This is a genomic window from Chlorobiota bacterium, from assembly GCA_016710285.1.
In the GTDB taxonomy this organism is placed as follows: domain Bacteria; phylum Bacteroidota; class Ignavibacteria; order OLB7; family OLB7; genus OLB7.
In genome coordinates this window covers 1,038,087-1,095,757 of the sequence record JADJXR010000001.1, presented here as the reverse complement: position 1 = coordinate 1,095,757, position 57,671 = coordinate 1,038,087, and the positions used below count along the sequence as shown (strand labels likewise).

Here is a 57,671-nt window from a genome sequence, read left to right as displayed (position 1 = left end):
GCCGAGGTCAGCGGCGAACTTCGGCTTGGGATCATCCCAACGCTGGCTCCCTATCTGCTCCCCCTGTTCCTGACGAAGTTCATTGAGGAGTACCCGAAGGTTCACATCCGTATCCGCGAGCACACCACCGATGAGTTGGTGGAACGCCTGCGCACCAACCAGTTGGATGCCGGAATCCTTGCCACACCGCTGAACGATTCGGCAATCCTTGAACAACCGTTGTTTTACGAAGAGTTCATCGCCTACGTGGCCAACGGCCAGGCCGGCGCGGGGAAAAAGAAGTACATCCTGACCGAGGAGATTGACCCGGAACGGCTGTGGTTGCTGGAGGAAGGGCATTGCATGAGGTCCCAGATTATCAACCTTTGCGAGCTGCGCCGCAAGGGGGATGCCGGGCGCGTGGAGTATGCCGCCGGAAGCATTGAAACGCTGAAGAAAATTGTGGAGATGAGCGCAGGGATCACCATGCTGCCGGAGCTTGCCACCATTGGGATGCAGCCAGCCGAAGGAGCCGCGCTCCGCAGGTTCCACCCCCCGGCACCGGCCCGCGAGATCAGCCTTATCACCCACCGCGCCTACGTGAAGCAGCAGCTTCTGGACGCGCTTCGCCAGGCGATCCTGTCGGTGATCCCAGCGCGGATGAAATCCCCCGAAAAAAAATCAGTGGTGGAGGTTCGATGATTTGATGAAGGTAGCCGCCCGCCCCTACTCAACCTCACCCCCCAACCCCCTCTCCGTGGCTTCCTCCTTTGGCATCGCGCTGGCAGCTATCGGAGAGGGGTAGCCGAAGGTCTTTAGCCTTCGGCGTCATCTATCTTCAGCACTGGGCAGGCTAAAGACCTGCCCCTACCCGATCTCATCCCCCAACCTCCTCTCCGTGACTTCCTTCCCGGGCACCGCGCTGGCAACTAGCGGAGAGGGGAGTAAGAAAAAAATCAGGGTGTGAGATTGAGAGAGAGGAAGAGATGAAGATGCGATTCAGCAGGGTCACGCGGGTGATTCCGCGCCGTTACCGGCACTCCACCACCACAATCCGCATCTCCGTTGCCGCTGCGGCTTCCTGCAGGACTTGGCGGACTTGCTGGCGGTCCGAAGGTTGGCCAATGCGCCGGACGAAATGGGAATATCCGGCAAGCACACGTTCCAACATCCCGGGCGCAATCGGTTGCCCGCCTGTCACCACTGCCGCGCCGTTGTCAAGGATAAACAGCTTCAGCGGAAGCTGGCGGATGGCTGCTTCAATCAGCCCCAGATGGCCAGCAGCGATAAACGAAAAATCCCCCGTGCCGCACCAGGCTCCGCGCTTCCCAGCAAGCATCGCCCCAATTGCCAGCGGCACGCTTCCCCCCATGTACGTGGTGATATCAACGCAATCAAACGGTGGGAAAGCAAACAGGCTGGTCAGGCCCGTATCGCCAGCAACAACCTCCCCACGAACGTTGCGGAACTCCTCGAAAAACGGAACAAGCCGAAACGCCGCTTCCCGCCACGGCCCGGGAAGATCGTTCGGGACCACGGGAATTGTTGGCGGGGCAAGCGTTGCGGCGATGGAGTGCAACGATTCCCCACGTAGTTTTGCCCGAAGCCGGTCGCGCTGGTAGGGGGCAAACAGTGGGGAAACAAGGTGGTGAGCAATGGCCCGCTCCCAGCCAGGCAGCGGCGGGGCGGATGCCGTGGATTCGCTTCGGGGGGGCGATACTTCGCAGTTGACATCGGCTGCATCCAGAATGATCGCCACCGGAAGCTGCATCCGTTCCGACGTTGCAAACGCGGTGCGCAAAGATTCGGCAGCGTCGCTGGGGGTGCATCGTTGGAACGGGATTCCGATCCCGCGAAGGAAGGCATCAACATCAAAAATGCAATCGGAGTGCGCGCCGGTCTCGTCGTCAAAAATGATGGAGACGAAGCCGGCAACGGTCCCGGCAAACAACGCATCCACCGCGCTGTTGGCGGCTTTTGCAAGCCCGTGCGATTTCAGCAGCGTTGCCGACCGCACGCCGCACAACGCCGCGCCGTGGGCAATGGTAAACGCCGGTTCCTCATGGAAACTGAGCGGTGCTGGCGTTGGCGCAACGCGTTGCCATTCCGCGAACGTCTCGGCCGCCCCGTAGCCAGGAACGTGGGTGACAACGGAAACGGCACAATCGAGCAAAGTGGCGGCCAGCGCCTGGGATAGTAATGGCATTGGGGAGTTCGGTTATCTTCTTTTTACGGCACTCAACGGTCCGATGCCGCAACTTACGGGATAGTGTGGAGAGAGTGTGTGTGGAGAGAGTGGGGCAGCCCGCCCGCAAACGCCCCGGACTTTTTTATCAATCATCAATGTATCAATCACAAACCCTTGACCATGAGGCCTGAGCAAAAACGATTACTGAAGATTGGATGCGTTGCAACCGTTGGGTTCTTCGTCGCACTCTTGTCGCTTGCGCTGCTGCTATCGCCGCGGCTGCGGCAACGGGTGGAGCAACGGCTGCACCCTTCCGACACGGTGCAACAGAAAGCCGACACGGCCAACCGCTCCCGCTAAAATTTCTCATTCACGATTATCGCCAATGCTACGCCCGCTTCTTCTCATTCCCTTCTTCCTCTCGCTGTGCTTCGCTGCCGGGATTGCGCAAACCGGCGGCGACACCATCACTTTTTACGTTCGGATGCCAAGCATCGAATCGCACAAGAACGGCGTGGCGACGGTGCGGGTTCCGCTCCCGGGAAGCCTGCGGCTGCTGGCCGCGGACGCTGCCGGCAAGGTCTATGGCGTTGGCAGCGATGAGACCGCCGACCGGAATTTGACGATTCTGGGAAACGCCACCGTGGCAAAGGTCGAGCGGCAGATGGCCAACAACACAGTCAACAACACAGTCAACAGCACGGCCACCATCACCATTGCCCAAACGCCCGGAAGCGACACCGTGCAGCCTGGCGACGCGATTGAGCTGCGAGGGGTGATTGATTCGGCAATCTTCCGTGGCGACCTGTTCCACTCCGCACGCTTCGATATCCGCTTCCTTGCAATGGATGGCACGCCGCTGGCCGAGCAATCGGCAACCCTGCGGGCAACCGATGCAGCTTTGGAGGATTCGGTGGTTGCGGCAATCGCCAACCAGGTCCATCTGGGGGCCGAACGCCTTTTGGCCAGCACCCCGTTGGACTCGGCACTGCTTGCGCCATTGGAGGGCGGGTTGTTCGATGGAGTGAACATCCTCACGGCAATGGGACGCGCCACCCAGCGCGACGCACGCTCCTTCCTTCGCCATGTTTCCAACGCTCCTTCGGCCTACTTCGCCCGCGATGTTGTTGCCGCAAGCGGGTGGCTTCTGTGGGCCGCGAACGGTGCGCCACTCTTGACGAGTGATCTTCGCGAACGCCTTCTTTCTGCCCCCTCCGATTCCGCCCGCGCCGTGCTGATTGATGGCTACCGCACGATGCTCACCAACGACCTTCTGCTGCAATGGGATAGCGATGCCGAGGACCTGTTCCTGCAACAACGGGCGCGCGATGCCGAGCAGATGGAGCGGGCAATGCTGCAAGCTGCACGCCAGCAACGCGACACGCTGGCAATGGCTTGGGGTGAGTATCGGTTGGGACGGTTTTTGGTGCAGGGCGCGCCCAGCGTGGCGGCCACGCGCTACCGGACGGCGCAACTGTTGTTCGCAAACTTGAACCACCAGGAAGGGGAAGCCTGGGCGCGATTGGGGCTGGGCTGGGTTGCATTGCTGGAAGGGAAGCCGAAGGATGCGGAGAAGGAGTACAACGAAGCCGTGACGCTGTTCCAATCCATTGGCCAGAAATCTTACGAAGCCTACGCGCTGAACAGCATGGGGGATGCTGTTTCGCAGCAGGGGGATTACAGCCGCGCGTTGGCGTTGTACCAGCGTGGGCTTGCGGCGGCGCAGCTGGCGAACGACCCCGAAAAATCTGCCGGGGCGTGGTCGGCAATCTCGCTGATGTACCGGCTGATGGGGGAGTTGCAGAAAGGGTTGGCGGCGGCGCAAAGCGGGTTTGCGGTGTGGCAATCGGCAAACAATCCGTGGGGAATGGGGCAGGCCTACACCATGCTGGCCAACGTTTATACGGCCCAGGGGGAATTCCAGAAAGCCTTGCAGCATTACACCAGTGCCGACAGCATCTACCGCCAACTGCGCGACACCAACAGCCGAATCACCACGCTGAACAACTCCGGCAACGTCTATTTCTTCCAAGGGGATTACGACCACGCGCTGGCCAACTTCCGCGAGGCATTGGTGATTGCCCGCGCCGCAAACGCCCGCGACGAAAGCGAGCCGCTTCTGCTAAGCAATATGGGTGAGGTCCTGTACGAGCAGCACCGATTCGACACCGCCGAGCAGTGTTTGAAAGAAGCGTTAGCACTGGCGCGGCAACGCCAAATCCGGCGGATGATTGCCAGCACTCACCGGCTGCTTGGGAAGCTCTGGCTGATGCAAGAACGCTACCCCCAAGCCGAAGAAGCCTTGCTGCTTGCCGATAGTTTGTTCACCGCAGGGAAGGAAGCCGATGATTTGATGGATGTCCGCGGGGCGTTGGGTGAACTGTACTACCGCCGTAGCAACCCCGACAAGGCGCGCCCAATCTTGCAGAAAGCCATTGACTCGGCCCGGGCCATGGGGCTGTATCACTTCCTTTATCAACCCCTTACCACGCTTGGTTTGCTTGAGCGGGACGCGCACAACAACCAACGCGCCATTGAACTTCTTTCCGAAGCCGCAGCCGTGGTGGAGCGGCTTCGCGACAGGGTGGCCGGCGGCGATAAGGCCCGCAAACTTTACTCCTCCGGAACCGCACGCGTCCGCATTTACGAGTCGCTGATTGCGTTGCTGATTGAGCAGGGGGAGATTGAGCGCGCGTTGGAGTACTTGCAGCGAAGCAACAACGACGAGCTTCGGGAGCGGTTCGGGGCGTTGGAGCGGAACATTGGCGACACCACCCGCCGCAAAATCTTGGATCAGGATCGCCAGATGAAGGCGCGGCTGGACAACCTTGCCGACCAAATCGCAAAGGAGCAAGCCAGCCCCAATGCCCAGCCGGAGAAGATTGCCAGCTTGCGGAACATCATCTCGGTGGCAGAAGGGGAGTATGTGAAGTTCGTTCGCCAGACCATCACCGAACAGCCGGAGCTGCGCAGCCATTTCGGCGGAACCGTCAACCCGATTGATCTTCGGGCAAAAAAACAGCGCATCCCACGCGATGCTGCCGTGGCGATTTACCTGCTGGGGGAAACCCAACTCTACATCTTCGCCGCCACCACCGACACGGTGATCGCACGGGTGGTTCCGGCGGCACGGAGCGAGGTGGAAGCAAAAATCAATCGCCTGTATCGCCTTGCCAGCGACCCTGACGCGGCGGCAGCGCGGGCAAAAGCAGCGCGGGTTGGTGGCGCAGGAAGCGGGGCGGCGAACGGAGCTTCCGGCACCTCCGCGCCGGACCGCGACCAGCGAACCTACGGGCGGATTGCCGACGAACTCTATCAACTTCTGATCGCCCCCATTGCGGACCAGCTTGCTGGGAAGTCGAAGCTGGCAATCACCCCAAGCGGCCCACTCTACTTTGTTCCATTCCAGGCGATTGGGCCGATGGGGGATGACGGCGCGGTGAACCCGTTGCTTCGCCAGCGCACCGTGTTCTACATCAACGACCTTTCGGTGTTTTTGCAAGACGCTCCAACAACGGAGAATCTCAAAATCATCGGCTTCGGCAATGCTGATGGATCGCTTCCCAGTGCCGAGCAGGAGGTGAAGGTGATAACGAAGGAGTATCCAGGATCGGAGGCGTTGCTGGGGGGCGCGGCAACGGAGGACCGGGCCAAGCATATTCCGGAAGGGTTCAACATCATCCACTTTGCCACGCACGGCAATCTGGATTACCACGACTTCAAGAATTTCTACTTGACCCTTGCGCCCAACAAGCCCGCGGGGGAGGATGGAAAGTTGACGATGGAAGAAATATGGGGGATCACAACGTTGCCGGAGTGCCGGTTGGTGACGTTATCGGCCTGCAACACTGCCGTCACGGACCAAAGCCTTGCCGGCTGGCCGATGAACCCGGCCAACGCGTTCCTCACCATTGGCGTTCCGCGTGTGGTGGCCTCACTCTGGCAAGTTGACGACGAAGCAACGGCAATCCTGATGGAGGATTTCTACAAGCATCTTCCGCAGCTTGGCGCGGCGGAGTCGCTTCGGCAAGCGCAGATGCGGCTTGCCAACACCCCCCAATGGTCGCAGCCTTTCTACTGGGCTCCGTTTGTGCTGTTTGGGGATTGGCGGTAAAGGGTTGCGGGGGGAGGATGGAGCCTTACCGGGCGCGCAGGGGTAACCGGGCATTGCTTCCGTTCAGGGCAAAAAAATGGGGGGAAAATATCCCCCCCATTGTGCGCCCGCTATTTCACTTCAAACTCGTGTGACTTCCCCAATTTGCCGTTCAAGTACGCATCAATTTTGTACTTCCCCGGTGGCCAGGATGTTGGAAGGCTGAAGGTGACATCCATCTGGTTTTCAATCCCCGATAGCTCCAGCTCCTTGCTTACTATCACAAAATTCTTCTCCCCGCCGGCATCCACCGCCACCAAATCGGCTTTCACTTTCATTCCCGATCCGTTGTTCACATGGACCACCGCATGGAATGGGTTGTCGGTCGGTTTGATGGTCTGGGTGACATCCCCCGCGGCACCTTGGTTATCCAGTGCCAATTCAATGCCTTCGATTGCTGGTTCGCCGCCGCAGCCAGCCAGCAGCAGCATCGCCAATGCTGCCATTGCAATCACGTTTTTTGCGCTCACCGATACCTCCTTTTGATTGAGTAAAACGGCCAACTGGCCGTCGCCAATATCACCACAAATTTAACGGGAATCCTTCTCCAATTCCTTCCATCTCCACCCCCGATGGGTTAAGGTCTTTTTGATAAATCTCCCCTGCGGCATTAGCAATGAACCACTGGTGGCCGATGTTCGCCAGATGCTTCGGTTCCGTGATTCCGCTGATGCTGATCCGCTGCTCCCACTCGGCACGGGCGAACGGTAGGGTGAGGATAGCCTTCCCAGCAACCAGAATATGAAGGTTTCCATCGGGGGTGACGATATGCGAGGTGATGCGGCGATCGCTGGTTGGAATTCCGGTGTTGACAAGCTGCCACGAAACTCCAAAATCTACCGAGCAAAAGATGTCGGCATCAACAAACGCGCCGTTCTTCAGGTTGCTTACGCCGATAAACAGGATGTTGGTTTGCGGGTTCAGGAATAACCGATCCAGCGTGGTGTTCTTTGCCCCGGTGAATGTTTGCGCCCACGTTCCCGTTCCCCCTTCGGACCGCAACGCCACGGCTTTAAGAGAATCGTTGGTGGTGGCCATCACAACGTCGCCGTTGGTGGTGGCGCTGACCAGCGGGCTAACGATTGGGGCATCCATCATCTGCCACGTTTTTCCATCATCGCTGGAGCGGTACATCTTCGCGCCATCGGTGGTGGCGTAGATAACCCCCTGGGAATTGAATGCAAGATCGTAGAGTTGGCCTCCACCTTTCGGCAATTCAAGGGATGGCGACCAATCGCTCCCGTTGTTGCTGGAGCGATAGATGATGGTCCCCACCGGGCTTTGCAAAAAAAGCGTGCCGCTTGGCGAAGCCAACACACGCGCCTGGCGCAGATGGCCCGGCGCAATGCCGGTTCCGGCGGGTTCCCAGGTTTTCCCCATTGTGAGCGAGCGGTACAGCAAGCCTTCGCCGCTGGCCACCAGAAACAGCGCGCCGGATGGAGTTGCCGAAATCTCTGTTGCCACAACAGCTTTGCCATTCACCACCGGCGCGGCAACCAGCTCCCACCCCGATTGCTGCGCGGCAACCCGCAAACTGCCAGCAACAAAAAGGGCGACGATTGTCAAGAAAAGGGTTTTCATACAGGTTGTTCAAGAAAGTGATTGGAGAGTTTTACTTTGCGCCACAAAGATAACGGCTTGGCTCACACATTTTCTTCCCTCCCATCATGCCATTTTCCAAAGTACGTTGTTCGATTGGCCTTGACTTCGGGACCGAGTCGGGGCGGGCGGTGGTGGTTGATTGCTCAACGGGTGAAATCCTGGGAACCGCAACGCACCGCTACGCCGATGGAGTGATTGACGAACACCTTCCAGGAACCAGCATCCGGCTTGGCCCCGACTGGGCGTTGCAGAACCCCGACGATTACCTGCAAGTGCTGCGCCACGCAATCCCGGAAGCGTTGCGCCAGGCCGGAATTGCGCCAACCGAAGTGGTTGGGCTTGGGGTGGATTTCACCGCCTGCACAATCCTTCCAACATTGGCCGATGGAACGCCCCTTTGCCAGCTCCCCACGTGGCGCGGCAACCCGCACGCTTGGGTGAAGCTCTGGAAACATCACGCCGCCCAGCCCGATGCCGACCGCATCACCGCCGTTGCTGCCGACCGCGCCGAACCGTGGCTTGCACGCTACGGCGGCAAAATCTCTAGCGAATGGCTCCACAGCAAAACCCTCCAAATCCTCCGCGAAGCCCCTGAAATCTATGCCGCTGCCGAACGGATTGCCGAGGCCGGCGATTGGGTGGTGTGGCAGCTAACCGGGCGCGAGGTTCGCAACGCCTGCGCCGCTGGCTACAAGGGGTTGTGGGAACGGGGGAATGGATATCCATCGGAAGAATTTCTTGCCGCGCTGGACCCACGGCTGGCGGATCTGAACCGCTCCCGGCTTGCCGCGCCGGTGGTTCCCCCAGGCGCGTTTGTTGGCCCGCTGAACGATGCCGGAGCGATGCTTACCGGATTGCTTCCCGAGACAGCCGTGGCCGCCGCAACGATTGATGCCCACGCAGCGGTTCCGGGCGTTGGAGTAACGGAGCCGGGAAGGATGGTGATGATTCTTGGAACAAGCGCCTGCCACATGCTTCTTTCCGAGACGGAGCGGTTGGTCCCGGGAATCAGCGGCGTGGTGGCCGATGGAATTTTGCCGGGGCTGTTCGGCTACGAGTCGGGGCAGGCGGGCGTTGGCGATCTGTTTGAATGGCTGGTGGAGCAGGCCACGCCACCACGCTATTTCCAGATGGCCCAGGAGCAGGGGATGAATATCTATCAGGTGTTGGAGCAAGCGGCGGCGGCGCAGAAGCCTGGGGAACATGGGCTGCTGGCGTTGGATTGGTGGAACGGAAATCGCTCGGTGCTGACCGATGCAAGTTTAAGCGGGCTGATTGTTGGGCTAACCCTTGCAACACGCGCCCCCGACATCTACCGGGCGTTGATTGAGGCGACGGCGTTCGGCGCGCGGGTGATTATTGAATCGCACGAGGCGCACGGCGTGGCGGTGCAGGAGCTTGTTGCCTGCGGCGGACTTGCCGAACGGAACCCACTGCTGATGCAGATCTACGCCGACGTAACCGGAAGGCCAATTCGCCACGGGGGATCGGGAATGGCTTCGGCGTTGGGTGCGGCAATGTTTGGGGCGGTGGCGGCGGGCATTGCCAACGGCGGCCACGCCACCATTGCCGAAGCTGCCGAGCGGATGGTGCGGTTCCAAAGCGCCACGTTCTCCCCAATCGCTGAGCATCAGACCATCTACCACCAACTTTTCGGCCACTACCGCCGCCTGCACGACCATTTCGGAAAAGGTGGAGATGACGTGATGAAGCGACTGAGGGAACAGAGGGGCTGATGCCACTAATTCAGCTGGGGTTGACAGAAGGAGGTAACCATCCCGACCTCCGTCGGGATTGACAGAAGGAGGTAGCCGAAGGTCTTTAGCCTTCGGCGATTCGGTCTTCGGTGTCTCGGCCTTCGGCGACAGGGCAGGCTAAAGACCTGCCCCTACCCCGACTTCGTCGGGATTGCCGCTTCAGCTGGGATTGACAGAAGGAGGTAGCCGCCCCGACCTCCGTCGGGGTTGATAAAAGGTCTTTAGCCTTCGGCGATTCGGTCTTCGGTGTCTCGGCCTTCGGCGACAGGGCAGGCTAAAGACCTGCCGCTACCCCGACTTCGTCGGGATTGACAGAAGGAGGTAGTCGAAGGTCTTTAGCCTTCGGCGACTTACTCACGAGAAGACAGGGCAGGCTAAAGACCTGCCGCTACCCCGACTTCGTCGGGATTTTCAATTCTGGGGGCGCGGCGGCGGCAGATGCTCACGCACTCCATCCATCCCGCACCATTGGGGCGTTGCGCAAATCGGCGATGGTTTTCGAGCCGCTTAAAAACATCATGCAGCGGAGGTGATGTTGCCATTTTTGGAGCATGGTTTCCAGCCCTTGCTGGCCCGATTCGCGCAAGGTTTTCAGCATGGGGCGGGCCGATCCGCACAGGTGCGCGCCCAGGGCAATGGCGGTCCCAACGTCGCGTGGGGAAGCAATGCCGCCGCTGGCAATCAACGTCGCGTGGGCGGAATCGCACAGCGGGCGCGCGGCGTTGACGGCATCGGCGGTGGGGATTCCCCAATCCCAAAAATCGGCGTAGTCGCCGCCATCGCTGCGGCGCATCAGCTCCACGCCGGCCCAGCTTGTTCCGCCGGCCCCGGCAACGTCAATAATCCGCACGCCAACCTCCAACAGCCGCCGCACCGTATCCGCCGAAAGCCCCGCGCCAACCTCTTTAACGATGATCGGCAGCCCAAGCTGGCGGACCAGCGTTTCAATCCCGGAAAGCACGCCACGGTAGTTGGGATTTCCTTCCGGCTGCATCAATTCTTGCAGCGGGTTCAGGTGGATTGCAAAGCCGTCGGCATCAATCAGCTCGGCAAGCCGCTGGACCGTTTCCAGGCTTCCCGATTTGGCAACTTCTGCCCCCCCCAGATTTCCGAACAGCGGGATTGTTGGCCCGCCACGCCGCGCCGCACGGAAGCTCTCAAGCTCCGAATCATCCTCAATCGCCTGCCGCTGGGACCCAACCCCCATCGGTATCTGAAGCGTCTGGCAGACCTCGGCCAGTTGTTGGTTGATGGTGGCGGCATCGCTGTAGCCGCCGGTCATGGAGCTTACCAGCAGTGGCATCCCGCACGGCTTCCCCAAAAATTCCACCGCCGTATCTACCTCGTGGAAGTCAAGCTCCGGAAGCGCGTTGTGGGTTAGCTGGTAGCGTTCCAGCCCAGTGGTTTTCCCCTGGAAGGCAACGTCTTCGCGTGCGCAGAGTTCAACATGGTCGCGTTTGCGGCTGCTGGTTTGGGACATGGCGGGAATGTAGTTGTTGGCAGTCGGTTCGTTGGAACGCTTCACCACGTTCCATTTCTATTGGCCCTACTAAGCAAAGGTAGGCAGGGGGAAGCCGAGGGAGCGAAGATCGGTGAAATTATCCCTTCTTCTCAAGCACTTATTTATCAGGAACACCATCCATTTCAAGGCCTAACGGGCAAAGCAATGCATAGTCGGTGATATACTGATGGTGATCAAAAATGAACTTGACCTCATAGGCTCCTGCTCCATCACTATTGAGCATGTAGAGGTAGCAATACTGTTCATTGCGTGACTCGTAAGCACTAACATAAAAAAACGAAGATGTGGAATCAGGGATATATAGGCTGGGTTCATAATAAGGCTTCCAGGCGCGGTTGGGAATAGCAATTGCCCGTCCGTTAATGAATACTTGAATCTTCTTAATCTCATCTCGCGGCAGGCCGCCATCCGTTCCCCAGAATGTCTGTCCATCTATCCGGGTGACCCAGCCAACACTGTCTCGGGTAATCCGGTGCTGTTTCGGGTGAAATTTTTTCTTGATAATTCTTACCACATACCGATTCCCCGATGCCAGCGTGTCGCTGATTTCAATTCCATCAGGAATTTTACGGTAGTTCCGCAGCTGCTTGGTGGAGTCCCGAATCTCGATAAACCGTGCATCGCGTGGGTGGCGCAAAGCATGATTAACCAGCCATTCAACAAACTCAGGGTCCTGTTTTACTACGGCTGCTTCTGGCAGCTGTGAAGAATCCGCAACAGGCTTTGTGGTGGCTGCTGTTGGGGGAGCAACAGCAGTAGCTGTAGGGCGATCCGGTAAGGGGGAAGTCTTGTGATCCTGTGTGGTGCACGCCAGTATGGTTATCGCCACAGCAGCGCAAGATTGGTAGAAATGTGAGGACGCACCGGCCATAGCAACACGCTCCAATGTTTTGAACAAAGCTACGGTTGCCTGACTTCAAAAAAAAGGGCAGCCGCCACGGTTCAGATGCAGGAACGGATGCACGTCCCTGGGTTCCATCATCGTGTGTGCGGCCACCCTGTTTCCCCAAAAAAAATTGCAGCGGAAAAGTGGGGGATTGCGTGCTGCTGATAGCACCGTTGAAAGACTGCTCAGCTTGCTACGGCGCGTGGGATTATCAGCCCGTTCCTGTATCGGTGCACGCAATCCCCCCCGGCCTTTTCCGCTGCACGGGGATTGTCGGATGATGATCTGGCGACTATCGGAATCTTATCGTTCAACCTTCGGTGCGGCTGCGGTGCGCCCGGTGCCGCTGATCGTTTTCAACGCATCCTTCAACTCCTGCAGCTCGCGCCGCAGCGTTGCGTTCTCTTCTTCCAATTTTTTCAGCCGGTTGTTGGCGGTTGCGGTGCGGTGCTCAAGCCCCTGGATTGCCAAGTATGCCACGCCGTGAAGGTCAATCGTGCTTAGCGTGGTGTCGGTTCCAATCGGGGCAACGCCGTCGTTGCCGAAGGCTGAGTAGAAGTCCTGGGCCATCACGCCATAATGCCGCTGTTTGTCGCCGATGTAGTTCCAGGAGCTGAGTTCCAAATCGTGGAACTTCTCAAGCAATGGCTCCCCCTTCAACAGGGTGATGTTCTCCTTGCGGCGTTTGTCGGAGGTCAGCAGCGTGTTGTCAACCCAGGAGAGGGTTAGGTCCGAGACGATGCCGGCGGTGGCAACAGCAGTGATTGCCAGAACGTGATGGTTTGCTGGCAGCACGGTTGGCGCGGTTGCCGGAAGCAGGTATTCGTAGTTCTGCGTCTGGGTTTGCGCCTCGAAGGTGCTGTAATGCTGCGATGGCGTAAGGATTGGCGGAAACGCGCCGGTGACGGAGTTCGGCTCGTAAAAGAAGAGCCTGCTGGCCGTACCGCGATTGTTTGCCAGCCAAAGATCAACGTTGCCAAAAACGGCGATGTTGGAAGCGTTCATGCTCATTGGCAGCAGGTCGTTCGGGTTGGAAAGGAAGCCAAAGCTGTTGCTCCCAAGGGAAAGGCGTTGCCCGCCAGCAATAGTGCTGTATGGGCTGGCGGTAACGTTGGCCCGCCCGCCCAGGATGATGGAGTAATCGGCCCCGGTAATCAGCTGGTTGGAATCGCCGCCGGTGATAACCCCGTACGCGCCGTTGTTCTTGTTGGCATGGCCGCCGCTGACCACTCCAAATATCCCCAGAGTGGAGATGTCGTTCCAGTGGCCGCCGGCAACAGTGGTGTATTGTGCGCTGGCAAGGTTGTTCCCGCCGCCACCAATTGCCGAGGCATACCCACCGGCCGCGCTCCGATCCCCGCCAGCGATGGTTGATGCGGGGCCGCTGGCAAAATTGCTAACCCCGCCCCCCACGGTGCTGTGATTTCCACGAGCATAATTCACAAAGCCCCCACCAACGGTTGATTGATGCCCTTCGGCAATGTTGTTTGCGCCGCCGCCAATAACGCTTTGGTCGGCAGTGTCGCCGATAATGTTCGATGCACCGCCAACAATGGACGACTCCACAGCACGAACCTCGTTCCCCAACCCCGAGCCGATAAAGCTCCGCCGCGCCAGCGGGCTAATGCGGTTGGTGAAGCCGGAGACAATGCCGGCTTGCTCGGCCGAGTCGCGGTTTTGGAAGCCACCTGCAACAACACTAAGGCCACCAACGGCAAAATTCTGATACCCCCCACCCACAGCCGAGGCTCCTCCGATAGCTTTGTTCCCTTCGCCGCCAGCAATGGTGGCAGATGGGCCAGTAACCGTATCGCTTAGGCCGCCGCCGATGGTTCCATATTGGGCGTTGATGTAGTTGAATCGGCCACCTCCAATAATGGAGTGTGAAGCCAGCACTTGATTGGAATCCCCGCCGCCAATGTGCGATGATTGGCCGGAAGAAATGTTGTTTGCATAACCTCCGCTGATGCTGGCAAATGGAGAGTTGGCAGAATTCCATAACCCGCCAGAAACTGTTGCGTGGCGTGCGCGTGCTGCGTTGTTTTGTCCGCCGGAAACTGTGGATGCGCTATCAAGTGCGCCGTTAGCATTGCCGCCGCCGACGGTAGCATACGTTGCCCCAGCTTGACTTCCGGCCCCGCCAGCAACGGTGCTCTGCTGGCCGTTTGCGCCGTTGGAAAGTCCGCCACCCACCACCGAATGCAAACCGCTGGAGATGTTGGATTCGCCGCCACTAATGACTGAGTATTGCCCTGTGGCTTGGCCATTTGTTCCGCCAGAAACCATGGCCGCTAGTGCGATTGCGTGATTATTACTCCCACCGCCAACAACGCTGTACTGTTGGGTTGCTTCGTTGCTAAATCCCCCAGCAATTGTCGAACTGTTCCCCGTTGCTTGGTTGCCAAAGCCACCGGCAACAGTGGAGTTGTTGCTGGTGGAGCGGTTGACATTCCCCCCACCAACGGTGGCGTGCTGCCCTGTGGCCACATTCCGCTCGCCGCCAGCAATGGTGGAATTCGGTCCCGAGGCGGTGTCGCGAAGGCCGCCGGCAACCACCGAGTAGGCTCCCGAGGCAAGATTGAACTGCCCCGCACCCACAAAGCCGAAGGTGTTGGAAACTCTATTTCCGGCCCCGCCAACAATTGCCCCCGAATCGCCAGCAATGGTGTTTGCTACGCCGCCGCCAATCACCCCAAACCGGCTGGTGATTACGTTGCGGGTCCCGCCGCCGATGCTGCTGTTGAATGCCGAGGCGGTGATGGAGTTGGTGTCGCCGCCAGCGATGAATGAGTTGACGGTGGTGATGCGGTTGCCACGCCCGCCAACAATGCTGGAGTGCTCGGTGCCGATGGAGTTGGCAATCCCCCCGCCAATGATGTTGTAGTTGCCGGTGACTTGGTTGCGGTTGCCGCCAACAATGCTGCTGGTGGTTCCCGATGTAACTCGGTTTTCGGACCCGGCACCGATAAAGTGATAGTCGCCGCTGGTGTTGTTCGTCGTTCCGGCACCGATGATGCTGAACCGCCCAAGCACGGTATCGTTTTCGCCGCCGGCGATGGTGTTGCTGGAGCCGTTCGCGAAATGGTTTCTTCCGCCAACGATTGCGTTGGCCCCGTTGTTCCCCCCCACGGTGCTTTGCTCTTGATTATTCAACCCGCCAAGTATTGCCGAATATGCGCTTTGCGCACGGTTCAAATTCCCCCCCACCACCGATGCGAATTGTGCTGCTGCTTGGTTCGCCCGGCCACCGCCGATAAAGGCTTCGTTGGCGTTAGCGCTGATAACGTTCGATGTCCCCCCAGCGATTGCCCCACTCAGCGAGGTTGCCGCAATGTTGTTGCTGTTGCCACCGCCCACAAAACTGGTTGCGGCCGATGCCGTGTTGCTGTAGCCCCCAACCACCGCCGCCGATATGCCCGATGCCGTGTTGCCAGCGGGGCTGAACACTCCATTGTCGCCGCCGCCAGCAACCACTGCTCCCGGGCCGGAAGCGATGTTGCGGTCGCCACCGCCAACAAAGGCAAAGCGGTCCGTTGCTTGGTTCAAACGGCCCCCGGCAATGGTGGCTGTCTGGCCCGTTGCTTGGTTCAACTGCCCGCCGCCAACAAACCCGTTTAGCCCTGCCACCTGATTTTCGCCCCCGCCACCAATTGCTGCGCCATCGGCACTGATGATATTGCCGCTGCCACCGGCAATGACACTGTTGCCGTTGTTGATACGGTTGTTCTGCCCTCCACCAATCGCGCTGAAATCGGCGGTGGCGATGATCTTGTTGAGCCTTCCCCCGCCAATCGTGCTGTTGGGGCCAAGCACTGTGTCGCGGTCGCCGCCCAAGATGCCTGAAAATTGTCCTGATATGCGGTTCCCATTCCCGCCAGCAACTATGGCGTGGTCACTGGCAACGGCGTTGTTTTGCCCGCCACTGATGCTGCTCCACCGTCCGCTCGCTTGGTTCCCATCTCCTCCAGCAATAGTGCTTGATAGGGCGAGTGCTCTGTTGCCTGAACCACCACTAATAGTGGAGTAAGAGTTAGTCGCAACATTGTTGTACCCTCCGCTGATGGTAGAATTGTCGGATGGAGCAACGATGGTGTCGGAGCGACCTCCAGCAATTACTGAGTATTCCCCTTGATTAAGGTTCTGCACGCCACCACCAATCGTGGAAAATGCTCCGGTGATAGAGTTCTGTGAACCGCCGCTAATTATTGCTCGATCACCCGCTGCCGTAATAATGTTCTGCTCCCCTCCTACAATTACGCTCCGGTATCCAGCCGTAGTATTGGCCACTCCTGCGCCGATGAAACTGGCACTTCCGCTTGCACGGTTTTGTGTTCCGCCACCAATAGAAGCATACTGTGAGGAAGCAATGTTGTTCACTCCACCAGCTACCGCAGCACCTTCTCCTGACGCTCCATTGCCGGCTCCACCCGCGATGGTGCTGCTTGTGCCAGACGCATTGTTAGAACTTCCCCCACCAATAAACGATCCCCCACCCGCTGCCGCGTTGTCGGCTCCGCCAGCGATTGTTGCTGCCTCGGCAGTTGCATCGTTCGAGCTTCCCCCCCCAACGGTGGCGTTCAACACCGTGGCGGTGTTGCTTACGCCGCCGGGGATTGTGGTGTTGGTGCTGGTGGCTTGGTTGCTTGCTCCGCCGCCAATGGCCGAGCTGTTCCCGCTGGCAAGATTCCCCGAACCACCGGCAACCACCGCGTTGTTGTTCGTTGCCCGGTTCTGCGCCCCCCCGCCGATTGTTGTGGTGACGTCGCTTGCCTGGTTTTGCCGCCCGCCCCCAATGGTGCTGTTCGGCCCCGATGCGGTGTTTAGATAGCCGCCGGCAATGGTGGAATTCTCCCCCGCTGCGGTGTTGCTTAATCCACCACTTACCGTTGCGTAGCGTGCGTCGGCGGTGGTTCCGGCTGCGTCGCCGGTGCGGTTCCCTTCGCCGCCGGCAATGGTTCCAAAGTTGTCGGTCGCGGTGTTGGCGGCTCCGTTGCTTCCGCCGCCGGAAATGGTTGCGCCAACCACGCCGCTGGTCACGTTGTTTCCGTTGAACCCGCCAATGATGTTCGCGCTGGTGTTGTTCGGCTCGTACCGCATCACCCTGCGGCGACCCTGAGCTGCGGACCCAAGCTCATCCACATGAAGCTCCAACGCGTTGGTCGCGCCGCGGGTGGTCATCCAAAGGGTGTTGTCGCTGGTGACTTGGTTTTGCGCTGCGTTGCGGCCATCCATCCAAAGCGAGCCGCCCGATTTGTAGATGCCGCTGGCATACACGTCGCCAGCAATGCGCAGGTCCCACACGGTGCTTGCGCTGGTGTTGCCAACAACGGCATCGGGCGTTCCGAAGATGCTGACCACGTTGTCGGTCGCGCCCTGCCCAAGCCGCATTCGCGGTGTGTTCGCGGTGCGGAACACCAGGTCCGAAGCATCGGTGGTTCCCACAAAGTTGTTTGCCGGATTGGTCCCGCTGTTGCCGTTCAAAGCCCAGAATGGCGAGGCCGCGGGCGCGGTCCAGATTGGCGAGCCGCTGGCGTTTTGCACCAGCACCGCACCTTGCGTATTTGTTGAAAGAAGCTCCGCAGGATTGTTGCTTGCATCGCCCACCCAAATGGCGTTTTGCGTCAGCGTAGCGTTGCCGATAAGGTTGTTGACGTTGATGGTTTGGACGTTCCCGGAAGCATCGGTAATCACCACTTCAGTCCCACTGGTGACGTTCGGAACGTTCGGGATGGAGACGGTGGTTCCGTTCAGCGTGGTGTTCCCGTCAACGTTCAAGTTTCCGTTGACGTCGGTGTTGCCGTTGGTGGGGTTGCTGGTAAGATTCGTGTTCTCCACCCACGCCCCCGCAACGCTATCCCACGAAAGTGTGGAGAAGTTCCGCGTGCCGACCGGCAAGAACGGAACCACCTGCCACGTTGGCGGCGCGCTTGAACCGGAGGAGACCAGTGCCATTCCTGCGGTCCCGGCGTTCCCCCCGGGGCGAAATGGTCCGGTGATGGAAAATCCGCCGCCGTTCGTTGGGCTTAGGAATCTTCCCCGCTCGGTCCCGCCGGTGGCAAACACCACGTCGCGGTCGTCGCGGGTTCCCATAAAGTTCTGTCCGGTTCCGGTGCCCGGGTTGGTGTTCGCGTTGCCACGCAGAAACCACGCGGGAACCGCAGCTTCAGGCTCAAGCCAAATTGGAGGATTGTTGGGACCTTGCGAGACGAACAGATCGCCAGGGTCGCCGGGGTCGCCGTTGGGGCTAACTGGGCCGGTGATAACCAGGCTTCCGCTGGTGTCAACCATCTGGCACGGGACCCAGCGCGGGCGTTCTTTGGTGCCGATGTTGATTTCGCAGCGGTCGTTCTGGGAGTTGTAAATCATCAGCCCTTTTGCCGGGCGATTGCCGGCGATTTGGTCCCGCTGGGCGGTGTTCATGCGCGGCAACAGGAAGCCACTGGCGGTGGAGAAAACATCAAGGATGGAGGAAGAATCGGGGCGGAGAGTTCCAACCCCCATGTGGCCATGAATATCCACCATTGGTGCCGGGGCGGGGGTGGGATACAGCTGAGCAAGCAGTGGCTGGAAGGCAGCAAGAAGAAGAAACAGGAAAACGGTTTGGGCAAGATGAATCCTGCGCGGTGCAACGCACCACGTTGTTGAGCAGTTCATAAAATGATGGGCAGGTTGGCTTTGTGCGGAAATGAGTGCGGTTCTTGCACGCCAGAACCATCCCTTTTCGCCCTGTCCGGACAGGCTACAAGAATGGTAGGAAGCTGATCCTTATGCAACTACCCACAATGGGAGCGCAGAATCGCAAATCACCGTCGAAGCTGAGTTGTTGTTGAGATGGGAAACTCCCAAGCCTATCTGAGGATGCAGATCTGCGGATGGTGTCCCTGTACCTTACGGGCAAAGGTAGAATCTGAATAGCATCGTTTCCCGCAAAGTCACAGCATCAGTTGGCATGATCGGTAGCATCGGTGGCGCATTATTGCTTGGTGAAGAGTTAGGGAAATGCTGAGTGCTTATGAGGGGTTGCATAATCTCAATGCATAGTGAGATTGACCAGCTGAGGTGCAAGAAAGAACCCATCTGCACCTTTTTATAAAAATCGCACTCTTTTCATAGCTACTCACCGAGCAATAAGAACCACCATCAGCCCTGAAAGGGCGACCGATGCTAGCCCAGGGCATCGCCCTGGGAAAAGAACCAACCCCGTGCAACACCAGCCCTGAAGGGGCGACCTCGATCCGGTTAGAGATGTTGTTGAGGGTATGAATTTCCAATGGGCACGGTCTCTGCACGATTGATGGATGAATGGGGTTGTCCCTTTAGGTTGCCCCTTCAGGGCGGTGGAATGTTTGGGGGAGGATTCCCAGGGCGCTGCCCTGGGCTATGATAGCCTGCCCCTTCAGGGCGACCGATGCCAGGCTACTCACTGAGCAATAAGCGGGAGTTCTCCTGAAAAATCTCCCAAAACCTTCAAGAAAAAATCTCCACAACTCTTGGCGGTCCCTTTTTGCCACCGTAGGTTGCGGCTGGCCCACTGCACCCGTTTTTTTAACCTAATTGTCTGTCGTGAGGGTATCACCATGAACTATCCAAAACGTGTTATCAAGAAAGGGGAGAAGGATGGAAAGATCGTCCGCGCAATCCAGAAAGAGCTGAACGCCCGCGGCTGCGGCCCGCTGGAAGTGGATGGCGATTTCGGCCCCAAAACGTTGGCGGCCGTGAAGCTGTTCCAAACCCGATTCACCGACCAAAACGGAAACCCACTGGTGGCCGATGGTGAGGTTGGGGCGGTGACGTGGGCAGCGTTGTTCGGCCAGGAAAAAGTGCCGGTGGTGGAAACCAACAAATCACCCCTTGCCACCGCAGCAATTGCCGCCGCCAAAAGCCAACTTGGGGTTTTGGAAAATCCGCTTGGGTCCAACAAAGGTCCCGAGGTGAATGCCTACTTGGCCAGCGTGGGCTTGGGGCCGGGATATTTTTGGTGCATGGCGTTTGTCTATTGGTGCTACCAACAAGCCGCCGAACAACTGAAGAAGAACAACCCGTTGGTGAAAACCGCAGGAGTGATGGCCCACTGGAACGCCGCCCGCGCCGCCGGCACCCGCTGCATCACCACGAAGGAAGCCGCCGACAACCCGGGGCTGGTAAAGCCCGGGATGATTTTTATCATCAGCCACGGCGGAGGGCTTGGGCACACAGGGTTGGTGGAAAGCGTGCACGGAGGGATGCTGGTGACGATTGAAGGGAACACGAACAAAGAAGGCTCGCGCAATGGAATCGGTGTGTTCCGCCGCACCGGGCGGAGCATCAAGTCCATCAACAAGGGATTTATTGAGTATCGGTAGGCGGGGGGGATGGAAGGGAGCGGGCGTTTTCCCGCTCCCACTCCGCTTTCGTTAATCGGTAGAACAACGTCTCCAGGCCATGCAGCAGGCCGCGGCGCTGAAACGCCATGCCAAGCCGCCGCAGCACCGCAACGGACTTCACGTTCGGCGGGTCCGTGATGGCCCACACCGCGCTGAAATTTTTTTGCTGGAATCCGAACGCCAGCGCGGCCCGGGCCGATTCGGTAGCAAGGCCACGCCCCCACCAGTCGGGATGAAGTCCGTAGATCAGTTCCGGCGGCATCCCAGGTTCATCGCGGCGGAAACCGCAAAACCCGATAAGCTCCCCGCTGTGGCAATCGCACACGCACCACTGCCCAAAACCGTAAATCTCCCATTCTTCAATGCTGCTGCGTACAACCTGGGCAGCACGTTCCAGCGGAACAACCGCGCCATCCCACAGATACCGCCGCACCCCCTCGTTCGTCCAAAGCCGATGCAGCGGCGCAATGTCCGCCACGGAATAAGGGCGAAGCAGAAGGTGAGCGGTTTGCAGTTCCATTGGAGTTCACCAAAGTAGGATTGCCGGCGTGGGGAAGGGGGCGGGATGGCTCCATCATTTCCCGTCTCAATCCCACCCAACCCTCCCGAATCGTTCCCCTCCATCGGAGGGGTGCCCGACAGGGTGGGGTGGGTTCGGGGGAGCGGCGGAACGGGCGGTGTTTTCTGTTATCCATCGAAGCCCCCGCATGCGTTGCCGTCGCGCCCCCCTGCTTCGCCGCAAGCGACGAAGCGTCCCCCCAATGCTGGGGGGAAAAGGGTTGGTGCTGTTGATGGTTTTCTCACTCAACCTCACACCACCTCTGCCAGAATTGGAGGAGGCGGCAATCCCGTAACTGAGGTCGGGGCGGCTACCGCGCCACCACTACCCGCTGGGCCGCTGCTCCGTGTGATGTTCGCAGCAGCAATTGGTAGGCTCCGGAGGGAACTCCATCCAGCCCGATTCGCAGCTGCTCAATCCGCTCGGTCCCCGCTCCGGCAAAGGAGAAAGGGATTGGGTGGAGCATCGTTTTGCCCGACAGATCAACAAGGCTGAGTTGCCCCGTAGCGGTCCCGGCCCCGCGGATGCTAACCCGCACGTTGATGGCCTCGCGCACCGGATTTCCCGAGACGGGAAGCAGCCGCAGAATGGTCCCGCCGGTAGCGATTTCGGTTCCGATTGTTCCATCTCCAATTGTCCCATCATGGACCCCGCTCACCGTTGGCCCGTAGCCAATCACCGTGAAGTCAGTTGGCGAAGCAAGGCCGTTGTGGGATAGCCGAAGCTGCGCGATGTGGCGGCGGTCCGCATCGGGGGTGTAGCGAATCGGAACGGAAAGCGTCTGGCCCGGCTGCAACGTCAGCGGGATGGTTGGCTGGGTGATGATCGCAAACGCCGATTTGTCGGCCCCGTTCAGGCCCAGCGCGGTGATCGTCAACGGATAATCCCCGGTGTTGGTGATGGAGTAGGCCGAGTCGTAGGAAGATTGCACCGCTGTTCGGGGGAAGATTAACGTGTCGCGTTCGGCACTGGCGATTCCGGCCACCCCGGTCCCAAACACCGCGAACTCGCTGAAGCCTGTGGTGTCGTCGTGGGTTAGCCGGATGGTGGAAGAATATCGCCGCCGCTCCTGTGGGTCAAATCTCACCCGCAATTTCAGCGTGGTCCCCGGGGCAACCAGCACGCTTTTCGCGCCGAAGTACCGCAGCCGCGCGGAATCGGCTCCGGTGGTGGCGATTTCGCTGATCCGCAAGGTGTCGTTGCCGGTGTTCTGCAGGACCACGGTATCTACCATCGCTGTTGCGCCAACCCTCCGCTCTTTCAGATCAATCACCGATAATGCCTCCTGCGCCACCGCCAAGCCCGCGCTTCCGTTCAGCTGAATCCCAAGTGGCGAGCCTGGCGCGTTGCTTGCCAGCGTCAGCATTGCCGAGCGGCTGCTTCCGTTGGTTGTTGGATTGAACCGCAGGGTAAGTTGGTGGCTTTCCCCTTTGTTGACGCTGAATGGCGCGCCCCCCCCCACAATGCTGAACTCCGATTGATTCACCCCGCTGATGGTTGCCGATGTCACGTTCAGCGTTGCGGTCCCTGGGTTGCTGATCGTCAGCGATTGCTCCACCGGTTTGTTCGGGCGGGTGGTCCCAAAGTTGACGGGGTTTGGCGAAGCGTTCAACGCCGCCTGCGGGGACCCAGCGGTGACGGTGGTATAAACAGCGGTCATCCAGATTGTCACGCCCGTGCCGCCGGGAACTCCATCGGGGAAATTTTTCCAGCCGCTTATGGTTTTGTAGCTGCTTCGGTTTTGCGTGTTGCTGCCGTCGTCGGTGGGGATCACCAACGTTCCCAAGCTGTTGGTAACGGCAATGTGGAATTCCTCGCCAGCGTTGAAGTTGACCGGCGCGCCAATCCCCCGCAGCCAAATCTCATTTTCTTGATTGCCCATCAGATACTTGTACGGGATCGTCACCGTGCCCAGCACGTTGTTCGGAATCCCCGCCAAACTTCCCGCCTTGTTGGAATAGACCGTCACGGTGAAGGACCCGCCAACCGGCGTGACCGATGGGGAAAGGAACAGGAGTTTCATCCCCACCAACGATCCGTTTGTGGGGGCGGTGAAACGGTTGGCGTAGCTGGTGATATTGGCTCCCGGGACCGGAAGCTCCAAGTAACTTCCCAATCCTCCCTGATGGTGCGTCACCTCGGTGGTTAGTGCCGATTGATTGGTGAAGATTGCAACGTTCTTCGTGGTGTCGCCGGCCCGCACCCTGACGGGGGTGAAGTCATTCCAATTATCCAACAGAAGATCGGCCGATTCCCCCGTGCTGTTGTACCACTCAATCGCGGTGTTTGTGTTGATCGGCGTGGGATAGCTGGCAATGGCGGAACCTTTGGTGAAGACCTCCAACAACGGCTCCACCCGCACGGCATAATATCCCGGCGGCAACCCTGAGATGGTGAAGGTCCCGTTGGCCGCGGGGGGATTCTGGAACGCCGGATGCCCGCCGGAGTAGTAGTCAACAATGGTGCTGTAGGCATCCCCGGTTGCGGTGTCCACGGCAATCACACACACGCCGCTCACTTTTTCATTCCCCCCGGTCCGCACGGCTCCGGAAATAAAGCCGACGCTGGCTAAATAGTCGGGAGTTGGATAGAGAAGTGAGATAGCGGCGCGGTCATCCGGCTCCAACGTTTTTTGGTCCAGAGACTCGATGGAGGGATACATGGTGGCGTAGCCGGAGTGCATGGCGTTTTGGGAATGGGCCATTCCAAGAAAATGCCCGGCCTCGTGGGTGATAACCGCCTTGAAACGATCCTCATCCTCGGCCGATCCGGTCCCGCTCAGGTGGCCGTTGATAATCACGAAGCCTTCGTACAGATCGGTTCCAATTCCAACCGAAGCAGCAAAACCGTACACCGTGTTCTTTGCGCCAACGCCGATTCGGGAATCGGTGATCGAGCCGTCGTTATCGAACACCACGGGGTTGATGCCGTCGTTGAACTGGCCAACACCGGAGATGTAGGGGTCGGTTGCCGAAGTGACGTTGTTCGCCAGCGTTCCGCCGTTGATGATGGTGAGCGAGGCGGTGGTAACGTTGTCCCACTGCTGGAACGCATAGTCCGCAATGGATTTCCCGACGACGTTGGTGAACCTTCCCAGCGTTCCCAAATCGGTTTTGTAGATGAGCGGCATTGCCGTTGCGGGATAGGTGTTCGGCGTGGTTCCCGTGGCCCCCAACGGTCCCCCCGCCACCGCTTCCCCAACCGACACCATCAGCAGGAAAACAATGGCAAGCCCCGAACGAAGGGAAGAACTTGCCTGGCCCAGAGGTTCTTTGCAGAAGAATCGCATCTTACTGGCCCCCCTTTTGAATATCGCGCACCAACGCGCTGAAGGTGGCAATTGGCATCGAGATGGTGGATGTGGTGGGTGGGGCAATGCCATGTTTTTTCAGCAATGCCGGAATCTGCTTCAGGCTGGCGGCGGTGATTCCCGTCACCATCCCATTGCTTACGGTCCAGGCCGCTTGCGACAATCCAACGGGGCTGGTAAATCCCAAATCGCTGACCGGGTAAAGCATCACCATCACCCGCTCCCCTTTTTGGAAATAGCGTGCGTGGGGAATCAGCATGGTGCGCCCGTTCCACCGCCCGCCAAACTGCTTGATGGTGATGGTCATCGAGCCAGCCTTCATCACGTTGTTCTCAACGCTGAAAGTGGTGTAGGTGACGATGTCGCCCCGTTCGTCCAGCGCGCCGCGAACCTCGGTAACGCGCCCGGCAAAAATCGTTTCGGCCGATCGGACCATCTCCCGCAGCTCTATTGTTCGCACCTGCGATTGCGTGCGGGTTGTGGTTGCAAAACAGCAAAGCAGTCCAGAAAGGAACAGCAGATGCCAGCGGTGCAGTTGCCTCATAACGTAAACCTGTTGATTGTGTACCTGAAGAGTTGAAAGGGGCGGTAAGATAGGAAGAAGAGGATTGCGCGGCCAACAGCCGTTTGGGCGCATCCCGCCGCCGTCACACACCGATGCTACCATCGGCACTTGGTTGCGTATTTTGGCGGACATCAGCGCGGCACAGCGGGGATCAAGGATCACAGAGTGCGATGGCCCGCTGGTTGTTCACAGTATCTTCCGAACCACTATGAGAATTCTGGTAATCGAAGACGAAAAGAAGGTTGCCAACTTCGTCATGCAGGGATTGCGTGAGGAAAACTACGAGGTGGAGGTTGCCTACGACGGCGACCAGGGGCTGGAGAAAGCGTTGGCGGGGGAGTACGACGGCATGATCCTGGACCTGATGCTGCCAAAACGTGATGGCATCTCCTTGCTGCGCGAGCTTCGCGGGCGGGGGATCAACACGCCGGTGCTGATCCTGACGGCAAAAGGGACCACACAAGATAAGATCGTTGGCCTGGATGCCGGCGCCGACGATTATTTGGCCAAGCCGTTCCACTTCGAGGAACTGACCGCGCGCATCCGCTCGCTTCTGCGCCGAAGCGTCAGCGTGGAGAAAACCACGCAGCTAAAAGTTGGCGATTTGGTGCTGGACACCATCACCCACAAAGCCAAGCGGGGGAACACCGACATTGACCTTACCTCGCGCGAGTACGACCTGCTGGAATACCTGATGCGGAACTCCAACCGGGTTCTTAGCCGCTCGGTCATCACCCAGCACGTCTGGAATTACAACTTCGCCACCGACTCCAACTTGGTGGATGTGTACGTCAACCGCTTGCGCCACAAAGTGGACCCGCCGGACCAGCCGCGGCTGATTCGCTCCATCCGTGGGGTTGGGTATATCATGCGGGAAGCCGAATCGGAGGGGAATGAACCCCAGGAGGATGAACGTTGAGCCTTTCGCTGCGTGGCCGCCTTACGCTATGGTTCGGGCTGGTGATGGCCCTCTCGATCGGCATCTTCGGCACGCTGATCTACACCTCCATCTCCACCGAGCTTCGCACCAGCCTGGACCTTTCGCTGGAGCGGATGATCAACTCCATTGTGTTGATGATCCGGACCCAGGGGGAAAAGGACCAGAAGGAGAAGAAGAGCAGCGCCGCCAGCATAAAAGAACGCTCCAACGACACCGCAAAGGATGCCCTGGAGTTCCTTCGCGATGGCGACTCGCTTCGCCAAGATTCGCTGCGCCGCGCCGCCACCCCGAAGCCCCTGCCGCCAGCCACTGCCGAAGCCGAAAAAATTGTTTGGACGGAGATTTACGAGCATATCGTTCTGAACCCGCGCAACTCCCTTATCCAGGTGATGGATACCGCCGGGACGATCGTCTTCCGTTCCAAAAATCTTGGAGCCGATTCGTTCCACATCGAGCAAGATTTTTTGCGGCTGGCGGTGGATACGATTCCCCGGTACACCACCATCTACCAAGCGGTGCTGGACACCACCAGCGGCCCGCAGCCGATCCGCATTGCCGTTGCCCGAACCCGCTCGGCAATTATCGTTGTTGGCTATCCGCGCAACGAGGTCCAATCCATTTTGGAGCAATTGTTCAGCACGCTGCTGCTGCTTACGCCGGTGATGTTGGTGCTTTCCATTGTTGGCGGATTTTTCCTGGCCAAAACATCGCTTCGCCCGGTGGACGCAATCACCCGCACGGCAAAGGAGATCACCGCGTCGAACCTTTCGCGGCGGCTTCCGGTCCCGAACACGAACGATGAAATCGCGCGGCTGAGCGACACCCTGAACGACATGATCTCCCGCTTGGAAAGCTCCTTCGAGCGTGCCAAGCAGTTCAGCGCCGATGCCTCGCACGAGCTTCGCACGCCGCTGACGATCCTGACCGGCGAAATGGAGCTGGCCTTGCGCTCGCGGAAAACCCCGGCGGAGTACCAGGACGTGATCTCTAGTGCCTTGCAGGAAGTGCTGCGGTTGTCGCGCGTGGTGGAGTCGCTGCTGCTGCTGTCGCGGGCCGATGGCGGAAGATTGTCGCTCCATGGCGAGCCAACCAATCTTACCGAAATGCTTGCCGACCTTGCCGACGCAGCCAGCATCTTGGGGGGGCAAAAAGATATCTACATCACCTTCCGCGCCAACGAGGATTTGACGATCGAGGCGGACCGCGCAAAGCTCTACCAGATGTTCCTGAACCTGGTGGATAACGCCGTGAAATACACCCCCGAAGGGGGGATGATCTCCCTGACCGTTCACCGTGATAAAAACGTTGCCGAGGTCCGCGTCCGCGACACCGGAATTGGAATCAGCGGCGAGCATCAGAAAAAAATCTTCGACCGATTTTACCGCGTGGATAAAGCCCGCAGCCGCGAGATGGGTGGGGTTGGGCTGGGGCTCTCAATCGTGCAATGGACCGTCCAGGCCCACGATGGGGATATCCGTGTGGAGAGCGAGCCGGGGCAAGGAAGCACCTTCGTTGTGCGGATCCCACTGCTGAACCCAACGCCCCAAAACGAGGATATGGCGATCACGCCGCCGCGCCACCGCACGCTGGCGCAAACCTTCGACGTAAAACGCCTGCTGAAAAAAACGAAGGGGAGCGATGAGGAGAAGAAAGGGAAGGAACCCGCAGCCGAAGAGCCGAAGCCGGTAACGGAGCCGCAGGAGAAGGCCGGGTAAGGGAATCATTTGACGCAGGTTCAGACCAACAACCGTGGATATATTGCCCCAACTCACCATGCGAATTCTTGGCGTTGATCCTGGAACACTCATCACCGGCTACGGCGTGATTGACCATGAGAATGGCCGGCTGAGCCTTGTGGACTACGGCATTATCCGAATGCATGCATCGGACACGCTTCCGCGAAGGTTGGAAAAAATCTACACCGGATTGGAGCGTGTGATCGAGTCCACCGCGCCGGATGAGTTCGCGATTGAGTCGGCATTCTATTCCAAAAATGTTCAATCCACCCTGAAACTGGGCCACGCCCGTGGGGTGGCAATCCTTGCGGCGGTGCTGCGCCAGATACCAACCGCGGAATACGCCCCGCTCGAAATCAAGCAAGCGGTGACCGGCAGCGGCCGTGCAACGAAGGAGCAAGTGGAGTACATGGTGATGGCGATGCTGAAGATGGACCGGAACGAGCACCTGCTGGATGCCACCGACGCGCTTGCCACAGCAATCTGCCACAGCACCCGCGCACTGCGCCCACAACGCGGCGGGCGCAACTGGGAAAACTTCATTGCGGAACACCCAGAAAAAGTGGTGGTAAGAAAAAAGAAGTAGGGAACCGCCGCTGCGCACCAGCCGCGATTCAATAACCGATAACTAAAACCCAATTCCCGACAACCGATCCCAAATGGAAATACTCACTGATTTTCTCCACACGTTCACCACGGCCGAGGGATTGCGCGAGTTTGTGCGCGCCGGCGAAGTGGTGGCCTACGTGGTGCTGTTCATCATCATTTTCTCCGAAACCGGTTTGCTGGTTGGCTTCTTCCTCCCGGGCGATTCGCTTCTGGTGGTGGCTGGGTTGCTGGCCAGCAGTGGGGACCTGAACATCTTCTACCTTATTGGCTTGCTGATCCCGGCCGCAATCATTGGCGATGCGGTGGGGTACAACATTGGGCTTCGGGGGGGGCGGCGGCTGATGAACCGCCCAAACAGCAGGTTCTTCAAGAAGGAGCATTTGGTGAAAACGCAGGAGTTCTACCAGAAGCACGGGGGGAAGACGATTGTGCTGGCGCGGTACATCCCCATCATCCGCACGTTTGCGCCGGTGGTGGCCGGCATGGCCCAGATGCCGTACCGCACGTTCGGGCTGTACAACATCGGCGGCGGGATTCTTTGGATCCTTTCCACCACGCTGCTGGGGTTTTACTTGGGCCGCCTTGTGCCAAATATTGACCGCTATCTCCATTTCGTGATTGGGATTGTGATCTTCCTTTCCATCCTCCCCCCAATTATTGAGTTCGTGAAGCACCGGCGGCGGAAAGGGAAAGCGGTGGCGGACGCAGCCGGGGAGTAAGGCCGGGGCATAATGAGATCAGGGTGGAGGGAATGATCCGATCATTCCCTCCACCCTGATTGTTTCTGTGCCGGTTGCTTCTTGCAGGAAGTTCGCTGGCTTCTTACAACTTCACCTCCAGCCGAATCGCCAGATCTACCCGCGCTTCGATTCGTGGGAAGAAGCCGGTCCCACTTTTGGGAAGGCTGTACCGCTGGATAACATCAAACCGTGGCTTGGTTTTGACGGCTTCGGAGATCAGCAAGGCCACCTCCTCCGGCACGGTGATGATATGCGGCCGCTTGTAGTATTCCTTCACCACAACGTTCTCATACCGCCCCAGCAGGTGCTGCTGCTGCTCCCCCTCGAACCGCAGGTAGAACTCCACGAACGCGAACTCCGCATCCTCAATCGAAGGGCTTCCCACCAGCGTATCCACCCAATATCCCACCTGATAGAGCTTCGCGCTTTGGATATCCTCCATGTTGTCGCGATAGACGGAGTAATCCAGCAGGTTGACGAAGTCGGTGGTGGTGTCGGGGGCCTGGCGGTTGCGCCAGCTGAACTCCATATTAATCGGCAGCTGCATGGTGAAGGTGTCTAGCGAACTCAACGAATCGCACCCGCTGAAGCCAATGATGGAAGTAATCGCAGCAACGGCGATTGCGGCCATTGCAACGCCGCGAACAATGATCGTTTTCATGGTTGGCTCCGTGGTTATGGTTTGATGGTGGATGGGTCCAACGGTGCGGCGCTCTCAAGCCCCCACTGTGCCAGCCAAATCGTGATCCCACCGGAAAGCACCGGCTGCGCTGCAACGGCCATGTCCAGATGGAAATCGGCAATGCCGGCGCGGTAGCTTCCCCCGGCCACAAGGCGGAAGGAGTTCAGCGATTCGAACGGCATGGTGATTGGGGCGTTGCGGCGGATTTCTTCGTAGGCACTCACTTGCGCGTCGGATGGGTCCAGCGGCTCGCGCACGGCGGCGAAATCCCCGCTGATCGTCTCGAACTGCGTTCCCCCCATCACCGTGAAACCGCCTTCCCACGACTTGCTGTAATGAATCCCCGCCGTGACCCCGGTGGCGCTGGCGGTGGAACTCCAATCAAACAGATGGAGCGAGGCACTTGCGGCCAGGGCCATGGTTTTGTCGTCGCCGAAAATGTTCATCCAATGGTCGAATTGTTGTGCAATTCCGAAGCCGAGGTAGAGGATGGAGCGTTCCCGTTCGGGGATTGGGACGGCGCGGATGCGAAGCTCGGTACGGGTGGGCGCGCCAACAATCAGTTGGATGTTTGGCAGGCTGGGCATGATGCCGATGTCGTGCCCTTCGGCAAAGCCGACGGTTCTGCAGAAATCGGATTCGCCGGTTCCTTGCGGGACGCTAAACGCTGGGGTTGCAATGCTTCCGTAGTAGGTCGGTTGCCGCACTGCGCCGCTGATTCCGCGGGTCAGCGTGCCGCTCCGCAGCTCGGCGGTTTGCGCGGCTGTTGGGTCCGCGTAGCAATCGGGAAGCTGGGCCGAAAAAGTTTTGTGCGATTCCGGTATCACCATCCACGGGCTGCTGATGTCCAGCCCGATGCTCCATTGCGGAGCATAGCTGGCGCGGTGGTAGATGTTCGATGCGAAACCTTCCTGCAACGTTGTCAGCACCGGCTTGAAGTATCCAGCCGCGCTTTGCGAAGTGAAGATGTTGAACTCGCGTTCCACCTCTAACGGTGGTTGCGCGGTTGCCATGCTAACCGCCAGCAGCACTCCCACTGCCAGCGCCGCACTCCGATGATGGTTGTTCATAAGCTCTTGTCAGTAAGCGGATTATGAGTAGTTGATTTCCTCCAAGCCCGTTGGCAACCAAGCCGCCAACAGGCTTGGAATCAAAGTATCGGAACGGTCTTACGAATCGGCGGGGAAGGTCTTACGTGTCTTACGAGGAGTGGAGAATGCGCCAAAAAAACTGCGCGAAGGCGGGAAATGATGATGATTGGCAATCAGATGATTGGTAATGAGAAGAGCCGACCATTGGCCGGCTCTTCTCTTCCGTTATCTACCCTGTGATTTCGGGAAGGCTTTGGAGTTGCTGCGTCGGATTACTCGGCCACGATGATATTCCAATCCATCGAGGCCGGGTCAATGGCCGATGCGGTGGCGTTGAAGAATTTCAGCTCGACGGTGTTCGCCGCCGAAACGCGGACGTAGCTGATAATCAAGCCATCGGGAAGCGCGCTGGCTGGCGAGATTGCGGCAATCGCCCCGGTTGCCGCGCCGGTAACGGTAAAGGTCTGGGTTAGGCTTGCGCCCGCGCCCACCGAGCCAACGTCCACCGTCACGGTCGCCTTTGTCAGTTTTATTCCCCACGACATCGTGCCGCCAGTGGTGCTAACTAACATCTGCCCATTCGATGTTGGCGCAGCATTGGGAAGGGTGTAGGTGGTGTTGGCTGCCATGGTGGCTGCGGCTTTCAGCGCGGCGTAGTTTGCGCCGCCGTAGGTTAGGCTGCTGTTGTTTTCGTACAACCGCAACTCCTTTGCTGCTCCATCGGTGTTCCCAACCCACAGGTTCACGTCGTTGAATGCGGCGATGTTGGTTGTTGCGCTTAGGTCCACGGTCCCCGCTGCCCCGGCATCGCGCCCGCTGAAGCCGAAGCTGCGGCTTGACAGCTTCAGCCGCGTGCCGCCAGGAATTGCGGAACCGCGTCCGGTGATGATATTCCCCAGCCCGCCGCCAATGCTGCTTTCCTGCCCTCCAACATCAATCGTGTTGGCGTTGCCGCCAAGGATTCCGTTGTCGGTGGTGCCGGCTGTGCTGTTGTGGTAACCGCCCCCAACCACCGAGCGCGTGCCCCCGGCAAAATTCCCCAGCCCGGTAACAACTCCATTTTCTATTCCATCGGCGCGATTGCTATCGCCACCAACCACTGCGCTGCTGTAATGGCTGATTGTTCCGGTGATGGAGTTTGCGGAGCCGCCGCCGATAAACCCCTGCTTCCCGCCAGTAACGCGATTGCTTTGCCCGCCAACAATTGCAGAGAGGTCCTTATCCACCCTGTTGCCTAACCCGCCCCCAATCACGCTGTAGTTGTTGTTGGATATGGTGTCCCCATCGCCAGCGCCGATGAAGTTATAATGGGGGGAGATTGATGTCCCGATGATGATGTTATTCCTGCCGGAAACAATGGCATTGGACTCGCCATTCACTTGATTGTGGAAGCCAGCACCAACAAAGGATCGGCGGTCGGCATTGTTCTCTTGGCCCGCGCCAATAAAGGCGGCAAGCCCATACGCCTTGTTCTTGCTTCCAGCAACGATTCCTGCTTCATCGCCCGAGATGGTATCGCTGATGCCTGCGCCAATAAATGCGGCCGAGGTAGCAGTGATGGCGTTGTTCTGCCCGCTAACAATGCCGCTACTTCCCGACGACCCAGCAATGCGGTTTCCCGAGCCTGCGCCAATCACTGAGTGGCCTGCGGTGATGCTATTCGCATTGCCCGCAAGGATTGCCGAGTTGCTAGCAACGCCGATTACGCCATTGCCGACAACGTTGCTTTCCCCGCCGCCAATAAATCCTTGATGCGCCCCGGTGATGCTGTTGTTCTGCCCGCCCATAATGGCCGCCATTTGCCCAGTGCTAACGTTGTTGTTGTTGCCGGTGAACACCCCAGAATATGTGTACCGAGCTTTGTTGTTCTGCCCGCCGCCAACAACCGAGCGGTTCCCCGATGCCAGATTCCCATCGCCGCCGCCAACAGTCGCCAAATCTCCGCTGGCGGTGTTGTTCTGCCCGCCGCCAACCGTTGCCAACTCTCCACTGGCGGTGTTCGATAGCCCGCCACCGATAAAGCTATTTGATCCCGATGCAGTGTTGTCCCATCCTCCAGCGATTGTTGCATAATCTTCTGTAGCCTCATTGCTTCGTCCTCCGCCCACCGTTGAAAAATCCTCCGATGCAAAGTTTGAAAATCCGCCACTGGCTGTTGCAAATTCCATCAATGCCCTATTGCCGGATCCTCCGCCAACTGTTGAAGCCCGCTCCGATGCCCTATTGCCGGATCCTCCGCCAACTGTTGAAGACTCCCCCAATGCCTCGTTGTCCTGTCCTCCAGCGATTGTTGCATATAGCGCCAATGCGCTATTGGTGATCCCTCCACCAATTGTTGTATACATCCCCGATGTCTCATTGGTGCTCCCTCCCGCAATTGTTGAAGACTCCCCCAATGCGTCATTGCCGGATCCTCCGCCAACTGTTGAATAGTCACTCAATGCCTTGTTGTTTTCCCCTCCACCCACCACTGACCACCTTCCTAATGCGCTGTCCTCAACTCCTCCACCCACCACTGCATACACGTTCGTTGCACCGTTGTAAATGCCTCCACCCACCACTGAGCCATATTCTGCAGTATTGCCTAACCCTCCACCCACCATCGCATATGCCGATGCGGTGTTCCCTTGCCCCCCACTTACGGTCGCATACGGGCGATCTGATGTTGTGCCTGCATTATTCCCCGCACGGTTGTTACGACCACCACCCACCACACCATAGTCATCTGTTATGCTGTTCACAGCACCACTAGCCCCGCCGCCAGCAATAACCCCACCTACCACACCAGTAGTAACGCCGTTCCCGCTAAACCCGCCAATGATGTTCGGGCTGGTGGCGTTTGGCTGAAGCCGCAATGCGCGCTGGTTGTTCACCCGGAAATCCACCGCCACGTTGTTGGTGGTCCCCATGAAGTTGGTTCCGTCAACAATCGTGCTGTTGCCGTCGGTGCGCCAGAAGGTTGCGCCAAGCGGCTGCCACGTTGGGGCGGTTGCCGGGCCGGTGCTGGTTAAAACATCACCCGCAGTCGAGCCGGTGCCGATCATCTTTCCCGATGAAACAGCAAGGTTAGCAAGGTCCGCATTCCCCACCTCGCCATCAGCGATTTTCGCGCTGGTGACGGCGTTGTTGGTGATGGTTGGGCTCGGATAGCTGCCAGTAAGATCACCCCCTGCCGGCCCGTTCGGCGGCAGGCTTGTGAACGCAATGTCCGCGGTGGTGATCGTGTTGTCCAGAATCTTCGCGCTCGTCACAGAGTTGTCAGCAAGGTCTGAAGTTCCAACGGCACCATCCAGAATCTTCGCACTGGTCACGGAGTTGTCGGCAAGGTCGGAAGTTCCCACAGCACCGTCAGCGATCTTCGCGCTGGTGACGGCGTTGTTGGTGATGGTTGGGTTTGGATAACTGCCAGTAAGATCACCCCCGGCCGGCCCGTTTGGCGGAAGGCTCGTGAAGGCAAGGTCCGCCGTGGTGATGGTGTTGTCCAGAATCTTCGCGCTGGTGACGGCGTTGTTGGTGATGGTTGGATTTGGATAGCTGCCAGTGAGATCGCCTCCGGCTGGCCCGCTTGGTGGAAGAGTTGTTGGGATCACCCCGGCGGCAATGTCCGCAGCGGTGATGGTTCCGTCCAGAATCTTCGCGCTGGTCACGGAGTTGTCGGCAAGGTCTGAAGTTCCAACGGCACCGTCGGCGATCTTCGCGCTGGTGACAGCGTTGTTGGTGATGGTTGGATTTGGATAACTGCCGGTGAGATCACCCCCGGCCGGCCCGTTTGGCGGCAGGCTCGTGAAGGCAAGGTCCGCCGTGGTGATGGTGTTGTCCAGAATCTTCGCGCTGGTGACGGCATTGTTGGTGATGGTTGGGTTGGGATAGCTACCAGTAAGATCACCGCCAGCCGGCCCGCTTGGTGGAAGAGTTGTTGGGATCACCCCGGCGGCAATGTCCGCAGCGGTGATGGTTCCGTCCAGAATCTTCGCGCTGGTCACGGAGTTGTCAGCAAGGTCGGAAGTTCCAACGGCACCGTCAGCGATCTTCGCGCTCGTCACAGAGTTGTCAGCAAGGTCAGAAGTTCCAACGGATCCATCAGCGATCTTCGCGCTGGTGACGGAGTTGTCGGCAAGGTCTGAAGTTCCCACAGCACCGTCGGCGATCTTCGCGCTGGTGACAGCGTTGTTGGTGATGGTTGGGTTTGGATAGCTTCCGGTGAGATCACCCCCTGCCGGCCCGTTCGGCGGCAGGCTCGTGAACGCAAGATCCGCGGTGGTGATGGTGTTGTCCAGAATCTTCGCGCTGTTGACGGCGTTGTTGGTGATGGTTGGATTTGGATAGCTGCCAGTGAGATCACCCCCGGCCGGCCCGTTCGGCGGAAGGCTCGTGAACGCAAGGTCCGCGGTGGTGATCGTGTTGTCCAGAATCTCTGCGGTGGTGACGGCGTTCGGCGCAAGCTCGCTGGTCCCGACTGCGTCGGATCCAATCTCGCTGGCGTTCACGGCGTTGGCCGCAATCTTGCTGGCGGTGACGGCATCGTCGGCAAGGTCCGCGTTGGCAACCGCGCCGTCGGCAATCTTCGCGCTGGTGATTGCGTTGGCCGCTACGGTTGGAGCCGGATACGTTCCGGTCAGGTCCCCACCAGCAGGTCCGCTTGGCGGAAGGCTTGCAAACGCAAGGTCGGCAAGGGTGATTGTTCCATCAAGAATCTTCGCGCTATTCACCGCGCCGTTGGCGATGTCGGCAGTGCTGATGGATCCGTCGGCAATCTTCGCGCTGTTGACGGCTCCCGGGGCGATCTGTGGGTTCGGATAGCTCCCCGTCAAATCTCCACCCGCCACGTTCCCAAGCGTTGGGAAATCCCAGACGATTGCCCCATTCTTCATCGAAAGCACCTGCCCGTTCTGCGCCCCCAGTTTGCTGATCTTCCCAGTGGTGACGGCTTGGTCGGCGATGTTCTCGGTGTGGACCACGGTCAGGCCAAGGTCCAGGTGTCCGATGCTCATATCTAAGATTTTCTTTCCATCCACAGCATCGTCATCCAACTGGCTCCAGCCAACGGAATTGAAGGCAAGTTTGTCGCGAGTGACCGCACGGTCGCCCAGTTTGCTGGTGGAAATGGCGTTGTCGGCAATCATGCTGTTGACGATGCCGCGCGGAGCAACCTCAAGGGCGACGTGTCCGCTGAACCCGCCCCCTTGCAGCCCGGGTCCGGCGGTGACGGCGGTGATGTCGCCATCGTTGGTTCCACCGGCGGGGTTGCCCCATTCAAGTTTGCCGTTGTTGTTGATGATGGTCTGTCCATTGGCGGCGCCGGCGTTGCTGATTTTGTTGAGGGTGATGGATCCATCAGCAAGGTTGGAGCTGCTGATTGCGCCGGCGGCGATTTTATCGGTGGTGATGGCTCCGATGGCAATTTTGGGAGCGGTGACGGCGCCATCGGCAAGTTTGGTGACGGTGATCGCGCCATCAACGACGGTGGTTGCCAGGCTGGCAGTGGCGGCGTTATCGGCGTGGAAGGCGAAGGGGACTTTTGCCAGCTGGGTTCGTGGCAGCTCGGTCCCATTGTTGATCGTCACCCCCAGATAAAGCTGCTGGTTGAACTGAAGATTGGCCGTGGCAAACGGAGTTACCGACCCGAGATAGACGTTGAACAACCCTTTGGAAAGGGTGACGGTTTGGGTTTCCTGCCACACCGACACTCCGCCGGTGTTGGTGGAATACAGCTGGAAGACCATGGAGTATTGGCCATCGGGGAGCGCGGCCCCGCCAGCGTTGGTGAGCAATCCCTGGTAGCTGATAGTGGTTGGCGTTTGCGCAATCGCGTGTGCCGAAACAATCAGCAGAAGAATCCCTGCTGCCAGCGAACTCTTCACAAGTGAGCTCTTCAGGATCGAAGAGCGTTGCTGCGTTGGACGTTGGTTTGCGAAAGACATGGCAATTCCCTCCCTTTGGTTGCAAAGGTTTTTTTATTGGTTCTCGGTCAGTGATTGATGTTCGGCTATTTGGGGAAAGGCCGTGGCTTATCCACTTCCCACCTTTCCGGTCAGCAGTGCGATTTGCTGGTCGCTTAGGCCAATGCTTCGCATAAGCTGAAGGCGCAATTCTTGTTCGTCCATTTCGGGGGCAACGGCGCGCAAGGTCTCCAGGAACTCGCGGTGCAACTCCATCAGCGATTGCTGCAACTGGGTGACGGCGGGTTCGCTTTGGTTCAGCTGTGCAAGGTTGTTGTTGGCTTCTTCCTCAATCTGGTTGATGCGTTGCGCGGCCTGCAGCACGGCATCCATGACGTAGCGGCGCAGCTTGGTGCGTTCCTCGGCATGATGCAGAAGTTGCTGTGCCAGCCGGGTCAGATCGTTATCCTGTGGTTGCATTGCCGTGCGTTCTTCTTACGGCAACAAACATAGGGGAGTAGCAAGCCGGTGGCGGTACTCAATTGGGGGGAGAATTGTACTCAGAGAGAGCGGCGGGCGGGGAGTGAGATTGAGGTGAGGTTTGCGTGGCTTAGATGGCTGCCAATACCGTGGTCAGGTTCACATCGGCCCCAAGCCCAAGTTTGCGGCGGATGCGGTAGCGGTGGTTTTCAATGGTTCGTTCGGAGCAGTGCAGCAGGTCCGCAATCTCCTTTGTGGAAAGATTTTGCCGCAGCAAAACGCAGACCTTTACCTCCATTGTGGTAAGCATTGGGTGAAGCTCGGCAAGCCGTTTGGCGGTTTCGGGATCGCCAATCTGTGCCGATTGTTGGGCCTCCTGCTGGTCGAATTTTTGCAGGACCAGGGGCAGGTCTTCGGTTTCGGCAACCCCAAGTTTTTTGCGGATGTGGTTGCGGTGCGCGGCGATTGCTTCCTCGGTAACGTTCAGGATGCTGGCAACTTCTTTGCTGGAAAGATTGATTTTCAGCAGCGAGCAAACGCGAAGCTCGGTTGGTGTCAGCGATGGGAAACGGCGGGCAAGGCTCCGCGTAAAATCGTGCTGCGTTTCGGCCAGCTTCCGCTCGAACATCTCCCATTGCCGTTCGTCGTGGGTGCGGCGGTCAATCTCGCCCAGCAATGTTTCCCCCAGCCCCCGCACGTTGGCCCGTGTCTGCTGCAGGATTGTCCGCACCTCCTGCTTGAACCACATGATTAGTTCATTTTTCTGCACCAGCTGCAATGCCATTCCCGAAAGTTCCGATTCGCGGTGGCGCATCATCATCTCTAACTGCTCATTCTTCAGCCGTAGCATTTCGGCCTCGTGCCGCTGGTGTTCCAGTTGTTGCTGCAACGTTAGCTGGCTTAAGCTCCGCTGGCTTTCTTCGCTAAATACCGTGGTGAAAATTCGGTGGTATTCCTGGTGATGCCACAACGCTTCGGCATATCTGCGGCGTTGTTGTAGCAGTTCGGAAAGTGATCGGTGCAAGTCGCACAGGTTGCGGTTTGTGCCAATCTTCTCGGCAATCTCAATCCCCTGCCGGTAGTGCTGCGCGGCCTTTGCAAAATCCCCTTGTGCCTGATGGATTGCTCCAAGCAGGTACAAATCCCTTGCCTGGCTTTGGGCATTCCCCATGGCGCGGTGCAGCTGCAGGCTTTGGGTAAGGTGCTTGGCAGCCTGGGCGTACTGCTGAAGATGGTAAAAGCAAAAACCAATGTTATGAATCGCGTTCCCCTCCGCTTGGTGGTTGTTGGTTTTGCGGGATAACTCCAAACTGATGGTGTGATACTCCAACGCCGGTTTGAAGGAGCCAAGATATTGATACGCCAACCCGATGTTGCTGCTGGCAATAGCAATCAGCCGCTCGTTGCCAAGGCTTTGCCCGGTGGCAAGTGCCTCGCTGAAGCAACGGAGCGCCTCGGCAGGATTATCAAGCTCATTGTGGACATTGCCCAAGCTCATCAGCACCGATGCTTCGGCCAGTGGGTCGGCATTGTGCTGGCGGCGAAGCTCCAACGAGCGTAGAAAATATTCCATTGCCCCGTGGTAATCCCCAATCTCCGTTCGCACCGCACCGATGTCGTTCAGCAGCACGGCAACCCCGCTTTGGCTGCCCAGGGATTCTTGCAGCTGCAACGCATTGTGGTAGCGGCGCAAGGCCTGGGGGAATTCGCCATGCAGGAAGTGGGCAATCCCCAGCTCGCGCTCGGCACGTGCAATGCTTTTCTGGTCGCCAATTGCCGTGGCATCTATCAGTGCGGTGGCGGCCAATCGGCGTGCGGATTCGCTGTCGGAGTAGCGAAGCTCGGTCGCCTGCTCCAGCAATTTCTGAATCTCCGTTTGGGTTAATCTTGGCTCCGGCTCCATCATGGCGGCAAAGATACGGGGGAGCCTGCGGATGCGGAAGAAGGGTGGGGGAATGGTTAGATTCGCATCCGTAAAAAAAACAGATCCATTAACGTTAGCGGTGCAGGCCAGCGTGTCCTTCTCGTACACATTCCCCCCTCCCTTCCAAACCGAAGGGGTGATTGGGCAGAAGCTCCCGGGGGCTGCGTGCTGTTCCCCGCTTTAATTTCCCGATACGGGATGGGCTTGCCCAACGTGCGAACGCGCTGCTTCGGGCCGCTGGCCACCAGCTTCCCCGCCCGCTGGTTTGCCTGAATCCCGCCGGAGGGTGGCCAACAAAACAATGGCCGACCGAGCAATACATTGCGCTTGGCCGATTGCTTGTTGAGCGGTTCGGAGCGCAGATTGTGGTGATGGGAACCCACCACGTACGCGCCGGCGGCGGGGCCATTGCGGCGGCGCTTGGCGGCGATGCAATCAACCTGATTGGCCGCACCAACATTGCCGAAGCCCTGGCCATCGTCCGCCAACTTCAGCTGATGGTAAGCGACGACGGCGGGCTGATGCACCTTGCTTGGACCAACGGCATTCCAACTGTTGCACTCTTTGGCGCAACCCGCTCGGCATGGAGCCGTCCTTGCGGCGCGCACGCCCGCTGGTTTGGTAGCGAGGATCTGCCGTGCGGGGCCTGCATGAACCCCACCTGCGCCCGTGGCGACCGGCACTGCCTGGAACGAATCAGCGTGCAGAAGGTGATGGAAACTGTGAAGGAGATAGTGCCGAGGGATCGGTAATCTCCGCTACATTTGCTGGCCGACGGCTCCCCGGCATTCAACAATTGATTCCCAACAACAGACAACCGATTCCCGATTCCCGATATGGCGCAACAGAAAGATTACTATCAGATTTTAGGCGTGGCCGAGACGGCAACCGAAGAGGAGATCAAGAAGGCGTATCGTGAGATTGCCAAGAAGCATCACCCCGACCGCAACCCGGGCAACAAGGAGGCCGAAGAGAAATTCAAGCAGGCCAGCGAAGCCTACGAGACGTTGGGCGACAAGGAGAAGCGAAGCAAGTACGACCAGCTGCGGAAGTTGGGGGCAATGGGATCGCGGTTTGGCGGCGGGCGCGGCGGCTTCGGTTTTGGCGATGCCGGAACCACCACCACCAGCGACGACATGAGCTACGAGGAGTTCATGCGGAAATTTGGCGGCAAAAACCAGCAAGGGCGCGGCCAAAAAGCCAACACCTCCTTCAACTTCGATGACATCTTCGGCAATCTGTTTGGCGGAAAAAAGAAGGAGGAGGAGAGCGACGAACCGCAACCAACCGACGATCCGTTCTTCAAGCGGAAAGGGAACGATGCCTATGTTGAAGTAACGATCAACCTGGCGCAGGCACTGCTGGGAAGCCGCATTCGGGTGCGAACTCCATTGGGGAAACGGGTGACGGTGAAAATCCCGCCAGGCATTGATCCCGAACGCCAGCTTCGGGTCCCCAGCATGGGATATGCCGAGCTGAAAGAGCTTGGCGACCTGTACATCCGCGTCCATCTTGCAATGCCAAAAAATCTTACCGAGGAGCAGCAAGAAGCAACACGCCAGTTTGCTGCATCGCTTGGGCTGAAGTGGTGACGCGGGGCCGCGGCCACTGGCGGGGCGCACGTGCCCCATTTGCCGGTGGCCACTTGGCTGCAACGGATAACTCCAACCGGCCAGCTTCCCGCCTCCGTAGTTTTTCCGTAGTGATTTTCAAGCAATTCTGCACGATAGTTGTTGCGCCAATCGGGAAATGGTAAGTTTCCATCGGGCTATCAGCTTGGCTGGCAGTGTCTCAATCGAATTGAAAGGCGCATCCGATACTGGTGCGCACCGTCCGAATCGTTCGGCCATGGGCGTTTTTGCCAACACTCATTATTCAGGGGAACATCACACGTATGAAACCGATCCGCTACCTTCTTGCGGCCATGCTGCCGATTGCAGCGTTGCTGCTTGCTTCCTGCCAAGACGCAACCGCGCCGGCTGCCATTAAGGGGAACGTTATCGCTATCGAGAATATCCTGCTGGCTCCGGTGGTGGTAAAAATCAACGGAGTAGCCGTCGGCGTTGTGCCTGCCGACACCACGGTGTTTATCCAACGTGGCTGGTTGGATAAGTCGGTCGAAGTGGATTGGCAGCTTGTGCAGCCGGTGGAGAATGGAAAAACGTTGGGGGACTCAATGGGGGGAATCTTCACCGATTTAGGGCTGAACGATGGCGACACCGCGCTCTACTCCATTGACGCAGTTGTTGGATCCGGGGCATCTACCATCCTTTTCTTTGCTCCGTTTATCACCAACAACTCCACCGCCCCAATGCAGGTGGGGGTCAACATGGAAACAACGGTTGAGAACCGCACGGACGTTGTGGTCCCCGGCGGCACACAGGCCCGGTATATCGGCTACTATTTGCTGGTTCCGAACACGAACATCCGGGTGTATCGCCCCGAGACGGCCTACAATCCGCTCCTGTTTTTGGATGTTGAGTTCGGTGTGGATTTTGACCTGAACGACATCCCCCTAAGCGGAGCGGGAGAGGTTATTTTTGACACCCCGCCACCGCGCACGCAATCGGGGGATGTTCCGGCGGGTGTGATGGCTCCCACCGAAGGAAGCAGCCACGCAGGGGTTGCCCCGCCGATGCAAGCCGGCCAACGAATGGCCAACGGATATATCTGGGCCGGCAACGACCAACCGCTACGCTAAAGCACCGAAGCCGCGCCAACGAACAATCACATTTCACACGCAATCACACAGCCATTATGATATTCCGCTACAGCCTTTCATTGCTGATGCTTGCCGCCGTGGTGCTTCCGCTCCAGGCACAAGAAGACGTGCTCTATCCCTATCCATCGAAGGCCTCCGCCTACTTGTTGGGGATCGAGGTCGGCCCCAACTTCTCCCTCTTCTCCCAGGACATCGCCCTTTCCCCAATTGATAATCGTACTTCCCCAAACCGAGCGTTGGAGTCGGGGAATGGCCTCGGCTTTTTTGGTTCGCTGATGGCCGAGGTCCCGCTGACCGATAAAATTGGCTTGCAAGGGAAGGTGGGGCTTGACTACAAACGCTTCGCAATGGATGGAAGCGGGATTGCCGATTGCCCCGACAACCTGCAAAACCCGTTCGACACCGTGGCAATGGATGTTGACCAAACCGTCTCGACCCTCTATTTCACCAGCGGCCTCTTCCTTCGGTTCGATGTCGCCAATGATCTGTTTATCACCGCTGGCCCGGTGCTTCATCGCTGGTCCAAAAGTGCGAACATCTCGACGGGGTTGGAGATCACCTCACCCGGGACCTGCGTCTTCACCGCAAATGGACAGAAGAGCATCGAGACCGAGGCGACCGACGAGACCTCGTTCAACGAATCACGGTTGGGGCTGGAGGCTGGCGTGGGGATGCGGTTCACCATTGGCGAGAATTTGTGGCTGACCCCGGCACTCCGTTTCCAGTTCATGCTGGACCCCCTGGCCCCCGACGGCATTGGCGGCGTTGATGATTTCCGGCGCAACACCCTGGGCCTGCTCAACATGAATTTCACCGACCGGGCGTTGAACGCGCTCCAGTTGGGAATTGGAGTTTGGTGGAAACCATAACGCCGCGCAAAGAATCACGAAGGCCCGATGGAGTATCTGCTCCATCGGGCCTCAGTTTTTTTGCTCCTCTTCTCGGTGTTGAAACTGAAACCACCCCGACTCAACCGGGGTGGCCACTCCAGTCACGCGTTTATTCCGCGATTGGCGTTTCCACCACGATGTCAACGATGCGGCAGTAGAAACGGCCCTCGGGAAGATCGTTGCTGAACAGCAGCTGGCTTTCGCCAAGCCCTTGCGTGGTGGGCTTGGTTCCGGTAAGTGCCGATGCCACCGCCGCTGCACGATCTTGCGAGAGTTTCTTGTTGGTTGCCGGGTCGCCAACGCGGTCGGTGTGGCCGGTGATTGTTACGGTGGAGTTCAGCGTCACGCGCCCTTTCACGAACTCCAAAATTCTCCGGTTCGCTTCGCCAATTTCGGCCTTCCCAAAGTCAAATAAAATCAGGCTGTAGCGGCCGATTTCTTTGTCGGCAATCCGTTCGCGCCGCTTCCGTTGGATAGTTACCAAATCGGTGGGGATCGAGGCCAGCGGCGTTGTGGCGATGTTCCCATCGGAATCCTCAACCTCTAACTGGTAATCAATCGGAGACGGAACTTTGGGGGTGCGGCTTTGGTCCTCATCAATGCGCCAATCAAGCTGCGCCGGCAATGGACCTTCCCCGCTGAACTCCTTCAACGTGCGCCCCGCTTGCGATGCCGTCATCCGCCAGCGGGCCACCCCGGTTGCTGGCTGCGCGCTGGCGCGGAAACGCACCACCGGAGGGTTCGCCGTGCGAATTGTATCGCTGGTGAACACCGGTTCCAGAATCGCAGGGTTATCGCTGTAAAGCTCCACGCGGCGGTTCTCCACAATGCCATCGGGTTCGGCAACGTTGCTTGGTTTGTCGGGAAGGTTCCCGGCTTCAACCGGCATTCGCGCCATCTCGATCCCCCAAACGTTGTACAGGTACTCGCGCACGGCAAGCGCACGATTGCGCGACAGCGTGGTGTTCGCTTTTTCCTCCCCTTCGTCGGAGTTCCTTCCAACAATCCGGAGCGTTGCGGTTGGGTTCTGCAGCATCCGCCTGCCGACGATGTTGAGCAGCTGGTGATAGGTCTGCAACACGTCAAGGTAGTGCAGGCTTTCCACGCTGAAGGCGCGTGCGTCGGACTCTTCAATCATGGCGTAGCGTTCCGGAATTTCATCCGAGTTTTCGTCGAAGAAAACGTAGTTCAGCAGCGGGCGGAGTTGGGACCCTAAGCTTTCCTCAACACGCACCTGCACCACCGGCTTTTCGCTTCCGTCGTTGAACAGCCCGGTTGCTTGCACGGCGGCTTCAATGGGGGAAGTGCTTGGCTTGGAAGCAGGGGTTTCGATGATATTTCCCGGCCCATATTTCAACGCCAGCCCAACCCGAAATGTGACGGATTGATCGGGGTCCAGGGTTGGCGAGTTCACAAAGTCAATGTGGTACGCTGCTTCCGGGGCCAGCACCAGCGAGCGGGCAATGGGGATGTCGTAGCTAAGCCCAGGAATCGCACTGATTGCTGGCGAAGCGTTACGAATCCCCCCTGCTTGGCTGTTCCGTTCGGTGGTTCCGTTGGTGAAGACCGCGCCCGCCGGGGCAATCAACCGCTCGGTGTAGTTGGCACCCCGCTGGATGATGAAACCGAACTGCGCCCCCAAATGGATATTCAGCGGAATTGGAAATGGCCGGATCATCAGCTGCGGTTCAAGGCTGATTGCCCCAATCGTGAAGTCGAACGAGTGCTGGCTGATGGCATCCACCGTGCTGTTGTTCTCCACGGCGTTGCCGATGTTCTCGGTCTCTTGCTTCTCATCCCCCATGGTGACGTACCCCAGCCGAAGCATCGCCGCGAACGATTGCGAGAGTGGAACCTGATAAAGGAGGCCCGCCGTCCAACCTTGCGAATCGCCATCGGAGCCAAGCGTGCTGCAGGTAAGGAAGTTGAAGGCATCCCCGCTTGACTCGTGGCCTACTATGCCGCCATAGATTCCGAACGCGTCGGTCTTCCAATCGCGAACCTGCTGGGCTGGGGTTGGGGGGGCTTGTTGGGCTGCGGCATGGAACGTTCCGCCGCAGATTGCCGCCACCACCAACGCCGCGCACGCCCCACGTGTTGTTTGAATCCACTTCATTGCTTGATCCCTCCTTGTTACTTCAGGATGATGAGTGATTCCGTTGCTTGGCGCGACGGTGTGGTAAGCACAACGCGGTAAATCCCCGCCGAAAGTGTGGCGGGAAGGGGGATGCTGCGGAAGTCCCCGCCCGGGCGTTCGGCTGCCGAGATGGCCTGCCACCGCACGGCATAGACCTGCGTGCCGGCGGCATCGAACACTGCAAGAGTTGTTTCGCCGCGTTCGGCTGTCAGCACGTCAACAACCGCGCCGCCGTGGGTTGGGTTCGGGGTGATTTTGGCGATGCCAAATCCTCCGGCGTTTGCCAGCTGGCGCGGACCCCCCACAAGGCAAAGCGGGTCAATCGTCAGGCTCCCGTTGCGTGTGGAGAGTGTTGGAAGCAGGCGCCCGAAGGTTGCTCCTTCAAAATTCAAGGCCGTCGTCACGGAGTCTCCCAGAAGCACCGCCCCCACAATCTCACCAAGCGTTGCCCCGCTTTGCAGCGTTGGCGCGCCGATGATGGTGATTGTCAGGGTTCGCCGTTTTGGCCCAACCCCGGGCGCGGGGCCGGGATCCAGCATCGCAGTGGTTCCGCTTCCGGCCGGGGTTGTGAATCCGGTTGCGCGGAAGCAGTTGGCATTCACCGAAATGCGCAGGGTGATGGTGTCGGGAAGGCAGCCGGTGCTGAAGCCATTTGCCGCATCAATCCGCACCGGAATGTGGAAGTTGCGATCGTGCGGATCCGCAACCGTGTCGGGGAGTGCCAGCGAAAGCGACGGGCGAACCACGTTGATGGTAATCTGTGCGGTGTCGCTGCATCCGGCGTTGCTGGTGGCCACCACTTGGTAGGTGGTGGTTGCCACCGGGCTTGCCACCGGGTTGGCGACGGTATCGCTGCTAAGCCCCGCACTGGGGGACCAGCGGTAGCGCGCCCCGGCCGCAACCTGAAGCTGCGTGCTTGCCCCGGCGCAAATGGTGTCATCGGCAGCGATGATGGTTGCCGTGGGCCTGGGGTTCACCACGATTGTCACGCTGGCAGTATCGGTGCAGCCCAAACCATTGCGGACAATCAGTTGGTAGGTTGTTGTTGTTGTTGGCGTGGCGATTGGGTTGGCGACGGTATCGCTGCTTAGCCGGGTTGCGGGCGTCCATTGGTAGGTGATCCCCACCGCCCGTTGCGTGCCGATTTGGATTGCATCCCCGGCGCAGATGGTGTCGTCCTGGCCTGCGTTGGCCACCGGGCGGGCATCCACCCGAATGGTGACTTGGTCAATAGTTGAGCACCCCTCGGCGTTGGTTGCCGTCACGGTGTAGGTGGCACTTCCGGGCGTTGTCAACGTGAGGAACGGCTGCGCGGCGGCTGTGTCGCTTAGCCCCACTGGTGGGGTCCATCGGTAGGTTACTCCGGCCACCGGAGCAACCCCAAGCTGAACCGTCCCATCGGCGCAGACGTTGGTGTCGGGGCCGGCGGCCGATGCCGGAACTTGCCGCACGGTGACGGTGACGGTCCCGCTATCGGCGCATTGGTCGCCGTTCCTGACGGTTAGGGTGTAGGTGGTTGTTGCCGTTGGGTTGGCGATTGGATTGCGGATGTTGGGATTGCTTAGCCCGGTTGCTGGGCTCCATGAAAACTGCGTCCCCGCAACGCTGGAAGCGGCCAGTTGGAATTGGTCTCCGGCGCAAATGGCGGTGTCGCGTGGCATGGTGATGTCGGGCGGGGGAACCACCGTCACCACCACCGTATCCAGCCGCACCGTGCAGGGGGAGAAAGGGCTGGTGACGGCAACGATATACTGGGTTGTGGCGGTTCCGCTGAAGGTTGGCGCGGAGGTGTCGGCACGATCAAGGCCTGTGGCCGGGGTCCATTGGTAGGTGTAGCCCGGGCGCGCTGGCGAGCCAAGCTGCGCCGTTGCCCCGCGGCAGATGCGGCGGTCTGGGCTGGCGTAATCTGGCTCGGCCACGGCCTCCAGCACGATGTTCGGCAGTCCAAAAAAATTCGCCCTTGTTCCAGTCAGCACAAAGCCATTATCAACGTAGTTGCTGGCCAGGCCCAACTCATCGGGGCAAGTAATTACGCCAAGCTGTGGCTGCGAAACGCGCACAACGTAGATGCGTCCGTCGGGGCCAATCTGCATTGCCCCAAGCGGGTTAGCGGAAGCCCCAATCGTTGTGCGCGAGCCAAGAATTGCGGCGGGGTCGGGGTTGTCAAGGTTGTATTGCTGGATATTCACCCCCCCGGCTATCCATCCGGTGTTGATGTACAGCCGCCGGCTGTTCGGCGAGAAGCTCACGCCGTAGTGCTGTTGGTTGCTGTCCAGCCGCGCCACAAACGTCACCGCGCCGGTTGTTTTATTGAAGCGGAACAGCTCGGCCACAAAATTTTCGTTGGCCATGGCAATCCATTGGCCATCGGGGGAGAACTTCATCTCACCACGGGTATCGAACCGGTCCTGGGCGTAGACGCCGCTTTGCCGGATTGGGGTTCCAACATTGGAAGTCACCCCGCCGATAATCCCGGCAGCGGTCAAGTGATAAGCATAAAAAGCGTTGGTTCCGAACTGATGGAACAGAATCCAGTAGCCGGTTCCGGCGGCATCTTGCGTTGCTGTCACTTTTTCGCAAAGGGTGTCCCCGGCGGGCCTTCCAGGGATTGCCGGAAGCGGTTGGCGGATCTGCCCTGGTTCCAAATCCCCCAGCCCCCCTTGCAACGTCATGTTCACCACCGAGACCTCGATGCTGCGGGTTGGGTCCGCTTCCTGCGGAGTGGTGAACACGTAGTAGCGGTCGGCGTTGGAAAGATCGGGAACGGCCAGCGCGGGCTGCGTGCTGGAGGGTTGCCCCCCCAACGATCCGCCGGGCATTGCCACGTTGTTCCGGTTAAAAACTTGGATGCCATTGGTGTAAAACAGCAGTTGCCCGGTTGTGCGGTTGCAAATAACGGCGGTTCCTTCGCTGGCATTCAAGCCGTTGGTGGTGATCTCCACCGGGGCGGTTGGCGTGGCTGGCGGGATGTTGAAATCAATCCCGGCACGTTGCCCAAACATCCAGATATTGGTTTCGCGATTCTGGGCGGTGGATAGCTGTGCCCATGCCAGCATCAGAAGGAAAAAAGCGGCAGATCGTCTGAACATCGTTCCCATACAGTGCTTCCGGTTAATGGTCTCTGCTTGCGGAAAACCTTGCGGTGGCCGTGCCAACCGTGTGTTCGGCGTTGAACCTACTGCCAACAGCTAAAATTTTCCTAACAATTTCTTGGCAGCACGAGGTGTCGGGCAAAAAAACTTTGGGAAGGGAACGGCTGCGGTTCGGTTCCCGATTACGATTCTTCATTCACCACTATCCCCCCAATCCTCCCTATCTTTGCGCCCCAATTACGCATCACACACGCACGAACACATGGCCGGCGAACAGCTTCCAATAAAGACGATAGCCACCAACCGCAAGGCGCGGTTCGAGTACGAAATCCTTGACAGGATCGAGGCCGGAATTGTGCTGACCGGAACCGAGGTGAAGTCCATTCGTGCCGGGCATATCTCCCTTCAGGAAAGCTACGCCACGCCCATTAGTGAGGAGCTTTGGTTGGAGGGGTGCAGCATCCAGCCGTATGAGCAAGGGAACATCAACAACCACATCCCCACGCGTCCGCGCAAGCTGCTGCTGCACCGCAAGGAGCTGCGGAAACTGATCCAGCGCGCTGCCGAGAAAGGGCTGACGTTGATCCCGTTATCGGTCTATTTCAAAGGAAGCAACCTGAAAGTGGAGATTGGCGTGGGGCGGGGGAAGAAGCTGTACGATAAGCGGGAAGCAACCAAAAAACGGGAGGTGGAGCGGAATCTGCGGCGGGGGGAGGAATGACGATCCATCGGAAGCTATTGATCGGCAAGCTATCTATGCCAGCAATCTAATTATGAAGGTCGAAGACTTTATTTCTGGGACGTGGCGGCAGCAATATCAATACAAGAGCTTCTTGCCGACGCTTGTGAATCAGCCGTGGAATTGGGATGACCCCACAATCAATGTGCTGCTGGAACAAGCAACAAAAGCATTAGGGGAGCTTAACGCGTTCTCCTTAATCGTTCCTGATGTTGACCTCTTCCTTAAGATGCACGTGCTAAAAGAAGCACAAACTTCCAGCCGGATTGAAGGAACGCAAACAGGGATTGATGAAGTTTTGCTGCCCGAAGAGCAGATTGAACCGAGCCGTCGTGGCGATTGGCGCGAGGTTCATAACTACATAGATGCCATGAACGATGCGGTTGACGCATTGGTATCGTTACCCTTGTCCAATCGCCTTCTTCGGCAAACCCATACTACGCTGATGCGTGGAGTGCGTGGCGAGCATAAGCAACCAGGCGAATTTCGTACCAGTCAGAATTGGATTGGTGGGTCAAACATTAGCGATGCTGTCTTTATTCCGCCGCATCACACCGATCTGCCCGATTTAATGAGCGATCTGGAGGCATTTTGGCATAACAGTGCGATCACGGTACCGCACCTTATTCGGATTGCTATTAGCCATTATCAGTTCGAGACCATCCACCCTTTTCTGGACGGTAATGGCCGAATTGGTCGGTTGCTGATTACGCTGTATCTCATCAGCCACGGTTTCTTAGCAAAACCGTCCCTCTATTTGTCAGATTTTTTTGAACGCAATCGCACAAACTATTATGACGCGCTAATGCGTGCCCGCACAGCAAACGATCTTCAGCACTGGATCCGCTTCTTCCTAAATGGAGTAGCCGAGACAGCCGCAAAGGCGCGGGATACGTTCCAGCAAATTTTGCAATTGCGCACAGAAGTTGAGCAAAAAATAATGGGACTTGGAGCCAGGTCGGTCAATGCCCAACGTATGCTGCATGTTCTGTACCGCTACCCGGTTATTCGGGCGAGTGCCATCGAGCAAGAGCTAGAGCTATCGCAGCCTACGGTGGGGGGATTACTCCGGAAATTCCAAGACTTGGGGATACTTGAAGAGCTGACAGGCGGGATGCGATACCGACTTTATGCGTTCCGGGAGTACATTCGCCTGTTCTAAGATAAAAAAAACGACCTTTCCTTATCTTAGCTCATCTCTAACATAAGATTCCCTATGTAAAACTGGCATAGCCGCAGCCGGCCAACGGGTGTTCATTGCTGCGGCTGAGCCATATCTATCCAGATGGTAGCCCAGATAGGGGCGTAGAAGACTCTACCATTGTGCTTTCCCAGACCACATCACAAAACCATGTCAAATACACCATTCCCGCCGCTGAACGAGCAGATGGACCTGATCCGCAGGGGGGCTCAGGAGATTATCCCCGAGGAGGAGCTGGCCGCGAAGATTGAGCGGGCAATCAGCACCAACAAGCCGCTGAAGGTGAAGTTGGGCTGCGACCCTTCCCGTCCCGATCTCCATCTTGGCCACGTTGTTGTGCTGCAGAAAATGCGCGACTTCCAGGACCTGGGGCATCAAGCAATCCTGATTATCGGCGATTTCACCGCCATGATTGGCGACCCATCGGGACGCAGCAAAACACGCCCCGCGCTAACCCTTGAGGAAACCCGCCAAAACGGGCGAACCTACTTCGACCAAGCCACCAAAGTCCTTTCCGGCAAACGCTTGCAGATGGTCTATAACTCCGAATGGCTTGGCGGAATGAGCTTTGCCGACGTGATTGCCTTGTCGGCCAAATACACCGTTAGCCAGATGCTGGAACGGGAGGATTTCCACAAACGCTTCAACGAGGAAGTCCCCATCTCCCTCCATGAGTTCCTCTATCCATTAGCCCAGGCGATGGACTCGGTGGCGATTAAATCCGACGTTGAGCTTGGCGGGACCGACCAGAAATTCAACCTTCTGGTGGGGCGCGATCTTCAACGCTCCTACGGGGTGGAGCCGCAGGCAATTATCACCTGCGCGCTGCTGGTGGGGACCGATGGAAAGGAGAAAATGTCGAAGTCCTACGACAACTACATTGCCCTGAACGACTTCCCGAACGACATGTACGGGAAAATCCTTTCCATCCCCGACGAGCTGATCGCAACCTACTTCAAATACACGGCCTTCTACAGCAACCAGCAAGTGGAGGAAATCAGCGCAGGGCTTGCCGATGGCACGCTTCACCCGCGCGACACCAAACGCCTGCTTGCACGCCAGGTTGTTGCCCGCTACACCAGCGAAAAAACTGCCCAAAAAGCCGAAGAGGAGTTCGACCGAATCTTCATCCAAAAGGCCGCGCCGGAGCAGATGGAGTCGTTCACCCTCACCGATTCCATGACGGTGGTGGATGTGATGGTTGCTGCCGGGCTTGCCCCTTCAAAAGGTGAGGCGCGACGGCTGATTCAAGGGGGCGGGGTCTCGATTGATGGAAATAAAATCGGCGACCAGAACGCCGCCTGCGACGTTGCCGGCGAAGCGGTGCTGAAGGTTGGGAAACGGCGGTTTGTTCGGTTGGTGAGGAGTGCTGGAAACGGGGAACATGCCTAGCGTGGTGGGGCAAGCATTGCAGCGTGTGGGCGCGTTCCTGAAACCAGTGGAGCGCGCCAACCGTGCGTTCCTGCGCAGCGTAAGCCGCTGGGTTTGGCGGAACCGCCCTTTGCAGGAACGGCTGGACCCGGCCGCGGTGCGTCGGGTCCTGTTCCTTCGCCACGACGTGCTTGGCGATATGCTTACCACCATGCCGATGTTCCGGCTGCTGAAGCAACTGAACCCGCAGATCCAAATCCACGTGGTGGCCTCGCCAAGCAACCGCGTGCTGATTGAGCACGACCCGAACGTTGATGCGGTGATCCTGATGCCACGCGGGTTTTGGCCAATGGTGAAGGCGATTCGCACGGCGCGAAGAAGCCGGTACGACGTTGTGCTGGCGTGCATTTTTGGGAAAGGAACCAACACCGGAATGCTGGCAAACCTGATGGGGGGAAGGTTCGCCATCAAAGCCACCGTGAACCGCGACCCACGCTACCACGCCTACTTCAACGTGCAGTCGGACCGTGCGGCCCAGATACGGAGCATGTGGGAGAAGATGTTGATGCTGGTGGCCGACACCTTCAACATCCCTGATTCGATTGAGGCAATCCAGCCGTACGTTGCCATCCCTGAGGCTTCCGCGCTGGCGGCGCAGCAACGGCTTGCCGAGCTTGGGTTGCAGGGGGAGCAGATATTGGCGGTGAATCTTTCAACCGCACGGGAACGGAATCGTTGGCCGATTGAGCGGTTCCATGAGCTGCTGCGCGAGGTTCTGGTTCGTTATCCCACCCTACGGTTGCTGCTGCTGGCCACCCCGAACGACACCAAAAGCGCGGACCAATTGCAGCAACTGCTTCAGGATGAACGGGTTACGGCCTACCCCCGCACCAACGATGTGATGGAGGTGATCGCAGTAATCAAACAAAGTTGGATGGCTTTCACCCCCGACACCGGAATCATCCACATGGCCTCGGCAGTTGGAACGCCGGTGGTGGGGCTGTACGTTGGTGGCCGGGCCGCGGCAGAATGGCGGCCGTTTGGGGTCCCGTACCGCGTGGTTGTTTCCGTGGACTCACTCCCGGTTGGGACCATCCCCACGGAACGTGCGCTGGAAGGCTTAGAAGAGTTGATTGTGGAAGTGGCGGAAAGGAACCAGCCCGTCCAGCAGTAACCATCACCGCCGTGGCACCTGCCGCTGCTCAATGCCTCTCCCTTCTCACCTCCAGGCTAATACGCCAGAACCTCCATCACCTTGTTGCGGAGTTGGTGTTTGGCAAAGAACTGCTCTTCCAGCCCGCGATTAAATGGGACGGGGGTGTCCATCGAGCCGACCCGCACCACCGGCGCGTCCAGCCAGTGGAACATCTTTTCGGAAATCGTTGCGGCAATCTCTCCGCCGAACCCTCCGGTCAACGTGTCCTCATGCAGCACCAAGCATCGCCCGGTTTTCTGGACCGACTGAAAGACGGCATCTTGATCCCACGGGATCAGCGTCCGTAAGTCAATCACCTCAATGTCCGCATCGGGAAGTTCATCGGCCAGGGCGGTTGCCCAGTGGACCCCCAATCCGTAGGTGACAAGGGTGAGCCGCGCCCCCACGCGGGCCACACGTGCTTGGCCAAACGGCAGCGTGTAGTAGTCGTCGGGAACCATCCCTTTGATGCTTCGGTAGAGCAGTTTGTGCTCAAAAAACATCACAGGGTTTGGCTCGGCAAGGGCGGCGGTCAGCAATCCTTTGGCATCGAACGGGGTGGCGGGGTACGCCACTTTCAAGCCAGGAACGTGGGTGAACCAGGCCTCGGTGCTTTGCGAGTGGAAGGGCCCCGCGCCAACGCCTGCGCCGGTTGGCATCCGCACGGTGACGTTCACCGGCTGCCCCCAGCGGTAGTGGGTTTTGGCAAGATTGTTGACGATTTGATTGAACCCGCAGGTGACGAAATCGGAGAACTGCATCTCCACCACCGAGGCCCTTCCGCCAATGGAAAGCCCAAGCCCCGCCCCAACAATTGCCGACTCGCAGAGCGGAGTGTTCCGCACACGCTCGGCCCCGAACTTCTCCACAAACCCTTCCGTCACCTTGAACACGCCGCCGTACTCGGCAATGTCTTGGCCCATGATTACCAGCTTTGGGTCCCGCTCCATCCCCTGGCGAAGCGCGTCGCTGACGGCATCCACCAGCCGTTTTTCGCTGAAGACTTTCCGCTCCGGATCAACCGGCGCAGGGCTTCCCGGGGCATAGACATCGGCCAGTTCGGTTGATGGGTTCGGGACCGGGTCCGGTGCGTCAAGCATGGCATCAACGCCAGCTTCGATCTGGTCCTTCAGCCGCTTGCGGATTTCGCGGATCCGCTCCTCGGTCAGCAATCCGCTGGAAAGGAGGAACGCCTCGTAGTTCTTCACCGGGTCCTTCAGCTCCCACTCCTCGAACAGCTCCTTTGGGACGTAAGCGGTGCCGGATGCTTCTTCGTGGCCGCGCATTCGGAAGGTAAGCCCCTCAAGGATCACCGGCTTGCGGTCGGTGCGCATTTTTGCGGCAATGGCGGCAACGGCATCATAGACTTCCAGCACGTTATTCCCATCCACCTGCACCCCTTCGATTCCGTAGCCAATGGCTTTATCAATGAACTGTTTGAAGCGGAACTGGTTGCGCGATGGCGTGCTAAGCCCGTAGCCGTTGTTCTCAACAAGAAAGATCACCGGAAGCTCCCACACCGCCGCAACGTTGATTGCCTCGTGGAAATCCCCTTCGCTTGCGCCGCCGTCGCCGCTGAAGACCACGGCAATCGTCTCCTCGCGGTCCAAATTGCTGGCAAGCGCGATCCCATCGGCCACGCCAAGCATCGCGCCGAGGTGTGAGATCATCCCGATAACGCGGTGGTCCGGCGTTCCGAAGTGGAAGCTGCGGTCGCGCCCTTTGGTGTAGCCGTCGGCCTTCCCCTGCCACTGGCGGAACAGGCGGTCAAGGGGCATCTGCCGCCCGGTGAACACGCCCAGATTGCGATGGAGCGGAAGGATGTAATCGCCGTGGCGGATTGCTTGGGTCATTCCAACGGAGATAGCCTCCTGCCCAATCCCCGAAAACCATTTGCTGATGCGCCCTTGCCGCAGCAGGATCAGCATCTTCTCCTCAATCATGCGTGGCAGCAAGATTGCTTCGTACAGGTGCAGAAGGGATTCGTCGGAATGGTTGGTGCGGTCGAACTTCATAAGCCTAATCGGTTGCCATTGAGAATAGTGCGCCGCGAAAATAGGGAAGCGGGAAATCGGACCACGTTAGGAATTATGAAGGGTGCAGGGTGCAAGATGGATAGGCCTCCGGGGGGGCTACCGGCTCCGCTGATGCCGCTGCGCCAAGTAGATCGCAAGCCCGATTGCCACCGCCCCCAACGCTCCCCCTTGGATGGTGGTTAGCAGATCCCCGTTCAGCAACGAGACCAGGGTTCCGATAAGGAAGAACAGGGCCAGCAGCAGGGTTCCCACGGCCCAGCATCCGGCGCGTTTTGCACGCGCAAACATTGGGGAAGTGCCGGATGGAGATTGCTGGGAAGGTTGCGGCATAGCAGATTGGATGGAAGGTTAGATAGGCAGAAGAAGACGATGAAGAAAGCTATGAAGAAGGGATAGCAAGAAGCAAAAAGAGCAAAGAAAACCAGCGGCAAGCGGAAAAGCCTTACCGCCGATGCGCCATTGGAATGGCAGTAGCGATTGGTCGTGTTGGTCAGCGCATAAACAGGTATGGCTCCCATTCCCTGTCAACCGTTCCCACCACGTTCTGGATAAAGGTGACGTGGTTTGGGCGGAACGGACGGAACAGCAAGCGCATCCCCGCTTCGTCCGGCGTGCGGTCCCCTTTGCGATTGTTGCACCGCACGCAGGCGCACACCAAATTCTCCCATGTATCGCCACCCCCGCGTGACTTTGGCATGATATGGTCAATGGTCAGCGGAGGGGTTGGGCGGGCGCAGTAAGCGCAACGGAAGTGGTCGCGGCGCAGGATGTTCTTCCGCGTTAGCTCCACTTTTTTGAACGGAATGTGGACGTACACATTAAGCCGCACAACGCTGGGATAGGGATAGCGGGAACGGATGGTTCGCAGGTTTCGGTCGGGGCGGGCAGCAATCAACTCGGCTTTGCCAAGCCAGAGCAGCACCACGGCTTTCTGGACATTGCAGACGCTGAGCGGCTCGTAGTTCTGGTTCAGAACCAGCACCTTGTTGCCCAGCGTCGCCAACACAGGCGCGACAACACCATCATCGGATATCGGAACAAACCTGGGGAATTGTGCCTCCTTGAAGCGTTGGTTTCTGGATTGACGCTTCACTCCCCCGAATTTCGCCCATCATCCGCTATGATGCAAGGGGTTGGGGCGACAAATGTTGATAATCATGGGGAGAAGAGGAGGGATGGAGTAAAAAAAGTAGAGAGAAGAAGGGGTGTCCCCGCGTTCTTCTCTCTATCTCTAAAGTTCTTTCTGGTTCCTTGCCGCCAATGCTCACCGTTTTGCTTCGATCTTGGCAAAGAGCGAGCCGAACGATGCGGTGAATTTTTCCACCCCTTCGTTCAGCAGCTGATCCATCACGTTTGGCATATCAATCCCGACTTCGGTAAGCTGGCGCAAGGTTGCTTCGGCCTCCTCGATTCCTGTTTCAATGGTTGGCTGGACCGTGGCATGGTCCATGATTGCCACCAACGTCTCCGGCGGAACGGTGTTCACCGTCCATGGGCCAATCAAGGTGTCAACGTACAGCAGGTCCGGGTAGGCAGGGTTTTTCACCGAGGTGCTGGCCCAAAGCGGGCGTTGCAGCTGCGCACCGTGCTGGGCAAGCCGTTCCCACCGTTCCCCGCTGAACATTGTTTTGAAGATTTGGTAAGTGAGCTTTGTGTTGGCAACCGCTGCTTTCCCTTGCAGCGCGGTGGCTTCTGGGGTTCCGATCTTGCCAAGCAAGCCATCAATCAGCGAATCAATCCGGCTGACGAAGACGCTGGCGACCGAGGCAATCCCGGCAATCGCGCCGCCAGCCGCCAAACGGTCCTCCAATCCACCAATGTACGCCTCGGCAACGGCCCGGTACTGCTGCAGCGAGAACATCAGGGTGATGTTGATGTTGATCCCGGCGGCAATGCAGCGGCGGACTGCCGGGATTCCTTCTGGGGTGGCGGGGATTTTAATCATCACGTTGGGGCGGTCCACCTCGCGCCAAATCCGTTCGGCCTCGGTGATGGTTCCTTCGGTGTCGTTGGCCAGCGTTGGGCTGACTTCAAGGGAGATGAAGCCATCGGCTCCGTTGCTGGCATCGTAGATTGGGCGCATCACGTCGCAGGCGCGGCGGACGTCGGTCATAAACAGCTGCAGGGCAATCTCGCTGGTTGTGTTCCCTGCGTTGCTGAGTTGCTGGATCTGTTCATCATAATCGCTTCCGCCGGCGATTGCTTTTTCGAAGATGGTGGGGTTGCTGGTCATGCCACGCACGCCCTGGTCAACCAGCTGCTGCATGGTTCCGTTGGCGATAAACTGGCGGCTGATAAAATCATACCAGATAGACTGGCCCTGCTCAAGAAGCTGCTGAAGTGGGTTCATGGTTGTGTGCTCTTCTTTATAACTGTGTGGGGCAAATATGGTGATTTCTTGCAGGGGGATTGCAACGGCGGGTAATTGCCGTGCGGTGCTGCGGCAATGCGGGCCGGGGCGGAAACTCGGGCGCAAAAAACAACCGGCAAGAAAGGCTTGCCAGCTAACCTTGCGGTGTTATATTTGGCAACAGGTATCCCAAGCGGCCCGCATGTACAGATGGTGGGCCACCGCCAAAAGCTCCGCAGCACCGGGGATTAAGGTTGTTGTAAAAAAAACATCTGCTTGGAGCCGCGGCCTCTCATATCCATAATGACTTCAGCAGCACCAGCAATTCGGTAGGCACAGAGGAACGGAAGGCGTGGCCACCGATTCCTCCTTTCTCTCCCTCCCCCCCATTCTACTCTTCTTCCAACAGATACATAGCGAACAAAAGCTCCAGAACATCACATAAACCATTTCTAAGGATGACAACAGGAGACGTTATGCAACGGAAACTACTACGGCCATGGCGGCGCATCGGCTGGATGCTGGCTGCTGTAATGGCACTTTTTGCGGGGGGAACGCAGACGGCGAAAAGCACGTTTGCAAGCAACTACTACTACCAGGTCGGAACAGGTGCCCCAACCGACATGACAGCCGACACCACCCTTACCATGGATGGTAGCGGATCGTTGAACATTGATGATGGCTACTCAAAGGTTATAGATATCGGGTTCACCTTCAAGTTGGATGGAACCAGCTACACCCAGTTCAGAGCCGGGGTGAATGGGATGATGGGGCTTGGCAACAACGGAACGGTGAGTATCAACTCCACGTTTAGCAATAATCTGGGGAGCACAACCAACAACCCTGTTATTGCTGCTTGGTGGGATGACCAACACATGACGCTCAATGCCTCCAGCACCTCCACCTCAAAAATCTCCTACATTGTGACCGGCACTGCCCCTAACCGGGTGCTCACCGTCCAGTGGCGAGTTGG

Annotated in this window: 38 protein-coding genes (2 of these 38 cut by a window edge); 18 read left to right on the top strand and 20 right to left on the bottom strand. The window is 58.4% G+C overall.

The window, feature by feature from the left end; translation table 11 throughout:
* Positions 1-681: the 3' portion of a LysR family transcriptional regulator gene (locus tag IPM61_03865; GenBank protein ID MBK8910444.1), read on the top strand. Its footprint begins 258 nt before the window's first position; 681 of the gene's 939 nt are visible here — the last part of the coding sequence; its start codon lies beyond the left edge, outside the window; it ends in the stop codon at positions 679-681.
* A gap of 328 nt (positions 682-1,009) precedes the next feature.
* Here the strand turns inward: IPM61_03865 and IPM61_03860 are convergent, their stop codons facing one another.
* A complete protein-coding gene (locus IPM61_03860; GenBank protein ID MBK8910443.1) occupies positions 1,010-2,185 on the bottom strand; it encodes a hypothetical protein in 1,176 nt (391 codons plus the stop codon).
* Positions 2,186-2,347: 162 nt separating this feature from the next.
* On the opposite strand from IPM61_03860, the gene IPM61_03855 reads away from it, so the two are divergent.
* Both IPM61_03855 and IPM61_03850 read left to right on the top strand, forming a co-directional pair.
* A complete protein-coding gene (locus tag IPM61_03855; GenBank protein MBK8910442.1) occupies positions 2,348-2,527 on the top strand; it encodes a hypothetical protein in 180 nt (59 codons plus the stop codon).
* A 25-nt stretch (positions 2,528-2,552) separates the two neighbouring features.
* On the top strand, positions 2,553-6,281 hold the full coding sequence (locus IPM61_03850) for a CHAT domain-containing protein (protein MBK8910441.1): 3,729 nt from the start codon (positions 2,553-2,555) through the stop codon (positions 6,279-6,281).
* Between the two features lie 110 nt (positions 6,282-6,391).
* Here IPM61_03850 and IPM61_03845 read toward each other — a convergent pair whose 3' ends face one another.
* Together IPM61_03845 and IPM61_03840 are read right to left on the bottom strand one after the other, a co-directional pair.
* Positions 6,392-6,790: a hypothetical protein gene (locus IPM61_03845; protein MBK8910440.1), complete on the bottom strand. Its 399-nt coding sequence runs from the start codon at positions 6,788-6,790 to the stop codon at positions 6,392-6,394.
* Between the two features lie 49 nt (positions 6,791-6,839).
* Positions 6,840-7,901, bottom strand: coding sequence for a hypothetical protein (locus tag IPM61_03840; protein ID MBK8910439.1), 1,062 nt, complete (start codon positions 7,899-7,901; stop codon positions 6,840-6,842).
* A gap of 86 nt (positions 7,902-7,987) precedes the next feature.
* Here IPM61_03840 and IPM61_03835 point away from each other — a divergent pair, with 86 nt between their 5' ends.
* The gene (locus IPM61_03835) at positions 7,988-9,658 is read left to right on the top strand and encodes a ribulokinase (GenBank protein ID MBK8910438.1); all 1,671 of its coding nucleotides are present in this window, start codon (positions 7,988-7,990) and stop codon (positions 9,656-9,658) included.
* Between the two features lie 463 nt (positions 9,659-10,121).
* On the opposite strand, the gene IPM61_03830 is transcribed toward IPM61_03835, so the two are convergent.
* The 3 genes from IPM61_03830 to IPM61_03820 form a co-directional block, all read right to left on the bottom strand.
* On the bottom strand, positions 10,122-11,159 hold the full coding sequence (locus tag IPM61_03830) for a type 2 isopentenyl-diphosphate Delta-isomerase (GenBank protein MBK8910437.1): 1,038 nt from the start codon (positions 11,157-11,159) through the stop codon (positions 10,122-10,124).
* Positions 11,160-11,298: 139 nt separating this feature from the next.
* Entirely contained in the window at positions 11,299-12,099 is an 801-nt protein-coding gene (locus tag IPM61_03825) for a hypothetical protein (protein MBK8910436.1), read from the bottom strand.
* A gap of 291 nt (positions 12,100-12,390) precedes the next feature.
* Entirely contained in the window at positions 12,391-18,741 is a 6,351-nt protein-coding gene (locus IPM61_03820) for a tail fiber domain-containing protein (protein MBK8910435.1), read from the bottom strand.
* 923 nt (positions 18,742-19,664) lie between these two features.
* Between IPM61_03820 and IPM61_03815 the strand changes: the two genes are divergently transcribed.
* Positions 19,665-20,429 (top strand): peptidoglycan-binding protein, encoded by a 765-nt coding sequence (locus IPM61_03815; GenBank protein MBK8910434.1) that lies wholly within the window; start codon positions 19,665-19,667, stop codon positions 20,427-20,429.
* Here IPM61_03815 and IPM61_03810 read toward each other — a convergent pair.
* From IPM61_03810 to IPM61_03800, 3 genes are all read right to left on the bottom strand, one after another.
* A complete protein-coding gene (locus tag IPM61_03810; GenBank protein ID MBK8910433.1) occupies positions 20,413-20,970 on the bottom strand; it encodes a GNAT family N-acetyltransferase in 558 nt (185 codons plus the stop codon). The two genes, IPM61_03815 and IPM61_03810, sit on opposite strands and share 17 nt — an antisense overlap.
* 349 nt (positions 20,971-21,319) lie before the next feature.
* Entirely contained in the window at positions 21,320-24,298 is a 2,979-nt protein-coding gene (locus IPM61_03805; protein ID MBK8910432.1) for a choice-of-anchor D domain-containing protein, read from the bottom strand.
* Between the two features lies 1 nt (position 24,299).
* Positions 24,300-24,863, bottom strand: a complete 564-nt coding sequence (locus IPM61_03800; GenBank protein ID MBK8910431.1) for a hypothetical protein — start codon at positions 24,861-24,863, stop codon at positions 24,300-24,302.
* Between the two features lie 229 nt (positions 24,864-25,092).
* Here IPM61_03800 and IPM61_03795 point away from each other — a divergent pair, with 229 nt between their 5' ends.
* The 4 genes from IPM61_03795 (at position 25,093) to IPM61_03780 (ending at position 28,888) form a co-directional block, all read left to right on the top strand.
* Positions 25,093-25,803: a response regulator transcription factor gene (locus IPM61_03795; protein MBK8910430.1), complete on the top strand. Its 711-nt coding sequence runs from the start codon at positions 25,093-25,095 to the stop codon at positions 25,801-25,803.
* Positions 25,800-27,539, top strand: coding sequence for a heavy metal sensor histidine kinase (locus IPM61_03790; protein MBK8910429.1), 1,740 nt, complete (start codon positions 25,800-25,802; stop codon positions 27,537-27,539). The genes IPM61_03795 and IPM61_03790 overlap by 4 nt, the downstream gene beginning before the upstream one ends.
* A 34-nt stretch (positions 27,540-27,573) precedes the next feature.
* On the top strand, positions 27,574-28,146 hold the full coding sequence (ruvC, locus tag IPM61_03785; protein MBK8910428.1) for a crossover junction endodeoxyribonuclease RuvC: 573 nt from the start codon (positions 27,574-27,576) through the stop codon (positions 28,144-28,146).
* Between the two features lie 73 nt (positions 28,147-28,219).
* Positions 28,220-28,888: a VTT domain-containing protein gene (locus IPM61_03780; protein ID MBK8910427.1), complete on the top strand. Its 669-nt coding sequence runs from the start codon at positions 28,220-28,222 to the stop codon at positions 28,886-28,888.
* 103 nt (positions 28,889-28,991) lie between these two features.
* Here IPM61_03780 and IPM61_03775 read toward each other — a convergent pair whose 3' ends face one another.
* From IPM61_03775 to IPM61_03755, 5 genes are all read right to left on the bottom strand, one after another.
* A complete protein-coding gene (locus tag IPM61_03775) occupies positions 28,992-29,570 on the bottom strand; it encodes a hypothetical protein (GenBank protein ID MBK8910426.1) in 579 nt (192 codons plus the stop codon).
* A 14-nt stretch (positions 29,571-29,584) separates the two neighbouring features.
* The gene (locus tag IPM61_03770) at positions 29,585-30,661 is read right to left on the bottom strand and encodes a hypothetical protein (protein MBK8910425.1); all 1,077 of its coding nucleotides are present in this window, start codon (positions 30,659-30,661) and stop codon (positions 29,585-29,587) included.
* A 293-nt stretch (positions 30,662-30,954) separates the two neighbouring features.
* Positions 30,955-36,543 (bottom strand): hypothetical protein, encoded by a 5,589-nt coding sequence (locus IPM61_03765; protein MBK8910424.1) that lies wholly within the window; start codon positions 36,541-36,543, stop codon positions 30,955-30,957.
* Positions 36,544-36,690: 147 nt separating this feature from the next.
* A complete protein-coding gene (locus tag IPM61_03760; protein MBK8910423.1) occupies positions 36,691-37,041 on the bottom strand; it encodes a hypothetical protein in 351 nt (116 codons plus the stop codon).
* A 130-nt stretch (positions 37,042-37,171) separates the two neighbouring features.
* Positions 37,172-39,073, bottom strand: coding sequence for a LuxR family transcriptional regulator (locus IPM61_03755; GenBank protein MBK8910422.1), 1,902 nt, complete (start codon positions 39,071-39,073; stop codon positions 37,172-37,174).
* Between the two features lie 32 nt (positions 39,074-39,105).
* Between IPM61_03755 and IPM61_03750 the strand changes: the two genes are divergently transcribed.
* The 4 genes from IPM61_03750 (at position 39,106) to IPM61_03735 (ending at position 42,556) form a co-directional block, all read left to right on the top strand.
* Positions 39,106-39,717 (top strand): glycosyltransferase family 9 protein, encoded by a 612-nt coding sequence (locus tag IPM61_03750; GenBank protein MBK8910421.1) that lies wholly within the window; start codon positions 39,106-39,108, stop codon positions 39,715-39,717.
* A gap of 84 nt (positions 39,718-39,801) precedes the next feature.
* A complete protein-coding gene (locus IPM61_03745; GenBank protein ID MBK8910420.1) occupies positions 39,802-40,557 on the top strand; it encodes a J domain-containing protein in 756 nt (251 codons plus the stop codon).
* Positions 40,558-40,859: 302 nt separating this feature from the next.
* Positions 40,860-41,666 (top strand): hypothetical protein, encoded by an 807-nt coding sequence (locus IPM61_03740; GenBank protein ID MBK8910419.1) that lies wholly within the window; start codon positions 40,860-40,862, stop codon positions 41,664-41,666.
* A 56-nt stretch (positions 41,667-41,722) separates the two neighbouring features.
* A complete protein-coding gene (locus IPM61_03735; protein ID MBK8910418.1) occupies positions 41,723-42,556 on the top strand; it encodes an outer membrane beta-barrel protein in 834 nt (277 codons plus the stop codon).
* Positions 42,557-42,686: 130 nt separating this feature from the next.
* Here the strand turns inward: IPM61_03735 and IPM61_03730 are convergent, their stop codons facing one another.
* Positions 42,687-44,693, bottom strand: a complete 2,007-nt coding sequence (locus IPM61_03730; GenBank protein ID MBK8910417.1) for an OmpA family protein — start codon at positions 44,691-44,693, stop codon at positions 42,687-42,689.
* 17 nt (positions 44,694-44,710) lie between these two features.
* Entirely contained in the window at positions 44,711-47,803 is a 3,093-nt protein-coding gene (locus IPM61_03725; GenBank protein MBK8910416.1) for a hypothetical protein, read from the bottom strand.
* A 265-nt stretch (positions 47,804-48,068) separates the two neighbouring features.
* Between IPM61_03725 and smpB the strand changes: the two genes are divergently transcribed.
* The 4 genes from smpB to IPM61_03705 all read left to right on the top strand — a co-directional run bounded on the left by smpB (position 48,069) and on the right by IPM61_03705 (position 52,291).
* The gene (gene smpB, locus IPM61_03720; protein ID MBK8910415.1) at positions 48,069-48,527 is read left to right on the top strand and encodes an SsrA-binding protein SmpB; all 459 of its coding nucleotides are present in this window, start codon (positions 48,069-48,071) and stop codon (positions 48,525-48,527) included.
* A gap of 52 nt (positions 48,528-48,579) precedes the next feature.
* Positions 48,580-49,707: a Fic family protein gene (locus tag IPM61_03715; protein ID MBK8910414.1), complete on the top strand. Its 1,128-nt coding sequence runs from the start codon at positions 48,580-48,582 to the stop codon at positions 49,705-49,707.
* A gap of 189 nt (positions 49,708-49,896) precedes the next feature.
* Entirely contained in the window at positions 49,897-51,138 is a 1,242-nt protein-coding gene (locus IPM61_03710; GenBank protein MBK8910413.1) for a tyrosine--tRNA ligase, read from the top strand.
* Entirely contained in the window at positions 51,131-52,291 is a 1,161-nt protein-coding gene (locus IPM61_03705; protein ID MBK8910412.1) for a glycosyltransferase family 9 protein, read from the top strand. The genes IPM61_03710 and IPM61_03705 overlap by 8 nt, the downstream gene beginning before the upstream one ends.
* A gap of 56 nt (positions 52,292-52,347) precedes the next feature.
* On the opposite strand, the gene IPM61_03700 is transcribed toward IPM61_03705, so the two are convergent.
* The 4 genes from IPM61_03700 to tal form a co-directional block, all read right to left on the bottom strand.
* Positions 52,348-54,327: a dehydrogenase E1 component subunit alpha/beta gene (locus tag IPM61_03700; GenBank protein MBK8910411.1), complete on the bottom strand. Its 1,980-nt coding sequence runs from the start codon at positions 54,325-54,327 to the stop codon at positions 52,348-52,350.
* A 117-nt stretch (positions 54,328-54,444) separates the two neighbouring features.
* Positions 54,445-54,678, bottom strand: coding sequence for a hypothetical protein (locus IPM61_03695; protein MBK8910410.1), 234 nt, complete (start codon positions 54,676-54,678; stop codon positions 54,445-54,447).
* Between the two features lie 160 nt (positions 54,679-54,838).
* Positions 54,839-55,342 (bottom strand): HNH endonuclease, encoded by a 504-nt coding sequence (locus IPM61_03690; GenBank protein MBK8910409.1) that lies wholly within the window; start codon positions 55,340-55,342, stop codon positions 54,839-54,841.
* A 270-nt stretch (positions 55,343-55,612) separates the two neighbouring features.
* Positions 55,613-56,698: a transaldolase gene (gene tal, locus IPM61_03685; GenBank protein MBK8910408.1), complete on the bottom strand. Its 1,086-nt coding sequence runs from the start codon at positions 56,696-56,698 to the stop codon at positions 55,613-55,615.
* Positions 56,699-57,174: 476 nt separating this feature from the next.
* Here tal and IPM61_03680 point away from each other — a divergent pair, with 476 nt between their 5' ends.
* Positions 57,175-57,671 carry the 5' portion of a choice-of-anchor D domain-containing protein gene (locus IPM61_03680; protein ID MBK8910407.1) on the top strand. The gene runs 2,908 nt beyond the window's last position, so only the first 497 of its 3,405 coding nucleotides appear in the window; it begins with the start codon at positions 57,175-57,177; its stop codon lies beyond the right edge, outside the window.

What these genes read in the sequence shown, in the direction of transcription:
- IPM61_03860 (MBK8910443.1), bottom strand. Translation starts at nt 2,185, where the DNA reads ATGCCATTACTATCCCAGGCGCTGGCCGCCACTTTGCTCGATTGTGCC.
- IPM61_03855 (MBK8910442.1), top strand. Translation starts at nt 2,348, where the DNA reads ATGAGGCCTGAGCAAAAACGATTACTGAAGATTGGATGCGTTGCAACC.
- IPM61_03850 (MBK8910441.1), top strand. Translation starts at nt 2,553, where the DNA reads ATGCTACGCCCGCTTCTTCTCATTCCCTTCTTCCTCTCGCTGTGCTTC.
- IPM61_03840 (MBK8910439.1), bottom strand. Translation starts at nt 7,901, where the DNA reads ATGAAAACCCTTTTCTTGACAATCGTCGCCCTTTTTGTTGCTGGCAGT.
- IPM61_03835 (MBK8910438.1), top strand. Translation starts at nt 7,988, where the DNA reads ATGCCATTTTCCAAAGTACGTTGTTCGATTGGCCTTGACTTCGGGACC.
- IPM61_03830 (MBK8910437.1), bottom strand. Translation starts at nt 11,159, where the DNA reads ATGTCCCAAACCAGCAGCCGCAAACGCGACCATGTTGAACTCTGCGCA.
- IPM61_03820 (MBK8910435.1), bottom strand. Translation starts at nt 18,741, where the DNA reads ATGAACTGCTCAACAACGTGGTGCGTTGCACCGCGCAGGATTCATCTT.
- IPM61_03815 (MBK8910434.1), top strand. Translation starts at nt 19,665, where the DNA reads ATGAACTATCCAAAACGTGTTATCAAGAAAGGGGAGAAGGATGGAAAG.
- IPM61_03810 (MBK8910433.1), bottom strand. Translation starts at nt 20,970, where the DNA reads ATGGAACTGCAAACCGCTCACCTTCTGCTTCGCCCTTATTCCGTGGCG.
- IPM61_03805 (MBK8910432.1), bottom strand. Translation starts at nt 24,298, where the DNA reads ATGCGATTCTTCTGCAAAGAACCTCTGGGCCAGGCAAGTTCTTCCCTT.
- IPM61_03800 (MBK8910431.1), bottom strand. Translation starts at nt 24,863, where the DNA reads ATGAGGCAACTGCACCGCTGGCATCTGCTGTTCCTTTCTGGACTGCTT.
- IPM61_03795 (MBK8910430.1), top strand. Translation starts at nt 25,093, where the DNA reads ATGAGAATTCTGGTAATCGAAGACGAAAAGAAGGTTGCCAACTTCGTC.
- IPM61_03780 (MBK8910427.1), top strand. Translation starts at nt 28,220, where the DNA reads ATGGAAATACTCACTGATTTTCTCCACACGTTCACCACGGCCGAGGGA.
- IPM61_03775 (MBK8910426.1), bottom strand. Translation starts at nt 29,570, where the DNA reads ATGAAAACGATCATTGTTCGCGGCGTTGCAATGGCCGCAATCGCCGTT.
- IPM61_03770 (MBK8910425.1), bottom strand. Translation starts at nt 30,661, where the DNA reads ATGAACAACCATCATCGGAGTGCGGCGCTGGCAGTGGGAGTGCTGCTG.
- IPM61_03760 (MBK8910423.1), bottom strand. Translation starts at nt 37,041, where the DNA reads ATGCAACCACAGGATAACGATCTGACCCGGCTGGCACAGCAACTTCTG.
- IPM61_03745 (MBK8910420.1), top strand. Translation starts at nt 39,802, where the DNA reads ATGGCGCAACAGAAAGATTACTATCAGATTTTAGGCGTGGCCGAGACG.
- IPM61_03740 (MBK8910419.1), top strand. Translation starts at nt 40,860, where the DNA reads ATGAAACCGATCCGCTACCTTCTTGCGGCCATGCTGCCGATTGCAGCG.
- IPM61_03735 (MBK8910418.1), top strand. Translation starts at nt 41,723, where the DNA reads ATGATATTCCGCTACAGCCTTTCATTGCTGATGCTTGCCGCCGTGGTG.
- IPM61_03730 (MBK8910417.1), bottom strand. Translation starts at nt 44,693, where the DNA reads ATGAAGTGGATTCAAACAACACGTGGGGCGTGCGCGGCGTTGGTGGTG.
- IPM61_03725 (MBK8910416.1), bottom strand. Translation starts at nt 47,803, where the DNA reads ATGTTCAGACGATCTGCCGCTTTTTTCCTTCTGATGCTGGCATGGGCA.
- smpB (MBK8910415.1), top strand. Translation starts at nt 48,069, where the DNA reads ATGGCCGGCGAACAGCTTCCAATAAAGACGATAGCCACCAACCGCAAG.
- IPM61_03715 (MBK8910414.1), top strand. Translation starts at nt 48,580, where the DNA reads ATGAAGGTCGAAGACTTTATTTCTGGGACGTGGCGGCAGCAATATCAA.
- IPM61_03710 (MBK8910413.1), top strand. Translation starts at nt 49,897, where the DNA reads ATGTCAAATACACCATTCCCGCCGCTGAACGAGCAGATGGACCTGATC.
- IPM61_03705 (MBK8910412.1), top strand. Translation starts at nt 51,131, where the DNA reads ATGCCTAGCGTGGTGGGGCAAGCATTGCAGCGTGTGGGCGCGTTCCTG.
- IPM61_03700 (MBK8910411.1), bottom strand. Translation starts at nt 54,327, where the DNA reads ATGAAGTTCGACCGCACCAACCATTCCGACGAATCCCTTCTGCACCTG.
- IPM61_03695 (MBK8910410.1), bottom strand. Translation starts at nt 54,678, where the DNA reads ATGCCGCAACCTTCCCAGCAATCTCCATCCGGCACTTCCCCAATGTTT.
- tal (MBK8910408.1), bottom strand. Translation starts at nt 56,698, where the DNA reads ATGAACCCACTTCAGCAGCTTCTTGAGCAGGGCCAGTCTATCTGGTAT.